This window comes from Actinotignum timonense, assembly GCF_030216305.1.
Classification (GTDB): domain Bacteria; phylum Actinomycetota; class Actinomycetes; order Actinomycetales; family Actinomycetaceae; genus Actinotignum; species Actinotignum timonense_A.
Map to the genome: position 1 here is coordinate 1 of NZ_JASOKT010000005.1, position 57,671 is coordinate 57,671.

Below are 57,671 nucleotides of genomic sequence, written 5' to 3' on the forward strand. Positions count from 1 at the left end.
CCGTTCGATTAACAGTCGAATGCTCTGCCATTGAGCTATGCGGGAATTTGCAACAGAAAAGATAATAGTCAATGGCGGGCCGTGAAGCAACTTGAGAGGTGTGCGCTCTACCACCCTCACCTCAAAGCGCTGCTATCGCCGGGCTTTAGCCATACCTGAGCCGTTGCTACACGTGCCTCAGACGTTGCTACACGTGCCAGGACTGCTCACTACCACCGCAGTTCGCCACCACCACCGCAGCTACCTGCTCCCCCGCGCCAAGATCAGGCGCGGCCAGGTGCTGGCGCAGGGCGCGCCCGGCGAAGAACATGACAATGAGCAGGATGACTCCCACAATCGCGGCGGCGATCATGCGCCGGCGCGCGATGCGTTGAATCTCCTCCGCCTGGGCCGCGTCCAGGGCGCGGGATTCTTGCGCCTCAGGCTCTTCAGGCAGCTCCGGTTTCTCGGGTTGTGACATGGGGCTACTCTAGCCCACGCTCTGCCCGGTGAGCATGAACAGCACCATCTTGGTGGGAGCCAGGGCGCGCACCGCGTGCGGGAGGCGGGTGGGCAGGTGCACGAGCCCGCCGGGGCGCAGCTGCACCGTGCGTCCCTCCGTACGCATCTCCACTTCCCCTTCCAGCACCTGGATGAGCACGGGCACGGCGGCAGTGTGCTCGGAGAGCTCCTCGCCGGTATCGAAGGAGAAGACCACCACATTCGCGCCTTCAACGCGCAGCGCGGTGGTGGAAACGGTCGAGGCGGCGGCGTAGTCCACCGTGGCGCCCAGATCCTCCAGGTAGGAAAGTTGCGGGGTGTTCTCACTCATCGGTTGTCCTTTCAGTTAGCGGTGGTAGCGGAAGTGCCGGCGTCGGTGGAGCCGGCAGTGCCAGTAGCGCCAGCAGCACCGGCAGATTCAGCGGGCTTGCGGGCCACCATGGCCACGCCGGCCAGGTGGTGGCGGTACTTGCGGAAGAGCGCACGCATGGCCAGCACCCGCGCCCGCAGCTCTTTATCGCGCAGCACGTTGCGGAGGATACGCGCCACCCCGCGCAGGCCTTCGTCGGCCAGGTTACGCCGCAGGGAAAGCAGGGCCATGGGGGCATCCCCCACCCATTCCACCTCGAAACCGGCATCGGTGAGCACCTGCCGCCATTCGGCCTGGGTGAGCGGGCGCGCGTTGACGCGAATCGTCTGCGCCAGGCCTTTGCGCAGGGTATCGGCAATGGCCGGGTCGATACTATCCGGGGTGAGGCTGAGTTCGTGGATGGCGTAGCGCCCGCCCGGGCGCAGCAGCCGGAAGGCCTCGCCCACAATCGCGGCCTTGGAGCTCGCTCCCTGCATGGTGAGCATCGCTTCGCCCACGACCACATCAGCACCGGCATCGGGTAGTCCAGATTTTTGCGCGGTGGAATTAACGACGACGCCGCCCACTTTCTCCACGATCCCCTTGACGCGGGTCACCGCATTCTTGTCTTGATCGACTCCGGTGTAGGAGTGGATGGGCTCGGAGATAATGAGTTCCGCGGTTCGGCCCAGGCCGGGGGCGAATTCCACGACGTCCGCGCTGGCCAGCTGGGCGTGCTCAAGCATGGCCTTCGTCAAATGCAGACCGCCGGGGCGCAATACCCGTTTGCCGGCGCGGGCGAGCACCCAGTGCCCGGCGGCGGTGGCGGTGGGACGATCAGATTGCGGAAGTGGAGCATTGTCATCGATCATGAATTCACCTTAATGCCGCGGCTCCACGAAGAAAAGAGGCGTCCACGATGATTGCTCAAGCTGCAGGTGTCGCGAAAGCGGGGCGGCCATAATGATGGCGCGCCCCGCTTCCTTATTCTGCTGAGAACCTAGCTGCGATACTAGCCGCGATAGGTGTACTTCTGGGCAGTTTCGAGCGTCATTTCGGTGCCGTTACCCGGCGCCATCTGCGGCATGTAATTGCCGTTCTTGATGACGGTCGGGTGAACGAAGTGCTCGTGCTGGTTATCCACGTATTCAATAACGCGGTTCTCAGTGGTACCCGAGACGGCCACGTAGTCGAACATCGCGAAGTGGGCCACGGCTTCGCACAGGCCCACCCCACCGGCGTGCGGGCACACCGGCTTGTTGAACTTCTTCGCCAGCAAGTATTCGAGAACGATTTCCTGCGGGCCAGCCACGCGCGTCGCGTCGATCTGCATAATACCGAAGGCGTTCATCTGCAAGTACTGCTTGTAGAGAATACGGCTCTGCATTTGTTCGCCGGTCGCCACCGGAATCGGGTTGATTGCCCGCGCGATGGTGGCATGCCCGAGGACATCGTCCGGCGAGGTCGGTTCTTCCACCCACGCCAAATCGAATTCGTGGAATTCGTTGATCCAGGAGATCGCCTGGGGTACATCCCAGACCTGGTTGGCGTCCACGGCAAGCTTGACATCCGGGCCGATAGCATCGCGAGCCAAACCGAGGCGGCGGATATCTTCGGCAACGTCGCGCCCCACCTTGAGCTTGATCTGCTTGAAGCCCTTGACCTCGGTTTCTTCCTTGGCCAGGGCCACCATCTTCTCATCGGAGTAGCCCAACCAGCCCGGCGCAGTGGAGTACCCGGGGTATCCATTAGCGATGAGGTTGGCGATGCGTTCTTCCTTGCCGCGCTGGCCGGCGCGCAGGATCTCGATAGCTTCTTCGGGGCGCAGCGCATCCGTCATGTAGCGGAAGTCGAGGGTAGAGACGAGTTCTTCGGGTTCCATCTCACCCAGGAGGCGCCATAGCGGCTTGCCCGCGCGCTTGGCCTTAATATCCCAGAGCGCGGAGAGCAGGGCACCGATGGCCATATGCTCCACGCCCTTTTCCGGGCCGAGCCAGCGCAGCTGGGAATCGTGGACGAACAGGTCCCAGGCCAGGCGCATATTATCGAGAAGTTCCTCAACATTGCGCCCGATGAGGGCCTGAGCCATGGAATCAATAGCCTTGCACACCACGTCATTGCCGCGGCCAATGGTGAAAACAAAGCCCACACCGATGATTCCGTCATCGGCATCGGTATTCACTTCCACATATGCCGAGGAGTAATCCGGATCCGGGTTCATGGCATCCGAACCGGAGAGAGTATTCGAGGTGGGGAAACGGAAATCATGCGTTGTTACGCCGGTAATTTTTGACATGAAAGCTCCTTGACGTGCCGGCCTGTGGGCCAAGCGCGGTGGATAAACCTATACGTTGAAACAGGGAGGTAGGAACGGCGGCGGCGCCGCAGACGAACGGTGCCCCCGGCAGGACTTGAACCCGCGACCGATGGATTATGAGTCCACTGCTCTAACCTGCTGAGCTACGGGGGCAACTGCTTTATCATAACAGCGCCGCGTGCCAGCTCCTACCCTTGAGAACAGCGGTTAACAGCAAATTGTTTATTTCGTTGTCACACCGTCCTTAAAGTCCGTAACAGCGTTGGGCGGTGCGGTGGAAGATGTCGGCGTCGTCGCCATAAAAACCACGCAGGAGCGCGAGGTTCTCCACAAAACTGGAGTACAGCGAAACTACCGGCCAATTCGAGGCGTACATGAGGCGCTGCGTTCCGAACAGCTCGGTGACGAAACTCAAAATGCCCTCGTTAGCCGTGTTATCAGTATTCGGCAGCCCGGAGACCTTGCAGAACACATTGGGCAGCGAAGCGAGTTGCGTCATCGCATCCCGGTAGGGGGTGTCGAGACTTTCGACATTCCCCAGGTGGTCGATGACGATACGGGCTTCGGGCACCTGCGCGGCTGCCCGGTACAGATCACCGAGCTCGCCTACGCGGATGCACGCATCGAAGGTGAGTCCGTGCTGGGCAAGCTGAGCGAGCCCGGCCAAGAAGCCCTCCTCCAGGCAACGCCCGCGGGGCTGCGAATCGATATGGAGAGGTTCGCGAATTCCCACAATCCCTTCGGGGATCTGGGTATTCTCCGTCAAATCGGTGCGCAGCACCGCCCCGAGAATCTCGGGATGGGCGGCCCGGCGCTCTTTGGTGAGCTCAACTTCTTGGGCGGCATCGGCCGTATCTGCTTCGACAACAACGGCACCCCGGAAGTTGATATCTTCCTGCTGCCGGTACGCCTCCAGGAGTTGATCGAATGTCCACGTGCGGGTGATGCTCCCATCCGTTGTGGCCAACCACGGCAGATCTTGGGTGTCCAGATCCCAAACGTGGAAATGGGTATCAATGAGTTCTAGCACGGTCCTGACCTTCCTCTCTTCCTGTCAGCGTTCCGTTGATGCGCGGCGAATTTAGCTCAGGGCCCGGTCGAGGTGGACGTAGCCGCCATCCGGGAAGAGCCACTGGCCGGTGGTGTGGCTGGAGCGATCCGAGAGCAGGAAGGCCGCGAGCGCACCGATTTCTTCCACGCGGGTCATGCGCTTGCCGAGCGGAATCTTGTCCTCGATGAGGGCCAAGCGGGCCTTCTGGGCTTCTTCGTCGCCGAAGGTCTTGATCCACTTGGCGTAGAGCGGGGTCCAGGCTTCGGCCACCACGATGGTATTGACGCGCACATTGTCCTTGGCGAGCGCGGCGGCCCATTCGCGGGTCAGGCCCAGGATTGCGCCCTTGGCCGCGGCGTAGGCGCTGGTCTTGCCCTGGCCGGTGATGGCCGTCTTGGAACCGATATTGACCACGGCGCCCTGGGATTCCTTGAGGTAGGGAACCGCCTGGTGGACGAGCTCGTAATAGTGGGTGAGATTGCCGTGCAGGGACTTCTCAAATTCACGCCAGCCGGTGGATTCCAGGTCGAGGTTGTCATTGGCGCCGGCGTTATTAACGATGCCGTCGATATGCCCGTACTTCTTGTAGGTTTCCTCCACGATGGGCGCGATGCCGTCGGTTTCGTTGAGGTCGAGGGAGTAGAAGTCCCAGGTATCGGTCAGCGAATTCATTTCATCGCGGTACTCGTCGAGAATCTGGGAACGGTTGATAACAACCGGGATGGCGCCTTCCTTGGCGAGTTCCACAACGATTCCCTTACCGATCCCGCGCATGCCACCGGTCACGATAATAACTTTGCCTTGCAGATGCAGATCCATTATTTTCTCACTTCCATTGTGTGGTGGGTAGCGCTGCTATGAGCCGTACTACCCGTACTACCCGCGGACGGCCCGTTCCGTCCGTTTTTCTGGACGCCCGTTTTACAGGACGCCCTTCTTGAGGATGATATTTCCGTAGGATGCGGTTTCACCGGTTGCGACGACGGCGAAAGTTGTGCGAGCGTGCTCGTAAAAATCAAAGCGCTCGAAGAGATGCTGCTGGTAATCCCCCTCATGAGCGGAGATAATCCGAGCGTATTCGTTCCAGACCTCGGGAGCTTCATCGCCGGGAACCGGTTCCATGAGGGCGATCTGCCACTCGTTGTAACGATCCAGAGGAATAAGGTTCAAAATTGCATCCAGCAGCACCGGGATGGTGATGCCATCGGCGCGAATCACGGTGTCATTGGTGGACTCAGAGGGGAAGTTTGCATCGGCGAGCACGATCTCATCGCCGTGTCCCATACTGGCCAGCGTGTAGAGGAGTTCCGGGCTGATAACCGGAGAAATATTCTTGAGCATGGTGTTCTCACTTCCGGGTGCCGGGCCGCGTCCATGCGACCCGGCACCCGTGCGTTAGAAAGGGAATAATTAGTCGGCGATGATTTGCGCGTTGGCATCATCGGCTTCAGCGAGCGCGTCCAGATCCTGCCGGCGAGCGTAGAGCGCGTAGCCGAGCATAACCGCGAAGCACACCAGAACCACGATGAAGGAGAACTGGGCGCTGGTGTGGTCGAGGATAAGACCCTGGAGCGGAGGCACAACCGCGCCACCGATAATAGCCATGACCAGGCCGGCCGAACCGAACTTGGTGTCATCACCCAGGCCGGTCAGTGCCAGGCCGTAGATGGTCGGGAACATGAGGGAAATGCAAGCGGAGAGGAAAGCAATACTCACGGCGCCCACGATATTTCCGGAAACAATTCCCAGCCCAGTGCAGATGATGCCGAGGGAGGCCATGACGGTCATGAGGACACGTGCATCAACACGACCCATGATCCACACCATGAGGAAGCGCATGATGAGGAAGCAAATAAGCGAGCCTTGCAGCCACCAGCCCGCGGTGGTGCGATCCACCCCGAGGGTTTCCATGACGTAGAAGATGATGTAGGTCCAGATGCAGGTCTGAGCGGCGATATTGCAGAACTGGGCAACCACACCGAAGCTGTAGAGCTTATTGCGCATGAGACGCATGAAGGTACCCTTGCGGCGCTTCACGCCGGCAGCCGAATCGGAGACCATCGTGCGGCGCTTCTGAATCTTCACGAAAGCGATGCTGATCGCCAGGAAAGCATAGAGGCAGCCGAGGGCGATGTAGGGAGCCATAACAGCCTGGAGCTCATCGGAACGGGTAGCCAGGAGCTCAGCTTCCGGCATGCTCGCACGTTCTTCAGCGGTTGCCACGTGGATATTTGGCAGGATGAAGAGGGTGGCAGCCAGCACACCAAGATTGGATCCGATCGGGTTGAACGCCTGGGCCAGGTTGAGACGGCGGGTAGCCGTCTTTTCCGGCCCCATCGCCATGACGAAGGGGTTCGCGGAGGTTTCCACGATGGACAGGCCGCCCGCCAGGATGAAGAGGGCAGCGATGAAGGCTCCGAAGGTCATGAGCTTAGAAGCCGGGAAGAAGAGGAGTGCACCGGCGGCCGCTAGGCTCAGGCCAATAACGACGCCGCCCTTGTATCCCAACTTCGAGTTAATGTACGCCGCGGGAATGGCGAGGAGGAAGTAGGCTCCGTAGTAGGCGAATTGCACCAGCGAGGACTGGAACGCCGACATGTGGAACACCGAGGAGAATACGTTGACCAGCGGTGCGGTCAAGTCCGTGGAAATACCCCAGGCCGCGAAGCACGAGACGAGGAGCACGAAGGGAACCAACATTCCCGGCCACACAAATGGCGCTTTCTTTTTCGTTCCGGCAGCCACTTCACCGTGAGCCGAAGGGACCGCAACCGAATCCTGATTAGACATAGATGTTACTTTCTTTACACGAACGACATTTTCATCATTGAAAGTCATGGGAAGTGGGGGTTCCTTTCTCCCCCGGCAAGGAACGCTAGCTCGGTAGCACTCCGGCCCTTCCGGGATTCGCCAGCTTCACCGCCGCCGTACCCTGCGTGAATGTGCCATCGTATTTCCGCGCTAGCGAGGGTAAATCAGCCTCCCATCGAGCCTCAGATCCATCGATACGCGCAAGCACCTGCCGCTTTCGCGTAGCTGCTCGGCAATGTCAAGATCGGCTCAGACCTTCACACCACCGTCGCTGTGACTTAGCATAACCCCATTTTTTCATTTGTTCCACCCTATGGACTTGAGTTCCATATTTGATTTTTCGTGTACGCACCGGCGCCCTACTCCTCTCTAGGCGAAAGATGCTAGGACCTAGCTGGATTTTCTTCGTGAGCTTCACTACGGACGATTATGGGTCGCGAGACGAAAGTTACCACCGCGGCGGTTATCGTTGAAGAACATCGAAATAATTCCACATACTGGAACACGGTTCCTTAAGATTCTTGAGATTGTTCCTTTCCCCAGGCCTGCGCGCTAAAATATGGCATCGTTACGACCGTGCGCGGCGTCGCGAACAGTCGATGAGAAAAGAGGTTCCCTGTGGCGCAGCCTTCCAAAAGTCCTAAGAATCCCGGAGCGGCGGATAAAACACTTATTGTTTTGCGGGCCACTCTGGAGCATTCGCGTTTTACCGATATCGTGGAGGCCTCCGGGCTGGCGAAATCCAGCGTGCATCGACTCTTGCAAAGCCTTGTTGACTACGAGTTTGTGACGGTCAATGAGGAGGGTAATTATTTAGCGGGACCGGCTGCGATGGCCCTGGCCAGCCACGCTTTTAAAAATATTGATATTTCCGAGCGTGCTCAGCCTTTTATGCGCGAATTGGCCCGCAAGGTGAAATGCCAGGTACACGTGGGGGCCCGTACTCGCAATGAAGCGGTATATGTGGCCATCGAAGAATCGGAGATGCCCTACCGTATTCCCTCTGATATCGGGGATAGACTTCCCCTACATTGCACCTCGATTGGGAAGTGCTTGCTCGCCGCGCAAAGTGATGACACCGTGCGGAAATATATTGCCGATGTGGGATTGCCCCGTAAAACTCCGCGCACGATCTCCACGGCCAATGCCCTTTTCGCAGAGCTCTACCAGGTGCGCGATTGCGGTTACGCGGTTGACGACGAAGAAAACGTGCCCGGTATCCGCTGCGTCGCGGTTCCCATCCGCAACCATATGGGCCGAGTGGATCACGCCATGTCGATTACTACGCTCGCCTTGGAAAAAACCATGGACGAAGTCATTGAGCTGGTTCCTTTCGTGGTGGAGACAGCCGGAAAGATTTCCCGCTCGCTGGGCTACTGGGATTAACTCCGCGACAGGAATTAACTGCGTGGCAGGGATTAACTGCGCGGCAAGGACTTACTTCGCAGCAGGAGCTTAGCTGCAAGCCTGCGGGAGTGAACTACCCCAACTCCATGCGCTCCTCACATGTGCGGCGCTGCGCCTCGAGTTCCATGAGGCGGGCGAAGTGCTGCTGGTAGGCGGCATCCTCCGGGTTGGTGCGCTGAAGCGCGGAGCGCACATCCTCGATTTGGCGCAGCACACCTAGCCGAATGAGCGCGAGGGCAATCCCCCACACATAATGCGGGAGGCGCTGCACATCGGTCTCGGGAAGCGGCTCGGCGGCGAGCTGGGAAATCACCCCGGATAGCTCCGGGCCCCCGGCCGCGATCACCGCCTCCACGTAAGCGGCGCTCGCTTGGGGTTCGGCGTGTTCCGCGTCCATACCCGCGCCGGTCAGCTGCGCGAAGCGCTCGGCGAAGACCCGGGTTCCCCCCGCCGCCCGAATCGCCGTATGAATGGCGTGGTGCACCGGATGAGTGAACGTATGCGGAGGTAGATTATCCATCTCCGCCCGCGCCGCAAAAGCCGGAAGCTGAAGATAAATCTCCAGCGCGGCCCGCTCCACTTTTTCGGTAGGGTCACGCAGCTGCGACACCGGCGGCAAGGTCGCCGCCCGGTGGGTACCGGCATCGGCGCCACTCCCCCACGCTGCTCCTCCCGGCTGCACCGTACCCGTCGTTTGCGCTGCCGCCTGGTACGACGGCGCATTCCCCGGCTGCACCGCGACTCCCACCTGCTGCGGTCCTCCGGCCGCTAGCGCTCCCGGGGCGTGCTCGCTGGCTGCCTCCAGCACGGCGCGTGCCTGGGCTCGCCCCTGGCGCCCGGCTTCTGCCACCGCCTGGCGCACCACATGCTCATCCATACCGAGCCAGCCGGCCAGATTCCGGGTGTATTCCCCGCGCAGTACCCGGTCCCTAATCCCCGCCACAATCGGCGCGCTCACCCGCAGTCCGGCACTGCGACCCTCCGCGGTGGTGAGCGGAAGATCCTCAATCAGGGAGCGAATAGCGAATTCGAAAAGGGGGCGCCGCCCGGCGATCACCTCGCGCAGCGCTTCATCCCCGCGCTGGAGCCGCACATCGCAGGGATCCAGGTTATCCGGCGCAATAGCCACATAGGTTTGGGTGGCGAAAGCCTGATCTTCCCCGAAAGCGCGCAAAGCTGCCTTCTGGCCGGCGCTATCGCCGTCGAACGTAAAAATAACCTCGCCGCCGTAAGCCTTCCCGGAGGAGAGCACCACCCCGGCGGCCGGATTGGCGCCGTCGCCCAAAAGCCGCCGCACAATTTTGACGTGCTCGGCGCCGAAAGCTGTACCACACGTTGCTACCGCCGTGGTGATTCCGGCCAGGTGCGCGGCCATGACGTCCGTATAGCCCTCCACGATCACCACAGAACGCGAGGTCGCGATCTCCTTCTTCGCGAGGTTGAGGCCGTACAGCACCTGCGATTTCTTGTAGATAGGTGTTTCGGGGGTATTGAGGTATTTCGGGCCGCGATCATCCTCGCCGAGGCGGCGCGCCCCGAAACCGATAGGTTCGCCGGTAATGGAGAAAATCGGCCACATGAGCCGCCCGCGGAAACGGTCGTAGAGCCCGCGGTTGCCCCGGGTGGCCAGGCCCGCCGTTTCGATTTCCCGGTCGGAAAAGCCGTGGCTGCGCAGGTGCGTATAGAGCGCGTCCCAGGAGTCCGGAGCGTAACCGCATTCAAAATGGTCAATGGCCGCCCGCTCAAAACCGCGTTCGGCCAGGAGCGTGCGGGCCGGGGCCGCCGCCGGGGTATCGAATTGGGCGCGATAGAACTGCACGGCAACACGGTGCGCATCGATGAGCCGCCGCTTGGAAGGCTCCCCCGGCCGCCGCTCGCGTGCACCTTCGTAATGCAGCTCGATTCCGGCGCGCCGCGCCAGCAGCTCGACCGCCTCCACAAAGTCAATACTTTCGGCCCGCTGCACGAAAGCGAAAACGTCGCCGCCTTCCCCGCAGCCGAAGCAATGCCAGCGCCCCAGGTTCGGGCGCACGTGAAACGACGGAGTTTTCTCATCATGGAAGGGGCACAGGCCTTTGAGGGAGTCCACCCCACCGGGGCGCAGGGCCACGTACTGGGAGGCGACGTCGTCGATCCGCACCGCGGCGCGCACCCGATCGATGTCTTCCCTTTTGATGAGCCCGGCCATGCCGCCTAGTCTAAGCGAGCCCGCCGCGCAGCGCACGCTCGAACCGTTTCACGCACTCAACATGTTCCGTACGCGCGAACCGCGGCGCGCGCAGCGTACGCCGAGGCCGCGGGCGCCGGAAGATCAGTGCCGCAGCATCCCGCACAGGTGCGCGTGCCACTGCCGCGCCGAAAGATCGGTGAGCGAAGCAACCTGGTCAATAACCAAACGCAGCCGCGCGTCCTTATCGCTACTCGCCCACAATTCCGCTAGGTGCGGCTCCAACTCATCCGGATGCTCCAAGAGCGCCTCGACGAGGTCGAAAATAATGGCGCGCTGCTCCACGTAATGCGGTTCGTGTTCGCGCGGAGCCATAACATAGGCCACCGCGATCCCTTTCAGGACCGTGATTTCGGCGAAAGTTTCTGGTGGTACGACGACGTTACCGTTGTAGCGCACCAATTTGCCATGCCCGGACTGCGCCCAGGTTGCCTGGCATACGGCGGAAACAAAACGGCCGATGAGGTCGGAGGTGAGGTCCTTCATGCGGGCAAAATCACGGTAGTTGCCACCGAAGTGCACCGGCCAGGCTTCTTCGCGCAGCAGGCGGTCAAGCGCATCGGACAGCTCCCCCGTGCTCGGTTCGCCATACCAGGCCAGGGTATCCTCCACGACTTTCTGGCGCTCCCCCGGGTCGGTCAGGCAGGACGGGTCGAAGAATCCGCGGGCGATCGCATCTTCAACATCGTGGACGCTATAGGCAATATCATCGGCCAGATCCATGATTTGGGCTTCGACGCAGCGGTTGTGCCCGTGTTCGCCGTGAATCCACTCGAAAATATCAGCATCATCGCGATAGTAATTGAATTTCGGGGTTCCGCCCGGGCCTTCGTTATTACCCCAGGGGTATTTGATGACCGCATCCAAGGTGGCGCGGGTGAGGTTGAGGCCGGCCGGGCGCCCGGTGCGAGTGGTGCGTTTCGGTTCCAGGCGGGTGAGGATGCGCAGGGTTTGGGCATTGCCTTCGAAGCCGCCGATTTCCTCCCCCACTTCCGCGAGGGCCCGCTCCCCGTTATGCCCGAAGGGCGGGTGCCCGAGATCATGGCACAAACACGCGGTTTCCACGATATCCGGGTCGCATCCGAAGTTTTTCGCCAGCGAGCGCCCGATTTGGGCCACTTCGAGGGAATGGGTGAGGCGGGTGCGCACAAAATCATCCGATTCGGGCCCAAGCACCTGGGTTTTCGCGCCCAGGCGGCGCAGCGCCGAGGAATGCAGCACCCGCGCGCGGTCGCGTTCAAAATCGGTACGCGAACGGGATTTGGGTGGTTCATGCACCCAGCGTTCGCGGTCATCCGGCCCGTAAACTTCGGCCGCCCCAAATAAATCCGTCACAGCTAGAGGGTACCAAGCCCGCGGGCGGTGCGGTGGCGGCGAGCGGTGCGGTCGTGACGGGCGGGGCACCGGGCCTGAGGCAAGCGCCGCGGCGTGGCTGGTTTAGCCGCCGGAAATATCGAGTTCGGCTTCGTGGATCCGGGCAGCTTGCTCCGGGGTAAGCTCGCGCGAATCGAGCCAGCCATCGGGCAGATGCGGGCGTTTTTCCCCGCCTGCGCGCCCGCGTTTACCTTCCGCGGCCGCCGGATAAGGCTGATCCAAGTCCAGGGCCTGGAGGCGTTCGTGGAGTTCCTCCAAGGTGGAGACCAGCCCCAGCGAGTGGCGGGTTTCCCCACCCACCGCGAAGCCTTTGAGATACCAGGTGATGTGCTTGCGCAGCTCCCGCATGGCTTTATTTTCACTTCCGAAATGCTCCACCGAGAGGCGGGCGTGGCGCTCGATTATCGCGGCAACTTCACGCAGCGTGGGGCGGCGCTGGGCACTGGCCCCGTGCATGAGAGCAGCCAGATCATAGAAAATCCAGGGCCGGCCCTGGCAGCCGCGCCCGACAGCCACCCCGGCGCAGCCGGTATGGGCGCGCAGCGCGGCGGCATCTGCGGCGTCGAAAACATCACCGTTACCAAAGACGGGCAGGTCCGTGGAGTCTACGAGCTCCGCAATAAAATCCCAGTTCGCGTGGCCGGCGTAATGCTGCGCGGTGGTGCGCGCGTGCAAGGTGAGCCCGGCCACTCCGTAATCTTCGGAGATGCGGGCCACGTCCCGGAAAGTTTCGTGGGCGGCGTCAATCCCGATCCGGAACTTCACGGTGATGGGCACGGCGTGATCGCGCCCGCGGTTCGCGGCGCTCGCTGCTGCGGTGGCCTGGCGCACCAGGTCCTCGTACAAATCCAGTTTCCACGGCAGGGCCGAACCGCCCCCTTTGCGGGTGACTTTGGGGGCCGGGCAGCCGAAGTTAATATCGATGTGGTCCGCACGGTTTTCCTCGATGAGGAGCCGCACCGCCGCGGCCACCACCTTGGGTTCCACCCCGTAGAGCTGGATGGACCGCACCGGATCGCTCGGATCGGGCTGGATCATAGTCATGGTTTCCGGGGTGCGTTCCAGCAGCGCCCGGGAGGTAATCATTTCGCACACCCACAGCCCGGCTGGGGTGTAGGAGCCGCGTGCGTGGGCTTCTGGGGAGGGCGTATCCGGTGCACTGCTGGCCATCGCGCGCTGAATTCCCGCTTCGGCTTCTTCACGGCAGAGCTGGCGGAAAGGCGGGTTGGTCACCCCGGCCATCGGCGCGAGCATGACCGGCGTGGCCAGAGTCAGATCGCCCAGCTGAATCGCCGGCCATGCGGCATTCTCCGCCATATGCTTCCCTTCTTCCCTTCCTGCGTCATGGATGAGGGTACCGCACGGCCAGCAGCGAGAGTTATTCCGTGAGCTAAACACCCAGCTATATGACCTGCATCACGGTAGGCTACAAGTGAACTCACCAGAGTTCCCAGGCAGATTGCGTTCTTCCCGCACCGCCCACGCCGCGTGGAGCCCAGGCTCTTCCGCCGTGGCTGGGAAGTAGGTGTCACCACCACACGTGAGCAGTTAGTTTCGGCTACCTGGCCTCGGTTCTACATTTTCTATCAGGAAGGCACACCACATATGGCCGAGAACAAGAATGTTCAGGATCTCCTGAACGCCACCGCATTTGATTCCCATAACGATAAGCTCGGCGGGGTTAAGGAGGTATTCCTTGACGCCGAGACGGGCCAGCCCTTCTTCGTGGAAGTGAGCCACGGGCTCTTCGGTATGTCCTCCAGCCTCGTTCCGCTGCGCGGTTCGCACCTCGAGGGTGAAGAACTCCACCTGGCTTTCGTCAAGGATGCAATTAAGGATGCCCCTGATTTCGATGTGGAACAGGGCATCACCCCCGAAGAGCAGGACCGCCTGCTCGCCCACTACCACCTCACGGATGCGCACGAAGGTGACCGCTACGCTACCGAGGTTCCGCCGGTAGGTGCCGGTGAGCCCCGCACTGCGGCCGAGCATCCCGCCCCGGTAACTGACGCGGATGATAATTCCGTGGTTCGTTCTGAGGAGCGCCTCAATGTTTCTAAGGACAATGTGGCGACCGGTACCGTGCGGCTGCACAAGTACGTTGTGCATGACACCGAAACGGTGGAGGTGCCCGTGACCCGCGAAGAAGTGCGGGTGGAACGCACCCCTATCAAGGAAGGTGAAGAGTACGTTGGTGAGATTTCTGAAGGGGGCGCCGCTGTCACCCTTCATGAAGAGCGGGTCAATGTAGAGAAGGAAACCGTACCCGTTGAGCGGGTATCTCTCCATAAGGATGTCGTGCAGGATACCGAAACGGTCTCCGAAGATGTAGCCAAGGAACAGATCGAAATCGAAGATGAAACGGGCCGCTCTACCAAGTAGTAGGCTCGTGAGAAACCTGGCCTGCTAGGCACAGCCAGGCAGGAACGTGAGCCACGCAGGCACGTCAGCCGCGCAGCGAAGCTAGGGAAAGAGGAAGAATGGCTGAGGTAACCGTCCGCGACATTATGGATGCCACCGCTTATGACCGCTCCGAGGCGGAGATTGGGCCGGTGCGCGAGGTTTTTCTCGATGATGCCAGCGGGCAACCCACCTTTGCCCTCGTCGGGCGGGGATTATTCAATCTTCGCTCCGCCCTGGTTCCGCTGCGCGGTTCGCGCCTGGTGGAAGGCAAACTCATCCTCTCGGTTTCCGCAGAAGCGGTGGCCAGCGCTCCGGCCTGGTCGGTGGAGGACGGCCTGACCGAGGACCAACAGCAGCGTATTTACGAACATTTCGCCCTCACCGATATTGCCGACGGCAAGGAGCACGCTACTAACGCTTAGGCACCAGATCTCCACGGGAACCCGGTCACTAACGTATCGCCTGCTGTTTAGCCGCCCCGGGGAATCACAAGCTAGGCGCTCACCCGATCCCGCCCCGGTGCCACGGGGGCGAGGAGCGCGGCTACCGCCGTCGTCAAAGGAATCGCCAAGACCAAACCAACAGAAGCGGCCAGGGTGCGGGTGATCTCCTCCGCGATCTGCTCCACCTGCATGAGGTCAAGGAACGACCGCTGGTAAATCGAGGCAAGAATAAGAAGGGGCAGCGAGGCCCCTACGTAGGCAAAAGCCAGCGTGTAAACGGTTGAGGCAATATGGTCGCGCCCGATGGCCATCCCGCGGCTGATGAGGCGGCGGCGCGGCGTGCTCGGCGATTCGGCATGCAACTCCCAAATGGTGGAAACCTGAGTAATAGTGACATCATTGAGGGCCCCCAGCCCGGCCAGAATAATCCCCGCCAGCAGCAGCGTGCGCATATTGATACCACCCAGACTCCAGGACAGCATCGCGGTTTGTTCCCCGCCCGTGCCGCTCAAGTTTTGGGCGCCCACCGCCCACACCGCCACCGCCGTGGTAATAAGAAGCCCGAGGAAAGTGCCGATAATCGCGGTGGTGGTGCGGATAGAAATACCGTGAGCCAGATAAATCGAGGCGAACATCATCGCCGAAGCCCCGGTGAGCACCACCGCGAAAGCATTCCCGCCGCCGGCCAGCGCCGGAATAATAAAGAAGCCAACCACCAGGAGGGACACCCCCAGGCCCGCGAGCGCCGCCAGCCCCTTCCAGCGTGCCACCGCCACAATGACCAGCACGTACAGCCCGGCGAGCAGCGCCAGGGGCATCCCACGTTCAAAATCAACAAAAATATGGGCGGTGCCCGAGGTGACCATAGCCGGGTTGAAACGGGCTTCGATTACGTCGCCCACTTCCAGCCCGGAGGCCACCACCTCGGCGGGGACATGCACAGGAACCGGCACGCCCTCAACCTCCATCTCCACCGGGGTCTGACCCTGGGCATCCGTCTGCCCGACCGAGGTAATCGGCCCGCTCACCATCTGCACGCCCGGGGAATTCAGCGGGATAGAGCCCACCGGGGACTCCCCGCGCGGCCACAGCACCACCAGCGCAATCGCGGTGAGAAGCGCGAGGGGAACAACAATAGCGGCAAGTAGGCGCCCGACCTTGCGGCGCACTCGCGCCGGGACCTCAATATCTGAATGATGATGCACGCCTTCAGGCTACCGGCCCGCCGCCGCCCGCGGGAGAAGCGCGCGCCCTGGTGCCACGAGGCGTGGCGGCGCGGGTACGGTGCGCACGGCGGTAGACAGCGCGGCGGGACGGGGCGCCCGCGCCGTACCACCACACCTGGGAACAGGTGTTTCCTCCCGCCGCCGCGATACGCACTCGCTAGACTGTATGCATGCATTTCACCACCTTGACCGCCGAGGAATACGTTTCCGCAACCCGCCACAGCCCGCGGCTTTTCCTCGCCCAGCTTCCCGAATACGGCCAGTGGCGCACCGAGCAGGGCGATGCCGTTGATTATGTGGGGGTGCGTGATGGCGCGCAGGTGCGCGGCGTCGCCCTTATTACCTACCAGCCGTGGAAAAAGCTTTTTACTCGTGCCATTATTACCAATGGCCCTACCCTGGATTGGGAGGACGGCGAGCTGGTGGAGTTCTTTTTCGCGCAGCTCGCCGCGTATCTTGCCACCAAGAAGCGGGTGATTGCGCTACGCATCACCCCTAATGTGCCCGCCGCTTTCTATGCGGACATCGAAAAAGTTGCGGATTCGCCCCTGGGGGCGCGGGTGACCGAGCAGCTGCGCGCGGCCGGGTTCCAGCATATTCCCGTGGACCCCAATGACCCGGCCGATATTCATTTTATTTATACGAAAGATATTGCCGGGAAGAGTTTCGAGGAGATCGCTGATTCCCTCACGAAAACAATGCGCCGCCAGGTCAAGCACGTGGGGCGCTACGGCGTGGAGGTACATACTGGCGGTGTTGAACTGTGGGATACCTTCCACCAGCTTTACGAATCCTCGCGCGAACGCACCGAGATGGCTGAAATCTCTGATTATTCCGCGCAGCTGTATACCGGGATGATGGAGAAGCTGGGCCCCGAGCGCGCTTTCCTCGCGATTGCCTACGCGCATCCGGCCACCTACCTGGAGGAGATCACCGTGAATATCGCCCGCCTCGATGAGCAGATCGCGCAGAATTCCACCGAGCCGCGCACCCGCAAAAAGGAGGGCGCCCTCAAAGAGCTCGGCAGCCAGCGTGCTTCCCTCCTCAAGCAGGAAACCGAGGCCCGCGATTTGGCGCAGCGTTACGGCAATAATGTGCCTTTTGCCGGGGTTCTGGCTCTCCGCTGGGGTGATGAGCTGGTGCAGCTGCTCCGCGGCTTCAACAAGGATTTCACCACCTATAACCGTGATTACCCGGTGGAATCGACCCTGCTGCGCTGGGCGGCCGCCCACGATATTTCCACCTACAACACCCTCGGGATTTCCGGTATTTTCGACGCCACCGGCCCCGATTACCCGGTCCTCGAGTACAAACGCAAGCTCAACGGGAACGTGGAGGAATTCATCGGCACTTTCGCGCTGGCCTTGCGCCTAGAAGCCAAGCTCACGGGAGCTTTGATCTAGCGGTTTCGGCACGCTACCGCGCCGCACCGGGTACGACGACGGGGCTGCGCCGCCGGCGCAGCCCGGCTAGCTGCCACCAAGCCGATTAGCGGCGGCGTAGGCGGGCCAGGATCCTACCCACGGGGCGGAAAAGCACGTCGATTTCTTCCATTTTTGCCAGCTTCATGCCACCCACGTACACCAGCACCATGACGCTTCCCCCCACGATGAGGGCCAGGAGTGCTTGCACGGGGCTCATGGGGCTAAAGACGGGGCCCACCAGGCGGGCCGCCCCGTAGCCGGCCGCGGCTGCCAAGCCGGAAATCCCCAAGAGTTTGATATGGAAGGAAGCCAGGACTGCGCCGTCGACCCCACCCATCCGCGGCGAGAGGTGCCACAGCATCACGATGACCGCAAAAATATTGGCGAGTGAGCCCACAATACCCACCGCCCACACCACGTGCTGGGGCGGGAGTAGCGCGCAGAAAACCGTGAGCACGCAGGAGGCTCCCTGGAACGGCAAACTGATGAGGAAGGCGCCGCGGGTGTCCTCGAAGGCGTAGTAGACGCGGTCGAGCACGCTCACCGCACCGATGCCGAAGAGCCCGAGGGCCATGGAGGCCACCACTTTCCCGAGGGTGACGGCCTGTTCCGCGCTCGACGTGATGGCGAAGAGGCGGGAAACGGGGACCGCGAAAACCATGAGGCCGATGGCGGCCAGGAACATGATGGTGGAGACGATGCGCAGGGTGCGGGACACGTCGCGGCGCATCCGGTCCCGGTCGCCGTCTGCCGCGGCCCGCGAGATGCGGGTGAAGACCGCGGTGGCAATGGAAACCACGAAGAGTGAGGTGGGTAGGGAGTAGATCGTGTAGGCGGTATCGTAGGCGAAATTGCCCGCCACGTACTCGGAGTTCATCCCCATGCGAATGGCCCGGTCAGAGGCCCCGGCGGCGGCATTGGAGATGAGCGCCGTCGGAATAATGGAGGTGATCATCATGAGGAGCATCCACCAGGAAGCCCGGCCGGCCGCCCCCAACCCGGAATTGCGCCACCGGAAATCGAAACGGAAATGAATGCCCAGGCGGCGCAGCGGCCAGATGAGGATGAGGGCTTGGGCGACGATCCCCAGGGTGGAAATACCGCCGAGCCAGCCCACCCGCGAGGCCGTCCAGCGCCCCGCTTCCAGGGCGTCTTCCGGGGTGGCCGAGCCGAAAAGAGCGAGGATGGCGAGCATCCCGAGCACCGCCACCACGTTATTGAGAGCCGGCGCCCACATATAGGGCCCGAAGTTTTCGCGGGCGTTGAGGATCTGCCCGATCACGGTGTACATGCCGTAGAAGAAAATTTGGGGCAGGCACCAGTAGGCCCAGGCCACCGTGAGGCGATACCAGTCCTCGGACATGGTGGCGGCCATGACCTTGACCACGGCGGGCGCGGCCAGGGTAATGAGCACGGTCACCGCGCCCAGGCCCACAATCGCCACGGTGAGGAGCTTGTTAATAAAGGCGGCGCCTTCTTTTTCCCCCCGTTTGGTGGCCCGCACAATGGCCGGCACCAGCACCGCATTGACCAGGCCTCCCACAATAATCATGTAAATAAGATTGGGGAGTTTATTGGCGATCCCGAAAGCGTTGCCGGCCGGCGAGGTCAGGCCCACCACCGCGCCGAGGAGAATCGGGGAGCGCACCAGGCCGAGGATACGCGAGACGAGCGTGCCGAAGAACATAATGATGGAGGCCCGCGCGGCGCTCGCGCTTTTTTCGCTCGCGGTATTCTCGCTCGCGCTTTTTTCACTCGAGCTGGCGAAGGTTTCGGGCTCGGGGCCTGCGCCGGCGGATTCCGCTAGATCCGGGAGGGCATCCGCACGGTCGTCGGCCACAAAATGCCGTCCGCTAGGGCGGCGCGGGGGGAAGAAACGCATGCTTCGAGCTTAGCCTTAGAATCCAGATTCGGTGGGATGCGGATAGAAGCGCCGCATTTTCTGCACCGCACGAATATCGGAGAGCATCCGGAACAGGGTGCGCTTGGGGTGGCGGTCCTTGCTATAGGCGATCGGGTTGACCACCGGGCCGCGCCTCCGCACCCGCCGCACCTGCTCGGCCAGCTGCGGATCGCGCAAGTAGCGGCGCCCCGCCAGCCAGGCGGGAATAATCGCGAAAATGCCGGCGCGATTGACCCGCTGAAGCGGTGCGGTTTCCCCGGCCATATCCGCAACCAGGGCGCGCGCCAGATTCACCCCGCCCACCTTGAGGTAGTAGTGCCCGCGCCCGGCCCGCGGATTGAGATCCAGCCAATAGGCCCGGCCGGTACGCGGATCAATTTTCACGTCCATGGAGAAGAAGCCCCGCAGGCCCACCTCGCGCACGATCCGCTCGGCGCGGTCGGTGAGGAACCCCTCCGGATCGGTGAGGATAATCCCGGCATTGCCGATGAGCGAAGGCTCATGCAGCCCGAGCAGCACCCTCCCCGAGCCAATAGCGCTCAGGTGCCCGCGCGAATCGATATACCCATTGACAACCCACTGGGTAGTATCATCCCCCGGAATGAGTTCCTGGGCGATAAGGTCAATATCGACCTGGCGGCCGGCAAGCGTGGCAAATTTCGCGCGGGCCGCTGCGGCGTCGTCGAATACCTCCACCTTTTTCAGGCCCGTCGCGTACAGCGAGGTGGGGTTATCCGCGCGCGCGGGTTTGACGACAATGGGGAAGGGCAGCGTGGCGAGCGCCGCGTCCCAGGTCTCGGGTTGGGAAAGATGTACGACGGCGCGCCGCGGGGCCGCCTCCCCCACCTTTTCGTACACCTGCGCCATCGCCTCTTTCGAATTCGCGAGGTCCACGACATCCGGCGCGGCGAAAGGGAAGAACCAGTTGGAGGCGAGGCGGTGCCGGTTGCGCACAATAACATCCACGCCCTCATCAACATTGACCAGGCAGATGAGGCGGCGATCCGCGAACTCCGCGGCCAGGGAATTGAGCAGCGCCACGAATTTTTCTTCGTCCTCCATAATATGGCGTTCGCAGTAGCGCACCGAGAGAATGGAGGAATTATTAATATGCCCCCGCGGGTATTCGGCGACGACGAGCGAGGTCACCCCGTAGGTCTCGTGGAACAGCCGCGCGAAACTATAGGCTTCCACCTCATTACCGAAGATCACCGGCAGTGCATCCATACGTGTTCTCCCTCCGCGCCCGGCCGCGGGCATGGTTATTATGCTAGCAGCGCCGCGCTAAAGTAGAAGGCAGCACTCCGCCCCCGTGAAAGGACCATCGTGACCGAAGCCGATATCCCCAGCATTGAGGTTCGTTTGCCGATTAAGCTCGGCCAGTTTGTGAAATTAGCATCGCTGGCCGCCTCCGGTGCCGAAGCCCGCGAGCTTATTGAAGCGGGCGATATTAGCGTGAACGGCCAGGTAGAAACCCGGCGCGGCAGCGCGCTGAGCGACGGCGATGTGGTTGCCCTCGCCCAGCCGCGCGGTGCCTTGCGCGTGCGGGTAGCGAGCCTCTAGCAACTCGGCAGCCGGCGGCCGCGCACAGCGAAACGCCAGCCGCGGGCCGCACTCACAGTCCTAGCAGCCCACCAGTTTCTGGGCCAGGAAGCCCTCCACTTTCTCCAGCGGGATCCGGACCTGCTCCATGGTGTCGCGGTCGCGGACCGTCACCGCCTGATCTTCGAGGGTGTCGAAGTCCACGGTCACGCAGTACGGGGTGCCAATTTCATCCTGGCGGCGGTAGCGGCGCCCGACCGCTCCTGCGTCGTCGAAATCAACATTCCACGAGGCCCGCAAGCGCGCGGCAAGATCCGCCGCCAGGGGCGTGAGCTTCTCGTTACGCGAGAGCGGGAGCACCGCGGCCTTGACGGGTGCCAGGCGCGGATCCAAGCGCAGCACGGTGCGCTTATCCACCCCGCCCTTGGTATTGGGGGCTTCATCCTCCACGTAAGCATCCACGAGGAATGCCATGAGCGAGCGGGTCAGCCCGGCCGAGGGCTCAATCACGTAGGGAACGTAGCGCTCCCCGCTGGCCTGGTCGAAGTAGGACAGGTCCTTGCCCGAATGCTTGATATGGGTGGTGAGGTCGAAATCGGTACGGTTGGCGATGCCTTCCAGTTCGCCCCAATCCGAACCCTGGAAACCGAATTTGTACTCGATATCCACGGTGCGCTTAGAGTAGTGGGACAGCTTTTCCTTGGGATGTTCGTACAGGCGCAGGTGCTCCGGGTTGATGCCCAGGTCCTTGTACCAGTCCAGGCGCTGGTCAATCCAGTACTGGTGCCATTCTTCATCCTCCCCCGGCTTGACGAAGAACTCCAGTTCCATCTGCTCGAATTCGCGGGTGCGGAAAATGAAGTTTCCGGGGGTGATTTCGTTGCGGAACGACTTGCCGATCTGGCCGATGCCGAAGGGCGGCTTCTTGCGCGAGGTGGTTTGCACATTCGCGAAATTCACGAAAATACCCTGGGCGGTTTCCGGGCGCAGGTAGTGCAGGCCGGATTCGTCTTCCACCGGGCCGAGGGTGGTTTTCAGCATCATATTAAAATCGCGCGGCTCGGTCCATTGGCCCTTCACGCCGCAATGCGGGCAACCCAGCTCCGCGGTGGGAATGGAATCCGGGTCGTCAATATGCTTCTTGGCGGCCAGCGCTTCCTGGAGCTGGTCCATGCGCAGGCGCTTGTGGCAGTTGAGGCATTCGATAAGCGGATCGTTGAACACGCCGACGTGCCCGGAAGCAACCCACACCTCCCGCGGCAAAATAATGGAGGAGTCGATACCCACAACGTTATCGCGACTTTGCACCATGTAACGCCACCACTGGCGCTTAATATTTTCTTTCAGCTCGGTTCCCAGCGGGCCGTAATCCCAGGCCGAACGGGTACCGCCGTATATTTCCCCGGCGGGGAAGACGAAACCGCGGCGCTTGGCCAAAGAAATAACGTTATCGAGACGGGAGGGAGCAGGCTTAGCCAACGTTGTTCCTTTCTATTGCGCGCATCCGGATGATGCGTGGCCCGTCTAGTCTACCGCCGCGCCCGTTTCCGCGCGGTCCCGGCCGGTGCGGAAAACGAAAAGGAAATATGCGACGACGACGCCCAGTACCACCACTGCGGCAATTCCCCACGGGTTACCGAAAATAGCGGCCCAGACCGCTCGCAGGGCGAGCATGCCAACCGTCGAGTAGATCGCCGCCCAGCCCAGCCAGCCGGGCAGCGCGGCCAGGGTGAAACGCCAGCCGCTCATGCGGGTGAGCCCAGCACCGATAAGGATGACGGTTTGCACCCCGATGGTGAAGAAGCAGAGAGTAACGAGGGGCCAGCCGCGCCGTGCCACCCGCTGCGAGGCCGCGATCACGCGCTCGTCATGCGCCCAGGCCCAGGCCCGGTGGGCGAGGCGATTGCGCGGTTCGCGCTGCCGGGCCACCAGGTAAGCGGCATAGCGCCCCAGCCAGAAAGTAGCGCTGGAACGCAAGGACACCACGAGGAAAAGGAAAAGGTAAACAAAGGCGAAGGAGCGCCCGGCCAGGAATGAGAAGGAATCCATGCTTAGCGGCCCATTCCTTCCCGGTTCCGGCCGTTATGCTGCCCGGCGCAATCGGCGCAGACCCCGATGAGTTCAAGGGTGTGATCCACATCCGAGAAGCCGTTCGCGGTGGCGATGGAACGCACCCAATCTTCGGCCCCTTCCAGGGCGATTTCCACGGTTTTCCCGCAGCGCCGGCACATGAGGTGATGGTGGTGTTCTTCGGTTTCGCAATAGCGGTAGAGGGTTTCGGTGCCCTCCTGCATGGTGTCGAGAATCCCTTCGTCCGCCATCGCCTGCAAGGTGCGGTACACGGTGGCCAGGCCGATGCGCCGGCCTTCCCGGGAAAGTTTTTCGTGGAGCTCCTGGGCGGAAACGAATTCCGGGATCGTCTCCACCATCTTCGAAATGGCGATCCGCTGGGCAGTTACTCGCGGTTTAGACGCGTTCATGAACCCTCCTGTGGTTGCGCCGTACCAGTGTGGACATGATTGCCACAACTGCGTACCCGGCAATGAGAATCACCGCGATCATAGCCCCGGGAGAGGCAGAAACATAGCGGGTAATGACCAATCCGACAAGTGCGGCCCCGCATCCGAGCCCCATGGCCAGGCGCTGGGTGTGCGCCAGGGAGGAGCACACCAGCTGGGCGGTGGCCACCGGCACGATCATCATGGCCGAGACCAGCAGAATGCCCACCACCCGCATGGAGACCGCCACCGTGAGGGCCGCCGTGACCGCGATGAGGATGTTAAAAGCCCGTACCGGCAGGCCCGAGGCCCGCGCGAAGTCTTCATCGTTCGTCACGGAGAAGAGCGGGCCGCGCAGCCCGATACCCACCGCGAGGATAACCACGGTGAGGGCCACGGTGTACCACACGTCCTGCCCCGTGACCGTGGTAACCGAGCCAAAGAGGTAGTAGTTGAGGTTCGCCGTCGTACCACCCGCGAGGGAAATAAGCAGTACCCCGCACGCAATGCCGCCGTAAAACAGAATCGCGAGCGCGGTATCTCCCGAGGTGATTCCCGAGGAACGCACCCATTCGATAATGAGCGCGCCGAGCACCGCAATAATAAGGGCGCCGGGTACCGCGAAACGTTCGGGTTGCCCGTGCAACCAGGTGCCCGTCAGCCAGCCGAGCGCCACCCCGGTGAGGGCCACGTGGCCGATGCCGTCGCCCATGAGGGCCATGCCGCGTTGGACGAGGTAGCTGCCCACGATCGGCGCGGCCAGCCCCACGAGCACCGCCACCAGCAGCGAGCGCATCATGAGGGGCGAGGAAAGAATATCTGCGATCATTGCGCCACTCCCCCGTGCACGTAGCCATCGGATACTTGAATATCGCGACCCACCAGGTGGGCGAGTTCCCCGCGTTCGTGGAGCACCATGACGAGGGTGAGGCCCGAGCCGTGCAGGCGGGTGAGGATTTCGGCCAGATCGGCACGGGCGCGGGCATCGATCCCGGCTAGCGGTTCGTCAAGAACCAGCAGATCGGGGCGGCGCACCAGCGCGCGGGCAATCATGACGCGGTGCTGCTGTCCACCGGAAAAGACCCGCACCGGGTCCTGGGCACGGCTTTCCAAACCCACCGCCGCGAGGGCCTCGTAGGCGGCGGCGCGGGCCGCTTTCCCTTTATCCGCGAAGAGGTGGCGCCCGGAAAGCAAACCGGAGCGCACCACTTCCAGGGCGGTGGCAGGCAGGTTGCCGGCATGCACCATCGACTGGGGCACGTAGCCCACTCGGTGCCAGGGCACCTGGCGGGGGCGCGCGGTATCCACCCCGAAAATCTGCGCGGTTCCGGTATGGGGTACGACGCCGAGAAGCCCTTTGACAAGGGTGGATTTGCCCGAGCCGTTGGGCCCGAAAATCCCCACCGACTCCCCGGCCGCGATCTCCAGGTGAGCCGAATGCACGATTTCGCGCCCGCCCAGGGTAATGCACAAATCGCGGGCGAGGAGGGCCGGGGAAACCGCGGGCTGCGCCGGTATCGCGCCCCTAGCCGGTGCCGGAGACGTTCCGGGTGCTGCGCCCGTACCCGGTGCCGGGGCCGGGCTTACTGGCACTGCAATCCCTCACGCAGGTGGGCGAGGTTGCTATCCATAATGGCCAGGTAGCCCGCGCCCTCCGGATCGGCTTCCGCGGTGCTCAGCGAGGAAAGCTGCGCACCGGTTTCCGCCGCGATAGCCTCCGCGGTTTTCGCCGGGCTATTGGCTTCCGCGAAGATGGTGCGGGTCCCGGTTTCTGCCATAATGCGTTTCACTTCGGAGATATCGAGCGGGGAGGGATCTTGATCGGGGTCAATCCCGGCGATCCCCACCTGGACCAGGTTGTAACGGTCGGTCAGGTAACCGAAAGCCGCGTGGGAGGACACCACCGTGGTGGTGGCGCACTGGGCCAGGCCGGTAGTGTAGCGCGAATTCAGATCGGTGAGCTCTTGCTTGAGGCGCGCGAAATTCGCCTCGAAATCACCGCGATGTTCCGGATCCATAGAGGAGAGCGAAGCGGTGATCGCTTCGGCTACATCTTGCATACGCACCGGATCAAGCCAGAAATGCGGGTCGAGGACGCGCCCGGCTTCGGTAGCTTCATCCCCGTGATTATCGGCCAGACCGCGGTGGTGGACCAGCTTCGCGGCATCGGCCAGGTTCACGGCGTTACCGGCCCCGATGGTGGAAATAGCCGCGTCGAGAGAGGGCTGGAATCCGGAGACGTAGAAGATAACATCCGTGCTTTCCAGCTCCGCGACCTGCTTGGGGGAAAACTCGTAATCATGGGGTTCCACATTGGTGGGGGTGGCGGAGGTGACCGTCACGTAGTCCCCGCCGATCTGTTCGGCAAGCCACCGGATCGGGGTGAAGGATGCCGTCACGCCAATGCGCGCGGTATCCGCGCTCGATGCGGCCCCGGAGCTTGAAGCACTATCCGCGGGCGAAGTAGAGGAGGACTGGCACCCGGCCAGCAGGGCGGTGGATCCCAGCAGCGCCGTGCAGCTAAGCAGCGCCGCCATACGAGTCAAAGTTTTCTTCACCCGCCCAGTCTACCCAACGCGCCCGGTGGCGCGTCGCGGCGGCCGGGCCCGCCGACCGCGCGTAGCCGCTGCACCCCGCCTCGCAACGCCGCCGCGACGCTACGACACCACGCAGTTGCGCCCAAGGAGCACCTTGAGATCAGAGAAGAAACGCGCTTCGGGTTTGACGTAAAATTCCTGGCCCACCTGCACCACCGAGGTACGCCCGGGGCGCTGGATATGGAGCCGCACCGGGGCGCTACCCGGGTAGGTGCGCAGCAAATCGCTCAGCTGCCCGAGCAGATCGCGAGTGCAGATACGTTCAGCAAGCTGCACATCCACGGGCGAATCCGGGAGCAGGTCACCGCTGGGGATTTTCATATCCTGGGCGGAGAGCTGAATATTGCCATCCCGATCCGAGACGCGCGCCGTAATAATCGCTACCTGGTCCGGGGCGAGCAGCCCAGCCACGGTCTGGTAGGTGGCCGGGAAGAAGTTAATTTCGGTACTGCCCGTCATATCTTCCAGGACGATCGTCGCCCACATCTTCCCGTTTTTCTTGGAGATGCGCGGCTGGACAGCTGTGACGAGTCCGGCTAATGTCACAGTCCGCCCGTCCGTTGCGGCGTCGTCGTCCAAAAGACGCACCACCGTGGTATCTGCCGCACGGTCCAGAATATGTTCCATGCCCGAAAGCGGGTGGTCGGATACATACAGGCCGAGCATATCGCGCTCGAGGTTGAGCTTTTCGCGTTTATCCCATTCGGGCAGCTCGGGGATATCGACCTCTACCCCGCCGGCGATTTCCGAACCGCCGAACAAATCGAATTGCCCCACCGCTTCATTTTTCTTTAGGGCGACGACGGCGTCTACCGCCTCGGCGACTTTGGAGAGCAAGGCGCGGCGGGTGTAGCCCATCGAGTCGAAAGCCCCGGCACGCACGAGGCATTCCACGCTGCGCTTATTGAGGACCTCGAGGGGGACCTTATCGAGGAAGTCCTGGAAGGAGGTGAAAGCGCCCTTCTCTTCACGGGCGCTAATAATGCCGTCCACGACTTTCGCGCCAACGTTACGCACCGCGGACAGGCCAAAGCGGATCTCCTCCCCCACTGCGGAGAAATTCGCCAGGGATTCGTTCACGTCGGGCACCAAAACCTTGATGCCCATGCGGCGGGCTTCCCCGAGGTAGACCGCCATTTTGTCTTTATTGTCTTTGCGGGAGGTGAGGAGGGCCGCCATGTATTCCACCGGGTAGTGGGCTTTCAGGTAGGCCGTCCAGTAGGAAATCACGCCGTAGCAGGCCGAATGGGACTTATTGAAGGCGTAGGACGCGAAGGGCTCCATGGTGCCCCACAGGGTTTTCACCGCGTCCTTGCTAAAGCCCTGGGCCACCATCCCGGATTCGAAATCGACGTACATCTTATCCATGACGTCTTTTTTCTTCTTGCCCATGGCTTTACGCAGCGAATCTGCCTGGCCCATGGTGAAGCCGGCCACCGTCCGGGCGATCTGCATGATCTGTTCCTGATAGACGATCAGGCCGTAGGTGGGGGCCAGAATCGGTTCGAGGATCTCCTCCAGCTCGGGGTGGATCGCCTCGATTTTCTGCAGCCCGTTCTTCCGCAGCGCGTAATTGGTGTGGGAATTCATCCCCATGGGGCCGGGGCGATAGAGCGCGGACACGGCGGAAATGTCCTCGAAGTTGGTGGGTTTCATCTGCTTGAGCAGGGTGCGCATGCCCGAACCATCCAGCTGGAAAATACCGAGGGTATCGGCATGCTGGAGCAACTCGAAGGTGCGCTCATCATCGAGGGGAACATTATCAATATCGAGGGGATCTTTATTATTCGCCACGATATTTTCCAGGGCGTCCTCAATGGTGGTGAGGTTGGAGAGCCCCAGGAAGTCCATTTTGAGGATGCCGAGGTCCTCGCATTCGGGGTATTCGAATTGGGTGATGACCGCGCCGTCGGCCGGGCGTTTCATCACCGGGATCACGTCCGTGAGGGGCACGGAGGACATGAGGATGGCGCAGGCATGCACGCCCCACTGGCGGGTGAGGCCTTCGATGCCCTGGGCCAGGTCGAAAACGCGTTTGGCATCCACGTCGGTGGAGACCATATCGCGGAATTCCCCGGCTTCCATATAGCGGGAATTCTTCTCATCGAACACGCCAGAAAGCGGGATGTCCTTGCCCATGACCGAGGGCGGGAGGGCCTTGGTGAGGCGTTCGCCCATTTCGAAGGGGTAGCCAAGCACCCGGGACGCATCCTTGAGGGCCTGCTTCGTTTTAATAGTGCCGAATGTGACCACCTGGGAGACTTTGTCATGCCCGTATTTATCTTCCACGTAGGCGATAACTTCCCCGCGGCGGCGTTCATCGAAGTCCACGTCAATATCGGGCATGGATACGCGTTCCGGGTTGAGGAAACGTTCAAAGAGGAGGCCGTGTTCGATGGGGTCAAGTTCGGTGATATGCAGCGCGTAGGCCACCATGGAGCCGGCCCCGGAGCCACGCCCCGGCCCCACCCGGATGCCATTGCGTTTGGCCCACAGAATGTAATCGGAAACCACCAGGAAGTAACCGGGGAAGCCCATCTGCACAATGACTTCCACTTCGTAATTGGCACGCTGGCGCACGTGATCGGGAATATATTCCCCGTAGCGCGAATGCAGGCCGCGTTCGACTTCCTTAATGAACCAGGAGGTGATGTCCTCCCCGTCGGGCACCGGGAAGACCGGCATGTAATTGGCGCCTTCAGCGGCGGTAGTGAAGGAAATATTGCAGCGTTCGGCCACCAGCAGGGTGTTTTCCATCGCCCCGGGCAGATCCCCGAAGAGCTTGTACATTTCCTCGGTGGAACGCAGGTGGTAGCCGTGCCCGTCGAATTTGAAACGGTTGGGATCCTGGAGGGTGGAACCGGAATTAATGCAGAGCATGGCGTCCTGGACGGAATGGTCCTCCGCGCGCACGTAATGCGAATCATTGGTGGCCAGCAGCGGCGCATTGATTTTCTTGGCGAGGTCAAGCAGGTCATTGCGGGTGCGCCGCTCGATCTCATTATCGTGGTCCATGATTTCCACGAAGTAGTTCTCTTTACCGAAGATCTCCTGCATGCGCCCGGCGGCCTCGAGGGCTTCGGCGTGCTGGCCCAGCCGCAACCGGGTTTGTACCTCCCCGGAGGGGCAGCCGGCGGTGCCGATAAGGCCTTCGTGCAGTTCCTCAAGGAGCTCGATATCCATGCGGGGCCATTTGCCCATCTGGCCTTCCAGCGAGGCGCGCGAATCGAGCCGGAAGAGGTTATGCATCCCGGTGTTATTGGTGGCGAGCAAAGTCATATGGGTATAGGCCCCGCGCGCCGAGACGTCATCGCTGCGCTGTGATTCATCCCCCCACAGCACCCGGTTGCTCGAGTATCGCGAGGTCCCCGGGGTCATATAGGCTTCCACCCCGATAATCGGTTTGATGCCGGCGTCCTTGCAGGCCCGGTAAAACTCGTAGGCGCCGAAGCAGTAGCCGTGGTCGGTGATGGCCAGGGCGCTTTGCTTTTGGGCGACGGCCTGCGCCACCAGCGGCTTAATTTTCGCCGCCCCGTCCAGCAGGGAGTATTCGGTATGGGTGTGGAGGTGAACGAAATCTGAGGGAGCGGCCATGGGGCCTAGTCTATCCAGCGCTCACTACCCGCGCCATTTCCCGGTGCCAGATGCGCGCGTCCAGGAAGGGTGCGCGAGCGGTGAGTTCGTAGCCGAGGGCCCGGTAGAAGCCGATTTTGTCCTCCTGGGCGTCGAGGATGATCCGCACCTGCCCGGCGTGTCCAAATTCGCGCAGCGCTACCTCGGCTGCGGCCTCGCACAGGAAGCGCCCCACGCCTAGCCCGCGGGCGGAACGGCGCACGCAGACGCGCCCCAGGTGTACGACACCTTCGGTGGTTGCGTAGACCCGCGCGGCACCTAATGCTTCACCAGCATTATTTTCGACGACGACGTGGTGGGCGCGTTCGTCGATATCGTCGAGTTCTTCTTCCAGCAGTACGCCTTGTTCCCCGCAGAAAACCTCAATACGGAGGGCGCGAGCCCGCTCCAGGTCTCCCTCGAGCCAACGCAGCTGGGTGGCGCCGCGGTGCGGCGCGGTGGTATCTGGCGCGGCAGGCGGCGGGGTGGTGGGGCGCGGCGCACCGTCCAGCGGTGCGCCGTCGTGCGCCGTCGTCATGAAAAAACTCCCGCGCGCATGCGCTCGAGAGCGGTGGCGAGGTCCTCCGGGTAGGGTGCCTCGAATTCGCGCCAGCTGCCATCGGGGTGCTCAAAGCCGAGGCGGGTGGCGTGCAGCCACTGGCGGGTGAGCCCCAGGGTTTCACTCAGGCCCGGGTCAGCCCCGTAGGTGGCGTCCCCCACGCAGGGGTGGCCGAGGGCGGACATGTGCACCCGGATCTGGTGGGTGCGTCCGGTTTCCAAGTGAACCTGGAGAAGACTGCCGCCGGCCATCGCTTCGAGGGTGTCATAGTGGGTGATGGAATGGCGCCCATCCGCCCGCACCCCCATTTTCCACTGGTGGCGCGGATCGCGCCCGATGGGGGCATCCACGGTGCCGGAGAGCGGGTCGGGATGCCCCTGCACGAGGGCGTGATAGATCTTTTCGGGAACGCGGTTGCGGAACTCATCCTTGAGCAGCACATAGGCGCGTTCTGATTTCGCCACCACCATGCACCCTGAGGTGCCCACATCTAGGCGATGCACAATACCCTTGCGTTCGGCCGGTCCGTAGGCGGAGAGCTGCACCCCGGCGTTCATGAGGGCGCCCAGCACATCCGGGCCGGTGAAATTGAGGGAGGGATGGGCCGCCAGGCCGGCCGGTTTATCCACCACCACCAGATCGGCATCTTCGTAGAGGATGGGGATGGTGACATCTCCCCCGCGCGGGGCAACGGTGCGCGGGGTAGGAATATTGATTTCCAGGATGCTCGGCGCGCGCAGCCGGACGGATTTCGCTACCGGGTTGCCGTCCAGAAGAACATCCCCGGCATCGATAAGGCGTTGCACTTCCGCGCGCGAGAGGCCGGTCAGGCGCGCGATCGCCGCGTCGATACGGGCCTCATTAAATTCTTCCGTGACCGGGTAGGTCCGCCACATGCTACTCGCCTCGCTCCGACTTGCCAGGTGCTGGCATGGAGGCTGATGCGGATACGGAGCCGGAGTCCGCGCTGGCCCGAGCTGCGCCGTCGTTCATAAAAAACGCGACAGCGATCATGATCACGGCCCCGGCCACCAGCGCAATATCGGCCACGTTTCCCACGAACCAGTCGAAGTAGGCGATGAAATCGACCACGTGCCCGGCGAAACCACCCGGCTCAAAGAAGATCCGGTCGATGAGGTTGCCGGCCGCGCCGCCCCACATGAGAGCCAGGCCCACGCCGATCCAGCGGTGGCGTACCCGTGCCGCGAGGACGGGGAAAACCGCGAGCACCACGACAAGCGCGATGGAGGTAATGGCGCGGGTGGAATTTGCCCCCAGTGAGAATGCTGCACCCGGGTTGAAGACCAGGTGCAGCCCGAGGGCATCCCCCACAATGGCGATGCGCTCCGTTTGGCTGAGGTTAGCGATGGCCCACTGCTTCGTGAGTTGGTCGATGGCCACCACGGCCAGCGCCCCCACGAGGATGAGGAACCACGAGGTGCTTCGCCTCACCATACGCACTAGTTACGAGCTTCGGGTTCCTGCGCGCCAGAATCGACGTTGGCGAGCAGCGTCTCCAGGTAGCTGTGCAGGCGCGTGCGGTAATCACGCTCGAAGTCACGCAGCTCGGAGATCTTGCGCTCCACCAGGCCGCGTTCCTGCTCCAGCTGGGCCAGGGTGCGGTTGGACTGAGCTTCGGCATCCTCGATGATCTTGGCACTGCGGGTTTCCGCATCCTGGATCTTCTGAGCCTTCTCGGTTTCACCGCGGGCCACGAGTTCTTCGTAGGTCTGCTGCGCCATCTGAAGCACGGCGGCGGCCTGTTCCCCAACGGTGCCGGTGGGTTGAGCGAAGGACGCGGTGGTTGTGGCCTGGTCCGGCGCTGCGGGTTCTTCACCCGAACCGTTCTGGAGTTCGGTCACGCGCGCTTCGGCGACGGTGGCGCGATTCTCCGCTTCCTGGAGCTGCTTCGACAAATCGACGATGGTTTCGTAGATCGCGTCAAGGAATTCGTCGACCTGTACCTCGTCGTAACCGGTCTCCGCGGTTTCCGGGCGCTTAAAGCGGACATCCATGACATCCTGTGCCGTGAGCATTGCCATTTCTCACCTCAAGTAGTGTAACGAAACTGTGTTAAGAGCACGTGGCTGTGTTATGAGCACACGGCTCTCGGATAAAGCCTACCTCATCTGGGCGAACTACGAGACAAAGATACGTAAAATTATCCCATTGAGGATTTGAAGCACGATAAAAACAACGATGAAACCGATGTCAATCGCGATGCCTCCCAGCCGCAGGGGCGGGATGATTTTGCGCACCATATTGAGAATCGGGTCCGTGAGTGCGTAGACGATATTAACGATAACGAGAAGGGCGCCACTGGGGCGCCAATCACGCGCCGCAATGGTCACCAGATCAATAATCACCCGCGCGAGCAGCACCAGAAGATAGATGCTGATGAGGGTGGAAAGAATGATTCCAAGTACTGCCATTAGAACGAATCACGCGACTCCGGGCGCTGGTTTTCCATGCGGACGGTGCGCGGGGTCATGAGCAGCACGTCCGCGGAAATCTTATTGAGATCCCCGTGTAGCCCGAAGCAGATCCCGGTGGCGAAATCGACAATGCGATTGCGTGCAACGTCGTCGGCTTCCGCCAGGTTGATAATGACGGGCAGGCCGTCGCGGAATTGTTCGGCGAAGCCCCGCACCTCGGTGAAGGAACGCGGCTTAGCGGTGATGATGCGGGCGATATCGACCGGCTGCTCCACAGCGTGAATTTCGCTGACGGGGCTTTCCGCTTCGGCCTCGTAATCATCTTCGTAGTAATCGGCATCGTCCTGGTAATCCAGGTACTCGTCGTCGTTAAGCGTTGCCTTGGAGACAAAACGCTGGAACATTCCCATAGCAGCCAACCCTTCTCGCTGTTCTCGTTTTACGTTAGGCGACGCGCCCGGCCTTGTCAGCACGGCGCGCCGCTGGGGCGTTGCAGTCCACCGCGAGCACGCCGGCGAAGCGGCCGGTGCGCGATGCACGTCGGTAAGAATAAAAATCTGGATCTTCGCGGGTGCACCGAGGACTGACGTGGATCTCAGACACACCGACGGCGCGCAGCTGAGCGGTGAGCCCGGCCGCAATATCGAGGGAGGGCGTGCCCCAGGCGGTGCGCCCGGCAGCCTCGGGGATGCGCGCCGCGACGCTAGCCCGGAGCTCCTCGGGCACTTCGTAGCAGCGCCCGCAGATGGACGGGCCAAGGTAGGCGATGAGGTGCTCCGGCCCCAGGGCACGTGCCGCAGCCGGCCCGATACCGGCCTCCAACCCGCGCCGGCCCACGTGAACGGCCGCCCCGGCCCGGCGATCCTGCGCCACTAGGAGCAGCGGGAGGCAATCGGCCACCATGACCACCGCGGCAGCACCCCTCGGTACCGGTGCGGCGCCCGAGCTAAGCGGGATGTCAATGAGGAGGCCGTCGGTGTCGGGGGCCACGAAGGTGCCGGCGGAAGTCAGAACGCCGGCATCTTCAAGGTGGTCCCCGTGCACCTGGTCCATATAGACGGGGCGCTGCCCGATCTGCGCTGCGAGCAGAGCTCGGTTACGCTCCACGGTGGCGGGGTCATCCCCGACGTGGTGGGCCACATTGAGGCCCGCAAAAGGAGCGCGGGATACCCCACCGGCGCGGGATGTGAATCCCGCCCGGATGCGGCCACCGGGCACGGAGATATCCGCTACCCACTCCACCAGCGCGCTACGAGTCATTGATGCCTGAGTTTCCTATGTCCTATGTTTCCCTGAGTTTTCGAGCTTTTCCGGGGTTTCCCTTGATTTTCCGCGGTTTTCCTAGTTTTCCTCGAAGAGGAAGGAGGGGATATCCAGATCGGAGCGCTGGGGTTCTTCCACCCGCGGCGGGATGGCGCGGTGAGTTCCCGGGCGCTGCGCAGCCGGCTGCGCTTCGGGCTGGGCCGGCGTATAGGTGGGGCTGGCCACCGGGTGGGCCGGGCTCGCCACGGCTTCGACTTCTGGTTCGGGTTCGACCGGGGCCAGATCTTCGATGGGTTCCACGGTATCGTGCCCGGCGGGCACGCCATCCATCTGCAAAAGGTGGTCACGTGCCTCGTCGAAGCCCGCGGCAATCACCGTCACGCGCACCTCGTCGCCAAGGGATTCATCGATAATCTGGCCAACGATAATATTCGCGTTCGGATCCACCGCTTCCTTGACCATCTTGGAAGCGGAGGCAAGCTCCTTCATACCGAAGTCCGCACCGGCCAGGAAGGAAATAAGTACGCCGTGTGCACCGTCGATGGAGGCTTCCAGCAACGGGGAGGAGATGGCGCTTTCGGTGGCGCGCACCGCCCGATCTTCCCCGGAGGCCGAGCCAATACCCATGAGGGCGGTGCCCGCGTCCTTCATAATGGCCTTGACGTCCGCGAAGTCGAGGTTAACCAGACCCGGAATGGTAATAAGATCCGAAATTCCCTTGACGCCCGAGCGCAGCACCTCATCGGCGAGGTGGTAGGCCTCAATAATGGTGAGGTCTTCTTCGGCGATCTCCAGGAGGCGATCATTGGGGATAACAATGAGGGTATCCACCGCTTGACGCAGTTCCGCAATACCCATGGAGGCGTTATTGGCACGCTGGGCACCTTCAAATTCAAAGGGACGGGTCACGACGCCGACAGTCAGCGCTCCCAAATCCCGAGCCACCTTGGCAACCACGGGGGCGGCACCGGTGCCGGTCCCTCCGCCTTCACCAGCAGTGACGAACACCATATCCGCGCCTTCGAGGGCGCTTTGGATAACTTCCACGTTTTCTTCCGCGGCGCGCTTACCCACCGAGGGATCCGCACCCGCTCCCAGGCCCTTAGAAACCTCGCGACCAATATCGAGTTTGGTTTCCGCTTCGGATTTCACCAGGGACTGCCCGTCGGTGTTAACGGCAATAAATTCCACACCGGCAAGTCCGTCTTGAATCATACGGTCAACAGCGTTGACACCGCCCCCGCCGACCCCGATGACTTTGATATTGGCGGCGTTATTGACTACGGCCATGAGTTTTCCTCCCGAACCTCAAGTAAAACTTGAGGTTTTTCGTTCCTGACTTCGCGGAAAAGATAGTAGGTGAATGACAACGGTGCAATTCCCCGCGCTGGTGTGTTGCGAAGTGGTTTGCTCTGCTGGGTCGAAATCGGGTGGAACGATACTGCAGTGGGGCACTACGGTGCGGGAATAGCCTGGAACGGTGCGCGATTCGTATGGAACGGTGCGATGGCGCCGTGGAACGGTGCGGTAGCCGAGTGGTTCAGGATTAATGAACGACGACGGCGGTGGGCTCTGACACGTCGTACACCTGGCCAGGAACGGTAATCACGGTGGCCAGTGCTGCCGCTTTCAGATCGAAGCGCTGAGCATCCCCCCAGATCACTTTCTGCCCGGAGTTGAGATCGAGTCCGACCCGCCCGCTATCGCTCACCGATACCCCGGCTACCTGAGCCCTCACATCGTCCTTGAGACTGGCCAGCACATCAAGGGCGATGCGGATACCAGGGCCGTCACTACCATCCTCGGAGCGAGTGGCCGGCCCGGGACTCAGGCTCACGCGCGGGAGACTGGCTTCCACCTCGGGGAGAACCGGGAAGCTCACGCCGTCCCGATCCATGGCGGAGCATCCTCCTTTGCCCACCAGGCAGGCCACCGGTTCACGCACGGTGAGGGTGACCTCGAGTCCGTGGAGGTAGCTGCGGCGCAGCTGCGCTTCTTTAATGGGTGGGAATTGGGTGCTCAGGTCAGTGGCGAGAGCTTCGGTATCCAGGCGTGGAAGCGGGATTCCCGAGCGTTCGGCGAGGGCGGCGGTGACGTCTTCCGCCGTCACCGCCGCGTTCGCGGGGATACCCGAAACGGTAATATCGCTGGCCCGCAAGGCCAGCAGCGGGCTAAAGAAAATCACCCAGGCCAGGGCGGCAAGCGCGGCGAGTACCGCACCAACCACCCCGAGGCGCCGCCAGCGTACCCGGCGTTTCTCTGAAGCTTTTTCTTCGAGGCGCTCGTCCAGGGATACCGTGGTGGTGCTCCCTAGGTCGGCTAGCGGGGCGTCGCCGTCGTCGTACACCACCGGGGCGGTGGCGGCGGTGGGAACGTAGGTGATCTCCGCGTGCGGATTGATATCGCGCGCGGAGCGGCGCCGGGATGGTTCTTTCACCGCGCCGTCCCCTCCTCCAGTGCCGCCAGGATCTCGGGCCCCAGTGCGGTGACATCGCCAGCACCCATGGTGAGGAGCAGATCCCCCGGCTTCGCGCTCGCTGCGAGCGCCCGCGCGGCCTCATGTTTATCGGCAATAAAATGCCCGGCGCCTCCCATGCGGGAAGTGATCATATCGCCCTCGATGCCGTCGAAAGGCGTTTCACGGGCCCCGTATACGGCGGTAACAATGGCGGTATCCGCCAGTTCGAGAGCGGTAGCGAAACGATCCGCGAAATTGCGGGTGCGTGAATACAGGTGCGGTTGGAAAAGAACTCGCACGCTGCCCTGCCCGGCCTCGGCGCGGGCGGCGCGTAAGGTGGCTTCCACTTCGGTGGGATGGTGGGCGTAGTCATCAAAGAGGCGCACTCCCCCAGCCTCGCCACGCAGCTCAAAACGCCGCCCCGTTCCGGTAAAAGCCGCCAGCCCGCGGGCCATATCCGCCAGGCTCACGCCCAGTTCTATACCGGCGGCGGCCGCTCCGGCCGCGTTGAGTTCGTTATGGGATCCGGGAACCTGGAGGGAGAGCGGCGCGCAGCTTTCCCCGCACCGTAACGCCCCGTCCTCGAGGGCCACGTGAGCTTCCACGCCAGGGAGCGCGGCGCCACGCCCGTAGCTGACCACCCGGATACCTTCGCTTACCGCTTGAGCGCCTAAGCGGTGCGCACCGGCGTCGTCGCCGCACACGATGAGGAGCCCGCCGGGGACGATGCAACGCGCGAATTCCGCGAAGGCTTCTTCGAAAGCTTCCCGGCTGCCGTAATGGTCGAGGTGATCGGGTTCGACGTTGGTGACCAGGGCGATACGGGGCTGGTAGTTGAGGAAGGAAGCATCGGATTCATCGGCTTCGGCAACGAGGACCTTCCCGGTGCCCAGGTGGCCTCCGGAGCCGTGCCCGCGCACGCTCCCGCCAATCGCCCAGGACGGCGCCTGGCCGGCCTCCTCCAGTGCCACCGCGAGCATCGCCGACGTGGTGGTTTTCCCGTGCGCACCGGCCACCGCCACAAAATCGCGATCCCCGCTCGCGAGGGCGAGAGCTTGGGAGCGGTGGATGACGCGGGCACCGAGCTGGCGGGCCCGGGCGAGCTCGGGGTTATCTTCCCGGATGGCGGAAGAGATCGCCACGAGGGTATCGGCGCTGAGGCGCTCCGGTTCCGTTCCGATCCACAGGGTGATGCCGGAATCCGCCAGGCGCTGCGTGGTGGCCGAGGCGCGGGCATCGGACCCGGTCACGGTCCAGCCTTCGGCGTGGAGCAGATCGGCGATCACGCTCATGCCTGCCCCGCCGATGCCGATGAGATGGATATGGGTCACCTGAGAACCTCCTCGATAAGATCGGCGAGCCGGGCTGCGCCGTCGGCCGGACAGATGGCGCGCGAGGCCTGGGCCATGCGGGTGCGGGTGGATGCATCGGTGACGATGTCCAGCACGGTGCTCACCGAATCGGCAGTGAACTGGGCATTCGGGATGAGCAGCGCCCCGCCGGCAGCTACGACATCCGCGGCGTTGCGCGCCTGTTCCCCGTTGCCGATGGGGAGCGGAACGAAGACGGCGGGGATACCCAAGGCGGAGACTTCCGCGACGGTGCCGGCCCCGGCGCGGCACACCACGGTATCGGCCACCGCGTAGGCGAGTTCCATTTCTTCCAGGTAGTCGAGCACGTGGTAGCTGGGGATGGTGGCTGCGGTGCGCTGGGCCGCTGCGGCTTTACCCCGCCCGGTGAGGTGGAGTACCTGCACGCCGGCGGCAGCAAAGCGGGGCGCGGCGGCGGTCATCACGTCATTGAGGTGCGCGGCGCCCAGGGAACCCCCGGTGACAACGAGGGTGGGTAGCCCCGGATCCAGGCCGAGGCGCGCCGCGGCGGCGGTGCGTGCTGCTGCCCTATCGGCACTGGCCAGGGCTGCGATGGCGGGGCGTAGCGGCAGCCCGACGGTGCGGGTGATGCCGCGCGCGGCGCGCAGCGGCGTGGAGGGGAAGGTGAGGGCGACAGCGGCCGCGCCCCGTGCCCCGAGTTTGTTGGCCAGGCCCGGTAGCGCATTTTGTTCGTGCACCACTACCGGGATGCCGGCCCGGCGGGCCGCGGCGTAGACGGGGGTGGAGGCGAAACCTCCGAAACCAACTGCCAGCTCGGCTCCGGCCGCGGTGAGGATACGGCGAGCTTGACGTATCGCCCGCGGGAAAGCCACGGGGAAACGTAGCGCGTCCTTATCGGGACGGCGCGGGAACGGTGCGCGTTCCACGGTGGCGAAATCGAAGCCGCTGGCGGGAACGAGGTCCTTTTCCATGCCGGTGGCGGTGCCGACCACGAGGATACGGTGCCCGCGCCCGGCGAGTTCGTGGGCGGTGGCCAGTAGCGGATTGACGTGCCCGGCGGTTCCTCCGCCGGCGAGCACTAGTGTCACGAAGTCCTCCTGATAACTGCGCGCACCCGGCCCGCGAGTGAGCTGGAGCGCCGGAATGATTCTTTCACGCCCGGGACCGCCAGAGCTGCCGCCACGCAAACTCCCACCGCCATGAGGCAGGAGATCACGGAGGAGCCGCCCTGGCTCATGAAGGGCAGCGGCACTCCGAAAACGGGCAGCAGGCCGGTAACGACGAACATATTTGCCACAGCCTGTCCGCATAGCCATAGGGTGGCTCCTCCGGCCACGAAACGGCCGAAACGGTGCGGGTGGTACATGCAGATGGTGAGAAGGGCGTAGCCGATGGTGCCGAGCAACACAATGACGACGGCGCATCCGAAGAAACCGAGTTCTTCTCCCACCACCGCGAAGATGAAGTCAGTATGTGCTTCGGCGAGGTTCCCAGGCCATTTTTCAATTCCGGTGCCCAGACCGGAGCCGCCCGGCCCCCCGGAGCCGAAAGCCCAGAGCGCGTAATCAGCCTGGGAGGGTGTTTGCCCGGTGGGAAGCGTGAAGAGATTTTGGAAGAAGTCTTGGATGCGGGTGATGCGCGACCGGCTAGAGAAAATAAGCACGACGACGAGGAAGAAGCCCAGCGCCCCGCTGATAAGGAAATAGCGCCCCGGGAAGCCGGCCATCCAGAACATTCCCACGCCGATGAGAAGGAAAATGAGGGCGGTTCCCATATCGCCACCCACGAGCACCGCACCGATAGACGCGCCGGTGATGCCAATGGGGCCACTCCAATCGGAGAGCTGGAAGTGGGCGCCTTGCACCATGCGCCCGAGCACCGCGGCCAGGGCCACCACCATGGCGAGTTTGAGGAATTCGGAGGGCTGGAGCCGGATGGGGCCGAAGGCAATCCAGTTGCGGTTACCGGCAACAGAGGCACCCAGCGGGCTGAGCACGAGGAGCTGCAAAAGGATCCCGAAGCCGAGGGCCAGGCCCCACAGGCGCTGGAAAACAGCGAGGGGAATACGCGCGCAGATCACCGCCAAAACGGTGCCGATGGCGGCGTAGGCCATCTGGAGGTAAGCGGAGCGGAACAGGTTGGGGCCGTCTTCGTATTCGGCGCGTACCGCCCCGGGGGTGATGGCGGAAAACACCATGAGGAGCCCGAGGAGAGTGAGAATCGCGGTGGCCACCACGAGGAGGAGGATGGAACGGTGCATGACGTTGCGCACGCGTTCCTCCGGGACGCTCGGTGCCTGCGGCTTCTCAGTTCGCTCACGCATGACGCGCCTCCGTGGCGCTATCCGCTGCACCGTTATCCTGCACCGTCTCCTCCGTCGGGGCACCGTCCCCCGCCGAAGTGCTGCCCGCTGCCGGGGCACCGTCCCCCGTTACAGCACTGCCTTCCGACGGTGCGGGCAGGGCGCGCACCGCGGCGGCGAAACGATCACCGCGATCCGCGTAGGAGGTGAATTGGTCCATGGAGGCACTGGCGGGAGCCAGCATGACGGTATCCCCCGTCTGTGCGTAGCGCGAGGCAGCCAGCACCGCGCGCGCCATAGGTTCGGAGGCCGCCGGATCGATATACGTGACGGGGAGGTTAGCGCCGTCCAGGGCCGCGTGCCAAGGTTCTTGATTCACGCCAATAACAACGACGGCGCGCAGCCTGTCCCGGACCTGTGCCACAAGGGATTCAAAGCGGGCACCCTTGGGTTGCCCACCCACAATCCACACGCAGGTACCCTCCGCCAGCGCGGAGACGGAGGCGAGGGCGGCGTGGGCATTGGTGGCTTTGGAATCGTCCACGTAGCGCACCCCGGCGCGTTCGCTCACCGTCTCAATGCGGTGGTGGCCCGGGCGCATATGCTGGAGGCCGGCGCGCACCACCTCCGCGGGAATATCAATGGCCCGGGTGAGGGCCACGGCGGCCAGGGCGTCCCAGATGAGGTGGCGCGGCAGCGCCGCGGTGGTGGGAGCCAGCTGGGCGACGTCGTTCAACGAAGCGATCTCCACGGCGCTAGTCCACCGTTGCTTTCCGTAGGCACGGTCCACGATGAGGCCGTCCACGATGCCGATCTGCCCGACGGCGGGAATGCCGGTGGTGATGCCAATGGCGCGCGCACCTTCGCGCACGTCCGCGCCATCGACCATGCTCTGGACGGTGCTATCGCCCACCGGGTAGACCGCGGCGGTGCGCACATGTTCGTAAATACGGGCTTTCGCGGCGGCGTAGGCGGCGCGGCTGCCGTGCCATTCGAGATGGTCGTCGGCGATATTGAGGCAGATGCTGGCGGCCGGCTCCATGGTGTGGGTGGTGCGCAGCTGGAAGGAAGAAAGCTCCAGCGCGAAGGCACGCGGAGTATCCGGGCCGGTGGCGCTCACGGCTGCGACAGCGGGATTGCCGACGTTCCCGATGGGTTCGGCCCCTAGGTGCGCGGCGCGCAAAATATGGGCCGCCATGGTTACCGTGGTGGTTTTGCCATTGGTACCGGTGACGGCGAGCCACGGGGCGGCGTGCCCCGCACCGTCATGGGTGCGCAGGCGCCAGGCTAGTTCAATTTCAGACCACAATTCGATGCCGTGGTCGGCGGACGTAGTAAAAAGCGGGCCGATTTCGGGTATGGCGGGGGCGGGGATAATGACGTCGGGCCGCCACGCCAGCACTTTGCGCGCCAGTTCGGCCGGGGTCGGGTCGCTCCCGCCGGTATCCACGGGGAGCGCGGTGACCGCCCCGAGCTTAGTAATATCGGCGTCCCATACGCTCACACGCGCCTCGGTGAGCTCGGTCAGTGCCCGCGCGCAGGCCCGCCCTGATTTCCCTAAACCGACGACGGCGATACGGCGCCCTGCCAGTTCCGCCGCGCCCGGATGTTGCCACTCACTCATCTTTGCATCAACCACTCAGCGTAAAAAATACCCAGGGCGATAAAGCCGCACAGGGCTTGGATCACCCAGAAGCGCACCACAACCGTGACTTCGTTCCACCCTTTGAGTTCGAAATGGTGGTGGATGGGTGCCATGCGGAATACCCGTTTTCGTGTCATTTTGAAGACGCCCACTTGGACTACGTCGGAGATGACTTCTAGCAGGTAGAGCCCACCAATGAGCACGGCGAGGAATTCGGTGTGGGTGTAGATGGACATTCCCGCGAAGACACCGCCCAGGGCGAGGGAACCGGTATCCCCCATGAAAATTTGGGCCGGTGAAGTGTTCCACCAGAGGAATCCGATAAGCGCTCCGACGAGGGCCACCGCGATGATATTGAGATCGCGCGGGTCGCGGATGGGGTAGCACCCGGGGGCGGCGTCCACGAGCCCGTAGCAGGGGTGGTTGCTTTGCCACATGGTGATGAGGGTGTAGACCCCGAAAGCGATGATGGAGGCACCGGTGGATAGGCCGTCCAGGCCATCGGTGAGATTGACGGCATTGGACCAGGCGGTGATAAGGAAATTCGCCCAGATAATGAAGAGGATAATGCCGACGGCGGTACCGGCGAAGGCGAGACTCAGGCCGGTATCGCGCACGTGGGAAATGCGCATCGATGCCGGGGTTCGGTTGTTTTCATCCGCGAACATGAGGGAAAGCACCGCGAAGGCCACGCCGACAATCCCCAGGCCCGCGATTTTCGCCCAGGGGGTGAGCCCCAGGCTTTGTTTGCGGGAAATCTTGGTGAAATCATCGGCGAAGCCTACGCCCGCCATGCCGATCATGAGGCCGAGGAGGAGGATTCCGGACATTCCCGGGCTGCGCCCCGCTCCGATATTGCCCACCAGGTAACCGATAACAACCGCCGCCACGATGGCCAGGCCTCCCATGGTGGGGGTGCCGCGCTTGACGAGGTGCGAGGTGGGGCCGTCCTGGCGGATGAATTGGCCGAATTGTTTGCGCACGAGGAAGCGGATGAGAAGAGGGGTCCCGAATAGCGTGACGAGAAGCGAGACCGCAAAAGCGATAATAAGCGCGAGCACTATTCCCCCTTGAGACGGGTGGCGATATGCCACACGCCCGAACCGTGCGAACCTTTGATGAGGAGTGCCCCATCCTCATTGAGCATATCGGAGAGCGCCGCCTCGGCTTCTTCCCACGCGCCGACCGCGCGGGCGGTGATACCGGCATCACGGGCTGCCTCCGCGAGTGCCGCCATCTGGGGGCCCACCGCGATGAGGAGGCTCACCCCGGCGGCTTCCAGGGCCGGGAGGAGGGCGAGGTGTTCTTCCCGTGAAGCATCGCCGAGTTCGAGCATATCGCCGAGAATTGCGGCTTTGCGCCCGCTTCCGAGTTGCCCGAGCGCGGTGATGCCGGCGCGCATAGAGTCCGGGTTGGCATTGTAGGAGTCGTCGATGATGAGGGTGGAGCCGCGGCGGAATACATCCATACGGTGGGCGCTGGCGGGCCCGCTGGATAGCCCCGCCACGATGGCGGGCAGGCTGACCCCGGCGGCGGCCGCGGCGGTGGCCGCCGCGAGCGCGTTCATGACCTGGTGTTCTCCCACGAGTCCGAGGTTGATAGTTGAGGTGCACGGTGCGGACGGCGCAGACAGTTCCGACGGTGCGGACGGCGCGGGCAACGTGTACGGGGCGGATGGCGCGGGGCTAGCTGCGCCGTCGTTCATATGGAGCGTGAAACTGGCCCGACCGTCGCTTCCGAGGGTGATGTCGCTTGCCGTCACGTCCGCCGGGTTCACGCGCCCGAAAGTGCGTACCCGGCCGCTGGCGACCTGCCCGGCCATGGCCGCCACTCGCGGATCATCGGCGTTGAGGATGGCGATGCCGTCCTCGCGCAGGCCTTCCACGAGTTCTGCCTTGGCGCGCGCCACGTTCTCGATGCCGCCAAATTCGCCCAGGTGCGCGCGGGCCACCACCAGCACCACGGCGATATCCGGGGGTGCGATAGAGGTGAGGTAGGCGAGGTTGCCGATATGGTCGGCGCCCATTTCCGCCACCAGGGTGGCGGTGTTCTCGCCCACACGGAGCACCGTGAGCGGTAAGCCGATTTCGTTATTGAGCGATCCGGGCGGAGCAACCACATCCCCCCGTTCCCGGCATATGGCGGCGAGAAGATCCTTGGTGGTGGTTTTCCCAACGCTCCCGGTCACCGCAATAACCCGCAAGTCGGGGTTGAGGTGGCGGGCCAGCTCAAGGTTGTGCCGGGCCAGGCGTCCGAGCGCAGCGGGAATATCATCGACCACGATAATGCGCTCAGCTTCGGCGCCGCCGGCGCGGGCGGCCTGGCCATCTTCGGTGAGAATGAGGCTGGCCCCTGCTGCGCGCGCCTGGCCGCTCAGGGTATTCGCGTCCACGCGCGCGCCTTTCACGGCGGCAAAAAGCGCGCCGGGCGTGATGGCGCGGGTATCGATAACCGCCGCGGTGACCTCGGTATCGCACAACGGTGCGAGCGCGGTCCCGCCGACGGCGGCGATAACCTCCGCGGAGGACATGGAAATCATTGCGTGTCTTTCTCTTCTTGCGTGTCTTTGTCGAGGGCAACCCGGTTAGTGCGGCCGGAACAATCGCCCTGGCCAACGGAGCTAGCGCGCTCAGCGAGCGCCGCCCGCGCTACCTCGCGGTCGTCCAGCGGAATGTTACGCCCCCCGGCCACCGGTTGATAAGTTTCGTGCCCACGCCCGGCCAGCAGCACGGTATCCTCCGGTGCCGCCTCCCGGATGGCGGTGCGCATAGCGGTGGCGCGATCAGCGATGTCCACGATGCGGGCGGGGCTGTGCGCGCTGCGGGCCCCGTCCAGGAGTGCGGCGCGAATCGGTGCGGGATCTTCTTCGTGCGGATCGTCGTCCGTGATGTAGACGACGTCGGCCAGTTCGGCGACCGCCCGCCCCATCTCGGGGCGCTTGTCCACATCGCGCTCCCCGGCGCTTCCGGTCACCACGATGAGCTGACCGCTGGTGGTGGGGCGCAGCGCATTGATCGCCAGGCGCAGTGCCGCGGTATTATGCGCAAAATCAACGACGACGCGCGGCGCGCTACCCACCACTTCCATACGACCGGGGACTTGCGGTGTGAGCCCGGCGCCTACTACGGCGCCAACCGCACCGCGGTCCGCCCCGCTTTCCAGCACCATGGCCACGGCGAGCGCCGTATTGGCAATATTGAAATCTCCGGGCAGGCCGGTGCGCACCGTCGTCTCCCAGCCGTCGCTATGAGCCAGGATGAAGGAGGTGACGGGGCCGTGCTCGATATTCCGCACCTGATACCCACTCCTCCCCCCAAGCTGAGAGAACACGGCGAGGGCTACGGTGGGCACCTCGGTTTCCCCAGCCAGGCGCCTGCCCCACTCATCATCAACGGTAATAACCGCCCGCCGTGAGCACTCCGGGGTGAAAAGGCTGCGCTTGGCCTGGTAGTAGTTCTCCATGGTGCGGTGGTAATCGAGGTGGTCCCGGGTGAGATTAGTAAATCCAGCCACGCTGAAGACCACGGGGCTGGTACGGTGCTGCGCCAGCGCGTGGGAGGATACTTCCATGGATACATCCGTCCCGCCCCGTTCCACCAGGAGGGCGAGCAGCGCTTGCAGATCCGCGGGCATGGGCGTGGTCAGATGCGCCGGGGCGCACAGGTCCGCAATTTTTGTTTCCACGGTTCCCACCAGCCCGGTGGTGCGATCCAGCGCGGTAAGCAGGCCGTCCAGGAGGTACGTCGTCGTCGTTTTTCCATTGGTGCCGGTCACCGCGAAACTGCGCAAGCATTCGGCGGGTTCCCCGTAGACGCGGGCCGCAATGGCACCCAGGTGCGCGGCCGGGTCCTCCACCACGAGGAGCGGAAGCTCCACCCCGGCCTGCGCGATAAGAGCAGCCCCGGCGGCGTCGGTGAGGATGGCGCGTGCGCCCCGTTGCGCCGCCTGGGGGGCAAAGCGCGCCCCGTGGGCGTGAGCGCCGGGCAGCGCCGCGAAAAGCGCCCCCTCATGCACCGCGCGCGAATCGGCGGTCACGGAAGTCACGGTGGTCTGCGAGGCCTCGCAACCGGCACCATCCACCTCGGGAAGTTCGGAAACCTCGCGCAGCGCCACCGGACGCACCTGCGGAAGAGGGAATTCGTCACTCACTAGTTGCCTACCTCCGATGAGAACCACGGATATTTGAAGAGGGGGACCGTGCTGGGCGGGACACCCAGGTGCCGCATCGCGAAGGGCGCGAAGTTCGCGAAAACGGGCACCGCCGTATCCCCACCGTACCCGGCCCCGGCCCCGCCGTAGACCGCTATCGCCACCGCGATCTGCGGGTCTTCGGCCGGGATGGCCGCAATAAAGGTACCCACGCGGCGGGTGAGGTTTCCGTTGGCGTCCGGAACCTGGGCGGTGCCAGTTTTTCCGGCCACGTTGTAGCCGGGGACTTTCCCGCGCCATCCGGTGGATTGGTTATTGGTGACCGCCTGCATCATATTCATCATGGTGCGTGAGGATTCCTCGCTCATGACGCGGTGGCTTTCCCCGGGAACGGTGGGAGTGGTGCGCCCGCTGGCATCGGTGGTGGAGTCCACCACATGGAGCGGGATATAGACTCCCCCGTTGGCGATGGTGGCCCCGATCTGCGCGAGTTGCACGGTAGTGGCCGCCCAGCCCTGCCCGAACATAGTGGTGTAGCGGTCGCGCTGGCCCCACTGCTCCGGCGGGCGCAGAATGCCGCTCGATTCGGCCGGTAATTCAATCCCCGTGGGGCTTCCCAGCCCGTAGCTGCGCATATAGTCATAGCGCACGTTATCGTCCACGGTGTCACCGATCTGGACGAGCCCGGTGTTATAGGACTGGGCCAGAATCCCCGCCACCGTCATCCCCTGGGTGGGATGCGGGTCGTTATCGGAAATGCTTTCGCCATTGGGCATGGTGATGGTGTCCGGCACCGTGAACTGAGTGAGCGGGGTGACGGTGCCGGTATCGATAGCCGCCGTGAAGGTGGGGAGCTTACCGGAGGAGCCCGGCTCGACCGGCGCCTGCACGGCGCGCGAACCCCAGGAATCCGGATTCGCTTCCTGGAGACGCGAAGGATCAGGTGCGTGGGAATCGGCCAGGGCTAGCACCCGCCCCGTCCCCACTTCGATAACAACGGCGGCACCCCAATCCGCGGCATTGGCATCCACTGAAGCATCGAGAGACTCCATGAGGGCGTTTTGCAGATCGCGGTCGATGGTGAGTTTCACACTCGCACCATTGACCGGATCCACGCGTTCGGTTTTCCCATTCGGTACGACGGCGCCGCCTCCGGCGGTTTGCACCGTCAGGCGCCCATCGGTGCCAGAAAGCGCGTCATTGAAGGTGCGCTCAATCCCCGCCTGGCCGGTGGGCACCGGATTATCCGCGGTCTCCCCCACGTAACCGAGCACATTTCCGGCCACCGAACCATTGGGGTACTCGCGTTTCATGAACTGCTCGGGTTCGATCCCCGGAATTCCCAACGCGTTGATTTCCCGCCATTTTTCGGGGGAAATATCCCGGGCAATATACACGAAGGTGGATTTTTTCTCACCGCCTAGGAGGGTGCCTCCCAGTTCCGCGCGATCTACGCCGAGCAGGGGGGCGAGCACTTTCGCTGCTTCTGCCGCCCCGGTGCCCTCCACGATGAGCTGGTCATTGGCATCCAGGACGTAGTCGCCGTTGTCATCGGTTTGGTAGTGCCGATAGGAGCCGATGAGATTCTGATTGACGCCCACGTTATAGCGCTCCACGGAGGTGGCGAGAACCGCCCCGTTGGCATCCACAATATCGCCCCGTTTGGCCTGCAGGGTGTAGGTACGGGTGCGGAAAGCATCCGCCGAGGCAGCCAGGGCATCGGCGCGAATAAATTGCAGGTCGATGAGCCGTACCCCAAGGATCCCCAGCGCGAAGAAGAAGATAATCGCCATGGTGCGCACGCGCCGTACGTGCGGCTGCGCGGCCTTCCAGCGGCGAGCTAGTTCCTTCATGCGCTTGTCCTTCGTGTCACTCCCCCGGAATCGGAGCAAGAATTGTAGCGGACCCCAGGTCCATATGCTGAACGTCCGTGGCGGGGACGAGGCCGAGGGCCTGCGCGCGTTCCTTAAGGCCTTGCGGAGTGGATGCCCCCACCACTTCATCCGTGAGGGTGGACTCCACCGATTGCGCGACCGCCAGCTCCTGCTTGACGGAGCGGATTTCGTACGCCGTGCCTACCATACGCGTATTAAGCGCGAAAACTGTGGCAAACGCGCCGAAGAAGAGCGCTAGGCAGATGATCACGGTGCCGAGGAAGCCACGGTGTGCCGCAGGAGTGGGGATGAGTGTCAGCTCGGGACGCCCCGAGATGACGGGACGGGTACGCGGCGCTGCAACAACGTGGGGCTGTGCGCTCATAGCTGACCTCCGGGGCGAATTTTCTCGGCCGCGCGTAAGCGAACGGAGGCGGAACGAGAATTGCGGGTGATTTCTTCTTCATCGGCTTGAATAGCTCCTCGGGTGAGGAGTTCCAGCCAGGGTTTATGTTCTTCAAGTTCAACGGGCAAGCCCCTGGGGGCTCGGGAGGTGGCGCCGGCGGCGAAGGCCCGTTTCACCAAGCGGTCCTCGAGGGACTGGTACGCTTCGACGACGATGCGCCCACCCACCCGCAACGTGGCGAGGGCTGCCGGCAGGGCCCGTTCGAGCGTTCCGAGTTCGTCATTCACCGCGATGCGTAGCGCTTGGAAGGTGCGCTTGGCGGGATTCCCACCGGTGCGCCGCGCCGGGGCGGGAATCGAGGAGCGCACGATCTCCACCAGTTCTCCGGTACGGGCGAGCGGGGCACTGGCGCGCCGTTCCACAATGGCGGTGGCGATACGGTGGGCGAATTTTTCCTCCCCGTACTCGCGCAGAATCCGAGTGAGCTCCCGCACCGATGCGCTCGCGAGGATATCCGCGGCGGTGCGCCCGACCTGGGCGTTCATACGCATATCGAGCGGGGCATCATGGGCGTAGGAGAACCCGCGCTCGGTTTCGTCCAATTGCAGGGAGGACACTCCCAAATCCATGAGGATTCCATCCACGGGGCGATTACCCGCTGCCGTGGCCACGTCGTCGTACGTGGTTTGGACGGGGCGGAACCGCTTACCGAAACGGGCCAGGCGCTCCCCCGCCAAGGCGATGGCCGCCGGGTCGCGGTCGATTCCGATGACGGTGAGGTTCTCGAAACGCTCGAGGAAAGCTTCGGTGTGCCCACCCATCCCGAGGGTGCAGTCAATGAGGACGGGAGCGGGAACCTGGAAGGCGGGTGCGAGGAGTTCGATGCAGGTGTCCACGAGCACCGGTGCATGCAGCGCGTTCCCAGCGGCGCGCGGCGCGCCCGGGGTGCGTGCTGTCTCCATCCTGTGCCCTTCTCATTGCGGCGCCCGCGATAGTGATCCCCCGCGAGCGATCTGAAGCTGGGGAAGTGCCTCAGAGCTCTCGCGAAAGACCGCCACCGCGATCACGCGATTCCTAGAAGAGGCCGGGAATGACCTCTTCCTCCCTATCGGCAAAAGCCGATTCTTGATCCTCCAGGTAGGCCGCCCACGCGGCGCTATCCCAGATTTCGACCCGGTTGCCCGTGCCGATAACCGCGAGGTTGCGATCCAGACTCGCGTAGCTGCGCAGCATTGCCGGGATGGTGATCCGCCCCTGCTTATCAGGGATGTCATCCACGGCGCCGGAGAGCAGCACGCGGGTGTACGACCGCGCCTCTTTGGACGTCAAGGGGGCTTTAGCCAGGGTTTGCTGCAATTCCACAAAATCCGCGAGCGGAAAAACGTAGATGCAGTGTTCCTGACCGCGCGTCATCACCAGCCCGCCCTGGAGCTGGTCACGAAATTTGGCGGGCAGGATGATTCGGCCTTTGTCGTCCAATTTGGGCTCATACGTGCCGAGGAACATCTACCGCACCCCCTCTCGTGGCGCTTGCCTCCACTTTACTCCACTTTCCTCCACCAGTTTGCCACGGCGGGGGTATGTCGCGCTAGTGATTCCTAGAAAAGCGCGCCAGAACACGGAAAAACGAGTGGAGCGCTGGTGGAGTGTGGTGGGGTGATCAGTGGTGAGTAATCCGTGGTGTAGGGCGCAGGAACGGTGGCGCCTGGAGTGCGTGGGGCGGTTGGCTCGCTTCGTGGAGCACCGTGGATGGCCCGGCGCGCCCCTGCCCGGCGGCGCCGTCGTACCTAAAAAGAAAAAGAAAAACGGTGAGAGGATCGCTATCCTCTCACCGTTATGGGTGCTGAGTTTGAGTTACCGGCCGGCTAGGCCGAAACCACAGAGATTCTAGTGCTCACCGCGGCGGCGCTTTTCCCAGATTTCTTGCTGGCGCCGCATAAAGGACGATACACCGCCCGGCCCGGACGACGTTGGCGCCCCGCCGCCTCCTGCGGGCACCGCCACTTTCTCTGTGTGCACGCCCGCGAGCGCGTACCACACCGAGGCGAACATAATAATGACGCCGAGCAAACCGAGCCACCACATCTTCGGTGCGGAAATTCCCCCGATAAGAATGGCGATGCCGGCGACCAGCCCGAGAATCCCCAGTACGAGATTGCGCACGGACAGTTGCCGACTGATGGCTTCCACTTCCGGCGCAGCGGGCTTCATATTACGTGCGAAGCTGGGATCCTCGTTGGTGAGCTGCGCTTCCAGCTCCGCGAGCATCTTCTTCTCGTAGTCCGATAGGGCCACTGTGCCTCCTTGTTAATGTACTGCTGCCAGTCTACCGTGCGCGGCGCGCCAGCGTCACGATATGTTGTGTCACGATACACCGTCCCGGTGCCCCGTGCGTCCGCCCGGAGCGGAGCTTCCCGGCGCCGCGCCGCCGCGCACCGTTCCGGCACGTTCAGCCCCGCCGTCGCGCACCGTCCCGGTGCCCCGTTCCCGGGGACTGCAAGAGACTTGCCGGGCCGAGCGCCCCGGCTCCGAATCGCGAGCGCACCGCATCCATGGCGCTCTCAGCTTCCCCGCGGCGTGGATCGTCATCGAAAGCGAGCTGCTGGTAGCCGCCTTGCTCGCTCAGGTTCTCCACGCGCAAGCCCAGGAGCCGCAAGCCGGCGGCGGTAATCTCCACCCCGTCCAGAAGCTCGCGAGCGCGTTCGTAGATCTCGGCGGCAACCTGGGTGGCTTGCGGCAGTGTTGCCGAGCGGGTGATGGTGGTGAAATCAGGGAAGCGCACCTTAAGGGCGACGGTGCGCCCCACCAGGCCTTTTGCACGCAGCCGGGCGGCGGTGTCATGCGCCTGGAAAAGCAGAATACGGTGCAATTCGTCCCGGTCAGCCAGAGGATCGAAAAAAGTTTCTTCGCGTCCGATGGATTTTTCCTCGCGGTTCGGGGTGACGGGGCGCGGGTCGACGCCGCTGGCCAGCTGGAAGAGGTGATCTCCCGCAGCGGTGCCAAGGAGGCGGCGGAGCTGGTCCGGGCCGGCAGCGGCGACGTCGCCCACCGTTTCGATCCCGTGCAAACGCAACCGTTCTTCGGTGCGCCCGCCCACGCCCCAAAGCGCTCCGGCGGGTAAGTCGTGCAAAAATTCGAGGGTGGCCGCGGCGGGAATGAGGAGAAGCCCATCCGGTTTGGCGTGCGCGGAGGCAATTTTGGCTACGTGTTTGGTCGCCGCGATCCCCACGGAGGCCGGCACGCCAACCTCGGCGCGGATGCGAGCGCGCAGCTGCTGGCCGATATGCACAGGTGAGCCAAAGAGCCGGCGCGCTCCCCCGACGTCCAGAAAAGCTTCGTCCACGGAAAGCTGCTCCACCAGCGGGGTGACCTCCCGCAAAATCGCCATGATTTTTTCTGAAACATCCCGGTAAAGCTCCAGGCGCGGGGTGAGCATAATGAGATTCGGGCAGCGCCGCCGCGCCTGCCCCACCGGCATCGCGGAATTCACCCCGAAGGCGCGCGCCTCGTAGGACGCCGCCGCCACGACGCCCCGTTCCTGACCACCCACCGCGACGGGGCGCCCGCGCAGCTCCGGGTGGTCGAGGAGCTCCACGGATACGAAAAAGGCATCCATATCAATATGGAGGATGGGTGTGCCCGAATCGTCATCGCCCCAGGAATGGCGGGCGGCGCGGGATCGCGGTGCGCGTGACATGAGCCCTCCGTTCCCTCTCGCTCCAATTTTGCGCGTGGTTTCGTTTTCTGAGTTCCCCTCGCGAAGGCGCGCTCTCCATTAGGCTGGAACTGTGAGTGTGCCTACAGAACCCGTGCGAACTGATTATGCCCTCGCCGAACTGGATCGGCGCTCGGATCGCCCCTCCCTCGTGACGCTCTACCTGGACGGGGTGGAATCTTCCGCCCTGGATCTTGACGATCCCACCTATCTGGAATTCGAGTATATGCAACAGTTTAGGTGCATTCTCGAGGCCATGTACCCCAAGCGCGAGCCGCTGCGCGTGCTCCACCTGGGTGCGGCCGGATGTGCTTTCCCGCGTGCCCTGGATGCTGCCCGCCCCGGTTCGCGCCAGCTCGCTGCGGAAATTGACGGCAAACTTGCCACCTACGTGCGTGAATGGTTCGATCTGCCCCCGTCTCCGCGTTTGCGTATCCGGGTGCAGGATGCGCGTGTCACCTTGGATACCACGGCGGCGCGGTGGGATGTGGTGGTGCGGGATGCTTTCGCTGACCGCGACGTCCCGTCCCATTTACGTACCGGCGACGCCGCTGCGCGGGTCGCCCAGGTTTTGCAACCGGAGGGCGTGTATCTCCTCAACTCGGTGGCCTCCACCGGCCTGACCCGCTTCGCGAATGAGTCACGGGCTCTCCTCGAGAATTTCGAGCACGTGCTGGCAATTATGGATCCGGCGGTGCTACGCGGGCGCCGTTTCGGCAATATTGTGCTGGCTGCCTCCCAGCGGGAATTTGCTTTCGCGCAGATCGAGAGACTGGTGCGTCGTCTCCCGCTCCCCGCGCGCATGGTGGGTCGGGCGGATTTACGGCGCCGGGCTCGCGGCGCCATCCTCGAGAGCGATGCCGATATTGGCTACGTGCCCGCGAATGCCTAATCCGCGGCGTGCCGGCCGCGCGGGCGCTGCGGCGCCTGCTCCCCGCCGTCCTCACCGTGGGCGTCCGGCTCGGCTCCGCTGCGCGTCTCACCCTCAGTCTGCGCCTCAGCTCCTGTTTGAGCCTCGCCTCCGGTATACGCCTCACTGCCGGGCTGGTGCCCACTGCTAGCGTGCTGCCAGGCGGCCCGCATATTTTCCAGGCGCTCCGTCAGCTGCGCCTGCTCGTTATCCGCGTGCTCCTTACGCTTGACCATCGAGGCATCCACTCGGGCGAGGAAACTTTCCGCGGCGCGCCCGATTTCATCAGCGCTAGGAACGGTAAGGGTATGCTGCGGAGCCTGGATAAGCCCGGGGTGCCCTTCCGCGCGATCATATTCGTGTTCCAAGGCCGCCACGATCTCCGCGAGCTGCTCATTATGCTCGGTGAGCTGGGCGAGCTGCTCCGATTCTTCGGCAGCACTGGCTTCCAGATCTCCCAGGGGCAAGCTCAGCCCGGCCGTTTTTGCGAGCATGGACAGCGCGCTGGCCGCCCCGGCCGCGTAATGGTGCCCGGCAATATACATGGGCACCCGCACCGTCACCGAGAAGGTCGCCACGCCCATTTGCCCGAGGCTGTATTCCAAAAAATCAGAGAAAGAAGCCGGGTACCACACATCGGCTTCCAGTGCGGGAGCCACCGGATCGGCATTGCGCGTACGGATGAGCATATCCGGCTGGCGGGTATGGGGCAGCGCACCGGCAACCGATCCGGCCCGGTAGAGCCGTTTCACCCCCAGTTGCGCGAATACCGCCATGAGCTCCGAATTGAGACCCTGCCAGCAAAAATCAGGTTCAGTACCGAGCAGCAGCAAAAAAGAGGTACCTTCAATATCCTTGGCGTGGAAGAGCCCGAGCGCGGGGATAGCAATATCTTCCAGCGCACCGTTGAGGTAGTGCACCCGCGGGCGCTGCGCCCGGTAATCGACCAGCCCGTCCACATTAATATCGGCCACCGGGCTGAGATCCAGGGTGTAGAGCTGGGAGGCAATAAGTTCAGAAACCGAACCGATGTCATTGATGGGATCGGTGAGATGAACGACGACGCTCTCGAAACGTTCCCCGTTTGCCCAGGAATCTTCATGTTTCCCCTCGCAGGGGTAAACGAAATAGTTCACCGTGATCCTCCTCCCTCTCCAGCTCGCTAGCTTCCCCTCCAGCCTAGACTACCGGCCTGGCCAAGTACGCTGGGCGCCGTCGTACCTCCATAACGGCAATCTCTACAACGAGACGCAAGCACACACGGTTCCGGTATTCGCCACCGGCTGATCACTGTCGTTCCCGTCACCGCACTATAGCGCGCCCCGGTGTTTTCCGTAATAATTGATTGTTACTTTTTTGCAGGACGCCACCCGATAATTTTCGGTCATCAGGAGGAGCCGCTCGTGGTTAACGATCCTCACAGTGCGCGCGAGGACGCGATACGGGAAGAACAGCTTTTCGTGGACACTGCGTACCGTGCCCTTGACCGCCAGCGCGAGGCTTACGCCCAGCGCCTGGCCGCGGTTCGCAGTCAGAGCGGTCAGGAAAGCGCCGGTGAAATGACCGAGCGCGATTCCTTCGCCACCCATTACGAAGATAATCTCACCCGATTGCGGCGGGTGGAAAACCGCTTGGTTCTTGGGCGGCTCGACACCCGCGAAGGCGAAACGGATCACATCGGGCGTATCGGCTTGAAGGACGAGGCCGGGGATATCCTGCTTCTGGATTGGCGCGCCCCGCAATCCGAACCGTTTTATCGGGCCACGGCGGCCCATCCGGGGAAGGTGCGGCGCCGGCGCCATATTCAGACGCGCCTGCGCACCGTGACCGGCGTGGAAGATGAACTTCTTGATTCTTCGCAGGCCTCCTCGGATCTCAATTTGACGGGTGAGGGCGCGCTCATGGCGGCGATGAATGCGGCGCGCGACGGGAAAATGAACGATATCGTCGCGACGATTCAGGCCGAACAGGACCGTATTATTCGCGCCGATTCCAATAATGTGCTCGTGGTTCAGGGCGGGCCGGGCACCGGGAAAACGGCGGTGGCCCTCCACCGCGCGGCCTATCTTCTCTACACCCACCGCGAGCGCCTGGCGCGTTCCGGCGTGCTCATTGTGGGCCCCTCGCCGGTCTTTTTGCGCTATATCGATCAGGTGTTGCCTTCGCTGGGCGAATCAGATGTGGTGTCGACGACGATTGCCGGGCTGGTGCCCGGCGTGACGGTCAGCGCCGTCGACACTGCCCCGGCCGCGGAGATCAAAGGGCGCCTGGTGTGGCGCACCATTGCCCCGCGGGCGGTGCGCACCCTCCTGGAGCGCCCGCTACGCCGCCCCGTGCGGATGCGCATCAGCGGGGTTGATGTGCGGTTGACCCCGCAGGATGTGGAGAATGCGCAGCGGCGGGCCCGCCGCACCGGTAAGCGCCATAATGAGGCCCGCGATACCTACGCGAAATACCTCGTGGATGTATTAGCCCGCCAGGTGGCCGAGGGCCAGGACGTTGATCTTTCGGAAAACCCGTGGATTATTGCGGACGTGGCGGAAAGTATTGACGCGCGCCGGGAGATTAATTTGCGTTGGATGCCGTCCTCCGCGGTGGCGCTGCTCGAGCGCCTGCTCACCAAGCCGCATCTACTTGCCGAGGTAGCCCCCGAGCTGAGCGCTGCCGAGCGAGCCGCGCTCGCTCGTCCGGCCGGGCACGGTATTACTATCGCGGATATTGCCCTCATTGATGAATTCGCTGAGGTCCTCGGGCCTTTTGCCACCGATGCGGAGCGCCATGCGCGGGCGGCTCGCGATGCGGCCGAGCGCAATCGGCTTAGCTACGCCGGGGAAACGATGGAGGCCCTGGGCGTGGGCGGCGGGATAGTGAGCGCGGAGCTGCTAGCCGAACGCATGGGCGGGCGCGGGGACGGAAGTTCGCTGGCCGAGCGGGCCGCCGCGGATCGTACCTGGACGTACGGGCACGTGGTGGTTGATGAGGCGCAGGAGCTCTCCCCCATGCAGTGGGAGATGCTCATTCGGCGCAATCCCTCGCGTTCCATGACGGTGGTCGGTGACCTGGACCAACGCCCCGACGGTTCCCCGCACGCCGGCTGGGAAGGGCTGCTGGGCCGCCTGGCTGATCGGGTACGGGTAGAAGAACTCACGGTTTCCTACCGAACACCGGCCGTTATTTTGGATACTGCCGGTGCGGTGCAGCGCGCCGCCGGGGTGGCGGTGCGCCCCGTGCGTGCGGCGCGCACCGAGGGCGGTGCCGTGGAGATTGCTGAACGTTGCGCGCCGGGAACCCTTGGGGCGGGCGCTATTGCGGCGACGGCGCAGGTGTGCCAGCGCTTGGATACCCGCTACGGGCAAGCCGGTACCCTCGGGGTTATTGTGCCGGAAGCTCGGGTCGCGCAGGTGGCGGCGGCTATCGGCGCGGCTCCGGAGCTGGGTGAATGGACTGTGGATGTAACGGGGCGCGATGTCACGGCGCGTATCCAGGTTCTCACGGCGGTCCAATCCAAGGGCTTGGAATTTGACGCTGTTGTTCTGCTGGAACCGGCTGAGATTTTAGCCGAAGGGCCGGGCAATATTTACGTGGCGATGACGCGCCCCACCCAGCTTCTTTCTGTGGTTTTCGAAGGGGAGCTCCCCGCCGGACTCACCGCGAGCGCGGCGGATACAGGTGTCTAGCTGCACCGTGGAGCGCTGGCGGGCTTAGGTTCGCCGGACGGGGTTCGCCGCGCGTGGGTTCGTAGGCTGCGGTTTGCCGGACGTGAACCGCAGCTCCCAATTGTTACCACTATGATTGATTAGTCAATGCTGTGAGGCTGCCGTTCGGGTGGGTGAAGGAGTAGGAATGACCGTGAAACCTTGGCTGGATATTTACCCGGAGTGGGTGCCTTCCGATATCACGGTGGATGAGGAGACTTTAGAAGAGTCGCTCCTGCGCGCTGCTGACCGGTACCCCCATCGGGTGGCCTTGGATTTCCTCGGTGCGACGACGAGTTATCGCGAACTCGTTGAGCGTGCCCGCAAGGTTGCTACGCTGCTGCGTAATTTAGGGGTGCAGCGCGGGGATACCGTAGCCCTGGCTTTGCCGAATTGCCCGCAACATATGTATGCCCTGTGGGGTGCGATCCTGACGGGGGCAACCGTGGCGGAGATGAATCCGCTGGCCCCGCAACCCGAATTGCACCGCCAGATCGCGATGGTTGATGCGCGGGTTGTTATCGCGTGGGAGAAGACCATTGCCACGATGGCACCGGCCGCCGATGACCCGCGCCATTATTTCGCGGTTGATCTTTCCCGTGATTTGCCACTGACATCGCGGATGCTTCTCAAGCTTCCGGTGGCCCAGGCCCGCACCCAGCGCGCTCGTTTGCGCGGGGAGGTTCCCCCTCATGTCGCTTCTTTTGATCGGGAGTGGCGGAAGGCGGCCCCGATGGATCTTGCAACGTTCCGTAAACCGCAAGCGGACGACGTCGCTGTCTATATGTTCACCGGGGGTACAACGGGAAAGCCGAAAGCGGTTATGCTCACCCACCGGAATTTGGTGTCTAATCGTAAGCAGATTATTGCTTGGGTGCCTTTTGAGGCTGATCATCACGAGGTGATTGCCGGGGTGCTTCCCCTCTTCCATGCCTTCGGTTTCACCCTCATGATGATGTGCGCCCTGGATCTGGCGGCTACCGCTATTTTCTTGCCGAATTTTGATATTCCGTCTCTCTTGGCTGCTCAGAAGCGCCGCCCCATAACGGTACTGCCCGGGGTGACTCCCATGTTTTCTCGTATCCTTGCCGAGGTGGAGAGGCGGGAAGCCGCCGGGGAAACTATTGACCTGTCCTCGATTCGTTTCGGGGTGTCCGGCGCAATGGCGCTGCCGGATGAGGTGGCGCGCCGCTGGGAGGAACGCACCGGAGGCTTCCTCATTGAGGGATACGGGATGACCGAATCTTCTCCGGTGGTTTCCGGGT

The 57,671-nt window shown here is 63.1% G+C and carries 52 protein-coding genes and 1 tRNA gene (1 of these 53 running past the window's edge); 8 read left to right on the plus strand and 45 right to left on the minus strand.

Features of this window, described 5'->3' with window-relative positions:
• Window positions 1-187: 187 nt before the first annotated feature.
• The 9 genes from QP305_RS04170 to fucP all read right to left on the minus strand — a co-directional run bounded on the left by QP305_RS04170 (window position 188) and on the right by fucP (window position 6,987).
• Window positions 188-460 (minus strand): hypothetical protein, encoded by a 273-nt coding sequence (locus tag QP305_RS04170; RefSeq protein WP_284904135.1) that lies wholly within the window; start codon window positions 458-460, stop codon window positions 188-190.
• Between the two features lie 9 nt (window positions 461-469).
• On the minus strand, window positions 470-811 hold the full coding sequence (locus QP305_RS04175) for a cupin domain-containing protein (protein ID WP_087070647.1): 342 nt from the start codon (window positions 809-811) through the stop codon (window positions 470-472).
• An 11-nt stretch (window positions 812-822) separates the two neighbouring features.
• Window positions 823-1,701: a methyltransferase domain-containing protein gene (locus QP305_RS04180; protein WP_434736386.1), complete on the minus strand. Its 879-nt coding sequence runs from the start codon at window positions 1,699-1,701 to the stop codon at window positions 823-825.
• Between the two features lie 140 nt (window positions 1,702-1,841).
• Window positions 1,842-3,125, minus strand: a complete 1,284-nt coding sequence (locus tag QP305_RS04185) for an enolase C-terminal domain-like protein (protein WP_284904137.1) — start codon at window positions 3,123-3,125, stop codon at window positions 1,842-1,844.
• A gap of 100 nt (window positions 3,126-3,225) precedes the next feature.
• Window positions 3,226-3,299 (minus strand) — tRNA-Ile (locus tag QP305_RS04190).
• A gap of 91 nt (window positions 3,300-3,390) precedes the next feature.
• A complete protein-coding gene (locus QP305_RS04195) occupies window positions 3,391-4,176 on the minus strand; it encodes an amidohydrolase family protein (protein WP_284904138.1) in 786 nt (261 codons plus the stop codon).
• Between the two features lie 51 nt (window positions 4,177-4,227).
• A complete protein-coding gene (locus QP305_RS04200; RefSeq protein ID WP_284889589.1) occupies window positions 4,228-5,016 on the minus strand; it encodes an SDR family oxidoreductase in 789 nt (262 codons plus the stop codon).
• A gap of 102 nt (window positions 5,017-5,118) precedes the next feature.
• Window positions 5,119-5,538, minus strand: a complete 420-nt coding sequence (gene fucU / locus QP305_RS04205; RefSeq protein ID WP_274734593.1) for an L-fucose mutarotase — start codon at window positions 5,536-5,538, stop codon at window positions 5,119-5,121.
• 69 nt (window positions 5,539-5,607) lie between these two features.
• Entirely contained in the window at window positions 5,608-6,987 is a 1,380-nt protein-coding gene (gene fucP / locus QP305_RS04210; RefSeq protein WP_284904139.1) for an L-fucose:H+ symporter permease, read from the minus strand.
• Window positions 6,988-7,626: 639 nt separating this feature from the next.
• Between fucP and QP305_RS04215 the strand changes: the two genes are divergently transcribed.
• The gene (locus QP305_RS04215) at window positions 7,627-8,394 is read left to right on the plus strand and encodes an IclR family transcriptional regulator (protein WP_284889592.1); all 768 of its coding nucleotides are present in this window, start codon (window positions 7,627-7,629) and stop codon (window positions 8,392-8,394) included.
• Window positions 8,395-8,488: 94 nt separating this feature from the next.
• On the opposite strand, the gene dnaG is transcribed toward QP305_RS04215, so the two are convergent.
• The 3 genes from dnaG to dusB all read right to left on the minus strand — a co-directional run bounded on the left by dnaG (window position 8,489) and on the right by dusB (window position 13,333).
• A complete protein-coding gene (dnaG, locus tag QP305_RS04220; protein ID WP_284904140.1) occupies window positions 8,489-10,603 on the minus strand; it encodes a DNA primase in 2,115 nt (704 codons plus the stop codon).
• Between the two features lie 123 nt (window positions 10,604-10,726).
• Window positions 10,727-11,977, minus strand: a complete 1,251-nt coding sequence (locus QP305_RS04225; protein WP_284904142.1) for a deoxyguanosinetriphosphate triphosphohydrolase — start codon at window positions 11,975-11,977, stop codon at window positions 10,727-10,729.
• A 102-nt stretch (window positions 11,978-12,079) separates the two neighbouring features.
• Window positions 12,080-13,333: a tRNA dihydrouridine synthase DusB gene (gene dusB / locus QP305_RS04230; RefSeq protein WP_284904144.1), complete on the minus strand. Its 1,254-nt coding sequence runs from the start codon at window positions 13,331-13,333 to the stop codon at window positions 12,080-12,082.
• A gap of 288 nt (window positions 13,334-13,621) precedes the next feature.
• On the opposite strand from dusB, the gene QP305_RS04235 reads away from it, so the two are divergent.
• Together QP305_RS04235 and QP305_RS04240 are read left to right on the plus strand one after the other, a co-directional pair.
• Entirely contained in the window at window positions 13,622-14,398 is a 777-nt protein-coding gene (locus tag QP305_RS04235) for a PRC and DUF2382 domain-containing protein (protein WP_284904145.1), read from the plus strand.
• 98 nt (window positions 14,399-14,496) lie between these two features.
• Entirely contained in the window at window positions 14,497-14,841 is a 345-nt protein-coding gene (locus QP305_RS04240) for a PRC-barrel domain-containing protein (protein ID WP_284904146.1), read from the plus strand.
• Window positions 14,842-14,912: 71 nt separating this feature from the next.
• Here QP305_RS04240 and QP305_RS04245 read toward each other — a convergent pair whose 3' ends face one another.
• Window positions 14,913-16,067 carry a YibE/F family protein gene (locus tag QP305_RS04245; RefSeq protein WP_284904147.1) on the minus strand — a complete coding sequence of 385 codons (1,155 nt, stop codon included), beginning with the start codon at window positions 16,065-16,067 and terminating at the stop codon, window positions 14,913-14,915.
• A gap of 191 nt (window positions 16,068-16,258) precedes the next feature.
• On the opposite strand from QP305_RS04245, the gene QP305_RS04250 reads away from it, so the two are divergent.
• A complete protein-coding gene (locus tag QP305_RS04250; protein WP_284904148.1) occupies window positions 16,259-17,491 on the plus strand; it encodes a lipid II:glycine glycyltransferase FemX in 1,233 nt (410 codons plus the stop codon).
• 85 nt (window positions 17,492-17,576) lie between these two features.
• On the opposite strand, the gene murJ is transcribed toward QP305_RS04250, so the two are convergent.
• The gene (murJ, locus tag QP305_RS04255; RefSeq protein ID WP_284904149.1) at window positions 17,577-19,394 is read right to left on the minus strand and encodes a murein biosynthesis integral membrane protein MurJ; all 1,818 of its coding nucleotides are present in this window, start codon (window positions 19,392-19,394) and stop codon (window positions 17,577-17,579) included.
• Window positions 19,395-19,409: 15 nt separating this feature from the next.
• Entirely contained in the window at window positions 19,410-20,642 is a 1,233-nt protein-coding gene (locus QP305_RS04260) for an ATP-grasp domain-containing protein (RefSeq protein ID WP_284904151.1), read from the minus strand.
• Between the two features lie 99 nt (window positions 20,643-20,741).
• Between QP305_RS04260 and QP305_RS04265 the strand changes: the two genes are divergently transcribed.
• Window positions 20,742-20,978: an RNA-binding S4 domain-containing protein gene (locus tag QP305_RS04265; protein WP_087070929.1), complete on the plus strand. Its 237-nt coding sequence runs from the start codon at window positions 20,742-20,744 to the stop codon at window positions 20,976-20,978.
• Window positions 20,979-21,038: 60 nt separating this feature from the next.
• On the opposite strand, the gene QP305_RS04270 is transcribed toward QP305_RS04265, so the two are convergent.
• The 29 genes from QP305_RS04270 to QP305_RS04410 all read right to left on the minus strand — a co-directional run bounded on the left by QP305_RS04270 (window position 21,039) and on the right by QP305_RS04410 (window position 51,783).
• Window positions 21,039-22,436 (minus strand): glycine--tRNA ligase, encoded by a 1,398-nt coding sequence (locus QP305_RS04270; RefSeq protein WP_087070930.1) that lies wholly within the window; start codon window positions 22,434-22,436, stop codon window positions 21,039-21,041.
• A 45-nt stretch (window positions 22,437-22,481) separates the two neighbouring features.
• On the minus strand, window positions 22,482-23,006 hold the full coding sequence (locus QP305_RS04275; protein WP_035276647.1) for a VTT domain-containing protein: 525 nt from the start codon (window positions 23,004-23,006) through the stop codon (window positions 22,482-22,484).
• A 2-nt stretch (window positions 23,007-23,008) separates the two neighbouring features.
• Window positions 23,009-23,437 carry a Fur family transcriptional regulator gene (locus tag QP305_RS04280; protein WP_087070931.1) on the minus strand — a complete coding sequence of 143 codons (429 nt, stop codon included), beginning with the start codon at window positions 23,435-23,437 and terminating at the stop codon, window positions 23,009-23,011.
• The gene (locus QP305_RS04285; RefSeq protein WP_087070932.1) at window positions 23,424-24,284 is read right to left on the minus strand and encodes a metal ABC transporter permease; all 861 of its coding nucleotides are present in this window, start codon (window positions 24,282-24,284) and stop codon (window positions 23,424-23,426) included. The genes QP305_RS04280 and QP305_RS04285 overlap by 14 nt, the downstream gene beginning before the upstream one ends.
• Entirely contained in the window at window positions 24,281-25,048 is a 768-nt protein-coding gene (locus QP305_RS04290) for a metal ABC transporter ATP-binding protein (protein ID WP_284904153.1), read from the minus strand. The genes QP305_RS04285 and QP305_RS04290 overlap by 4 nt, the downstream gene beginning before the upstream one ends.
• Window positions 25,039-26,013 (minus strand): metal ABC transporter substrate-binding protein, encoded by a 975-nt coding sequence (locus QP305_RS04295; protein WP_284904155.1) that lies wholly within the window; start codon window positions 26,011-26,013, stop codon window positions 25,039-25,041. Before QP305_RS04295 ends, QP305_RS04290 begins: the two co-directional genes overlap by 10 nt.
• Before the next feature lie 99 nt (window positions 26,014-26,112).
• Window positions 26,113-29,646 carry a DNA polymerase III subunit alpha gene (gene dnaE / locus QP305_RS04300; protein ID WP_284904157.1) on the minus strand — a complete coding sequence of 1,178 codons (3,534 nt, stop codon included), beginning with the start codon at window positions 29,644-29,646 and terminating at the stop codon, window positions 26,113-26,115.
• 10 nt (window positions 29,647-29,656) lie between these two features.
• Window positions 29,657-30,202: a GNAT family N-acetyltransferase gene (locus QP305_RS04305; RefSeq protein WP_284904158.1), complete on the minus strand. Its 546-nt coding sequence runs from the start codon at window positions 30,200-30,202 to the stop codon at window positions 29,657-29,659.
• Complete coding sequence (locus tag QP305_RS04310) at window positions 30,199-31,119, minus strand: RluA family pseudouridine synthase (protein WP_284904159.1); 921 nt, start codon at window positions 31,117-31,119, stop codon at window positions 30,199-30,201. Before QP305_RS04310 ends, QP305_RS04305 begins: the two co-directional genes overlap by 4 nt.
• A 1-nt stretch (window position 31,120) precedes the next feature.
• On the minus strand, window positions 31,121-31,678 hold the full coding sequence (lspA, locus tag QP305_RS04315) for a signal peptidase II (protein ID WP_284904161.1): 558 nt from the start codon (window positions 31,676-31,678) through the stop codon (window positions 31,121-31,123).
• Between the two features lie 5 nt (window positions 31,679-31,683).
• Entirely contained in the window at window positions 31,684-32,265 is a 582-nt protein-coding gene (locus tag QP305_RS04320; RefSeq protein WP_016442554.1) for a DivIVA domain-containing protein, read from the minus strand.
• A 96-nt stretch (window positions 32,266-32,361) separates the two neighbouring features.
• Entirely contained in the window at window positions 32,362-32,655 is a 294-nt protein-coding gene (locus tag QP305_RS04325; RefSeq protein WP_284904162.1) for a YggT family protein, read from the minus strand.
• Window positions 32,655-33,062 carry a cell division protein SepF gene (locus tag QP305_RS04330; protein WP_284889610.1) on the minus strand — a complete coding sequence of 136 codons (408 nt, stop codon included), beginning with the start codon at window positions 33,060-33,062 and terminating at the stop codon, window positions 32,655-32,657. The genes QP305_RS04325 and QP305_RS04330 overlap by 1 nt, the downstream gene beginning before the upstream one ends.
• A 40-nt stretch (window positions 33,063-33,102) precedes the next feature.
• The gene (locus tag QP305_RS04335) at window positions 33,103-33,918 is read right to left on the minus strand and encodes a polyphenol oxidase family protein (protein ID WP_284904163.1); all 816 of its coding nucleotides are present in this window, start codon (window positions 33,916-33,918) and stop codon (window positions 33,103-33,105) included.
• A gap of 81 nt (window positions 33,919-33,999) precedes the next feature.
• The gene (gene ftsZ, locus QP305_RS04340; RefSeq protein ID WP_284904164.1) at window positions 34,000-35,211 is read right to left on the minus strand and encodes a cell division protein FtsZ; all 1,212 of its coding nucleotides are present in this window, start codon (window positions 35,209-35,211) and stop codon (window positions 34,000-34,002) included.
• 256 nt (window positions 35,212-35,467) lie between these two features.
• The gene (locus tag QP305_RS04345) at window positions 35,468-36,358 is read right to left on the minus strand and encodes a cell division protein FtsQ/DivIB (RefSeq protein WP_284904165.1); all 891 of its coding nucleotides are present in this window, start codon (window positions 36,356-36,358) and stop codon (window positions 35,468-35,470) included.
• The gene (gene murC / locus QP305_RS04350) at window positions 36,355-37,710 is read right to left on the minus strand and encodes a UDP-N-acetylmuramate--L-alanine ligase (RefSeq protein WP_284904166.1); all 1,356 of its coding nucleotides are present in this window, start codon (window positions 37,708-37,710) and stop codon (window positions 36,355-36,357) included. The genes QP305_RS04345 and murC overlap by 4 nt, the downstream gene beginning before the upstream one ends.
• Window positions 37,707-38,798 (minus strand): undecaprenyldiphospho-muramoylpentapeptide beta-N-acetylglucosaminyltransferase, encoded by a 1,092-nt coding sequence (gene murG, locus QP305_RS04355; protein ID WP_284904167.1) that lies wholly within the window; start codon window positions 38,796-38,798, stop codon window positions 37,707-37,709. Before murG ends, murC begins: the two co-directional genes overlap by 4 nt.
• Window positions 38,795-40,033 (minus strand): FtsW/RodA/SpoVE family cell cycle protein, encoded by a 1,239-nt coding sequence (locus tag QP305_RS04360; protein WP_284904169.1) that lies wholly within the window; start codon window positions 40,031-40,033, stop codon window positions 38,795-38,797. Before QP305_RS04360 ends, murG begins: the two co-directional genes overlap by 4 nt.
• Window positions 40,026-41,636, minus strand: a complete 1,611-nt coding sequence (gene murD, locus QP305_RS04365; protein WP_284904170.1) for a UDP-N-acetylmuramoyl-L-alanine--D-glutamate ligase — start codon at window positions 41,634-41,636, stop codon at window positions 40,026-40,028. The genes QP305_RS04360 and murD overlap by 8 nt, the downstream gene beginning before the upstream one ends.
• The gene (gene mraY / locus QP305_RS04370; RefSeq protein WP_016442544.1) at window positions 41,633-42,718 is read right to left on the minus strand and encodes a phospho-N-acetylmuramoyl-pentapeptide-transferase; all 1,086 of its coding nucleotides are present in this window, start codon (window positions 42,716-42,718) and stop codon (window positions 41,633-41,635) included. Before mraY ends, murD begins: the two co-directional genes overlap by 4 nt.
• Window positions 42,718-44,196 carry a UDP-N-acetylmuramoyl-tripeptide--D-alanyl-D-alanine ligase gene (locus QP305_RS04375; protein ID WP_284904171.1) on the minus strand — a complete coding sequence of 493 codons (1,479 nt, stop codon included), beginning with the start codon at window positions 44,194-44,196 and terminating at the stop codon, window positions 42,718-42,720. The genes mraY and QP305_RS04375 overlap by 1 nt, the downstream gene beginning before the upstream one ends.
• On the minus strand, window positions 44,193-45,806 hold the full coding sequence (locus QP305_RS04380) for a UDP-N-acetylmuramoyl-L-alanyl-D-glutamate--2,6-diaminopimelate ligase (RefSeq protein ID WP_284904172.1): 1,614 nt from the start codon (window positions 45,804-45,806) through the stop codon (window positions 44,193-44,195). Before QP305_RS04380 ends, QP305_RS04375 begins: the two co-directional genes overlap by 4 nt.
• Entirely contained in the window at window positions 45,806-47,659 is a 1,854-nt protein-coding gene (locus QP305_RS04385) for a peptidoglycan D,D-transpeptidase FtsI family protein (RefSeq protein WP_284896760.1), read from the minus strand. Before QP305_RS04385 ends, QP305_RS04380 begins: the two co-directional genes overlap by 1 nt.
• A gap of 16 nt (window positions 47,660-47,675) precedes the next feature.
• Complete coding sequence (locus QP305_RS04390; protein ID WP_026428577.1) at window positions 47,676-48,065, minus strand: hypothetical protein; 390 nt, start codon at window positions 48,063-48,065, stop codon at window positions 47,676-47,678.
• Window positions 48,062-49,048 carry a 16S rRNA (cytosine(1402)-N(4))-methyltransferase RsmH gene (gene rsmH / locus QP305_RS04395; RefSeq protein WP_284904173.1) on the minus strand — a complete coding sequence of 329 codons (987 nt, stop codon included), beginning with the start codon at window positions 49,046-49,048 and terminating at the stop codon, window positions 48,062-48,064. Before rsmH ends, QP305_RS04390 begins: the two co-directional genes overlap by 4 nt.
• A 112-nt stretch (window positions 49,049-49,160) precedes the next feature.
• Window positions 49,161-49,592 (minus strand): division/cell wall cluster transcriptional repressor MraZ, encoded by a 432-nt coding sequence (gene mraZ / locus QP305_RS04400; RefSeq protein ID WP_087070949.1) that lies wholly within the window; start codon window positions 49,590-49,592, stop codon window positions 49,161-49,163.
• 381 nt (window positions 49,593-49,973) lie between these two features.
• The gene (locus tag QP305_RS04405; protein ID WP_087070950.1) at window positions 49,974-50,381 is read right to left on the minus strand and encodes a DUF3040 domain-containing protein; all 408 of its coding nucleotides are present in this window, start codon (window positions 50,379-50,381) and stop codon (window positions 49,974-49,976) included.
• A gap of 154 nt (window positions 50,382-50,535) precedes the next feature.
• Window positions 50,536-51,783: a DNA polymerase IV gene (locus tag QP305_RS04410; RefSeq protein ID WP_284904174.1), complete on the minus strand. Its 1,248-nt coding sequence runs from the start codon at window positions 51,781-51,783 to the stop codon at window positions 50,536-50,538.
• A 91-nt stretch (window positions 51,784-51,874) separates the two neighbouring features.
• Between QP305_RS04410 and QP305_RS04415 the strand changes: the two genes are divergently transcribed.
• Window positions 51,875-52,693 (plus strand): spermidine synthase, encoded by an 819-nt coding sequence (locus tag QP305_RS04415; protein WP_311370822.1) that lies wholly within the window; start codon window positions 51,875-51,877, stop codon window positions 52,691-52,693.
• On the opposite strand, the gene QP305_RS04420 is transcribed toward QP305_RS04415, so the two are convergent.
• On the minus strand, window positions 52,690-53,847 hold the full coding sequence (locus QP305_RS04420) for a PAC2 family protein (protein WP_284904175.1): 1,158 nt from the start codon (window positions 53,845-53,847) through the stop codon (window positions 52,690-52,692). The two genes, QP305_RS04415 and QP305_RS04420, sit on opposite strands and share 4 nt — an antisense overlap.
• 267 nt (window positions 53,848-54,114) lie before the next feature.
• On the opposite strand from QP305_RS04420, the gene QP305_RS04425 reads away from it, so the two are divergent.
• Together QP305_RS04425 and QP305_RS04430 are read left to right on the plus strand one after the other, a co-directional pair.
• Window positions 54,115-56,388: a HelD family protein gene (locus QP305_RS04425; protein WP_284904176.1), complete on the plus strand. Its 2,274-nt coding sequence runs from the start codon at window positions 54,115-54,117 to the stop codon at window positions 56,386-56,388.
• 166 nt (window positions 56,389-56,554) lie between these two features.
• Window positions 56,555-57,671, plus strand: the 5' portion of a protein-coding gene (locus tag QP305_RS04430) for an AMP-binding protein (RefSeq protein ID WP_284904177.1). The gene runs 986 nt beyond the window's last position; the window shows 1,117 of its 2,103 coding nt (coding positions 1-1,117); it begins with the start codon at window positions 56,555-56,557; its stop codon lies off the right edge, out of view.

Coding starts and splice junctions, on each gene's coding strand:
- QP305_RS04170 (WP_284904135.1), bottom strand. CDS start 460: ATGTCACAACCCGAGAAACCGGAGCTGCCTGAAGAGCCTGAGGCGCAA.
- QP305_RS04175 (WP_087070647.1), bottom strand. CDS start 811: ATGAGTGAGAACACCCCGCAACTTTCCTACCTGGAGGATCTGGGCGCC.
- QP305_RS04180 (WP_434736386.1), bottom strand. CDS start 1,701: ATGATCGATGACAATGCTCCACTTCCGCAATCTGATCGTCCCACCGCC.
- QP305_RS04185 (WP_284904137.1), bottom strand. CDS start 3,125: ATGTCAAAAATTACCGGCGTAACAACGCATGATTTCCGTTTCCCCACC.
- QP305_RS04200 (WP_284889589.1), bottom strand. CDS start 5,016: ATGGATCTGCATCTGCAAGGCAAAGTTATTATCGTGACCGGTGGCATG.
- fucU (WP_274734593.1), bottom strand. CDS start 5,538: ATGCTCAAGAATATTTCTCCGGTTATCAGCCCGGAACTCCTCTACACG.
- fucP (WP_284904139.1), bottom strand. CDS start 6,987: ATGTCTAATCAGGATTCGGTTGCGGTCCCTTCGGCTCACGGTGAAGTG.
- dnaG (WP_284904140.1), bottom strand. CDS start 10,603: ATGGCCGGGCTCATCAAAAGGGAAGACATCGATCGGGTGCGCGCCGCG.
- dusB (WP_284904144.1), bottom strand. CDS start 13,333: ATGGCGGAGAATGCCGCATGGCCGGCGATTCAGCTGGGCGATCTGACT.
- QP305_RS04235 (WP_284904145.1), top strand. CDS start 13,622: ATGGCCGAGAACAAGAATGTTCAGGATCTCCTGAACGCCACCGCATTT.
- QP305_RS04240 (WP_284904146.1), top strand. CDS start 14,497: ATGGCTGAGGTAACCGTCCGCGACATTATGGATGCCACCGCTTATGAC.
- QP305_RS04250 (WP_284904148.1), top strand. CDS start 16,259: ATGCATTTCACCACCTTGACCGCCGAGGAATACGTTTCCGCAACCCGC.
- murJ (WP_284904149.1), bottom strand. CDS start 19,394: ATGCGTTTCTTCCCCCCGCGCCGCCCTAGCGGACGGCATTTTGTGGCC.
- QP305_RS04260 (WP_284904151.1), bottom strand. CDS start 20,642: ATGGATGCACTGCCGGTGATCTTCGGTAATGAGGTGGAAGCCTATAGT.
- QP305_RS04275 (WP_035276647.1), bottom strand. CDS start 23,006: ATGGATTCCTTCTCATTCCTGGCCGGGCGCTCCTTCGCCTTTGTTTAC.
- QP305_RS04280 (WP_087070931.1), bottom strand. CDS start 23,437: ATGAACGCGTCTAAACCGCGAGTAACTGCCCAGCGGATCGCCATTTCG.
- QP305_RS04285 (WP_087070932.1), bottom strand. CDS start 24,284: ATGATCGCAGATATTCTTTCCTCGCCCCTCATGATGCGCTCGCTGCTG.
- dnaE (WP_284904157.1), bottom strand. CDS start 29,646: ATGGCCGCTCCCTCAGATTTCGTTCACCTCCACACCCATACCGAATAC.
- QP305_RS04305 (WP_284904158.1), bottom strand. CDS start 30,202: ATGACGACGGCGCACGACGGCGCACCGCTGGACGGTGCGCCGCGCCCC.
- QP305_RS04310 (WP_284904159.1), bottom strand. CDS start 31,119: ATGTGGCGGACCTACCCGGTCACGGAAGAATTTAATGAGGCCCGTATC.
- lspA (WP_284904161.1), bottom strand. CDS start 31,678: ATGGTGAGGCGAAGCACCTCGTGGTTCCTCATCCTCGTGGGGGCGCTG.
- QP305_RS04320 (WP_016442554.1), bottom strand. CDS start 32,265: ATGGCAATGCTCACGGCACAGGATGTCATGGATGTCCGCTTTAAGCGC.
- QP305_RS04325 (WP_284904162.1), bottom strand. CDS start 32,655: ATGGCAGTACTTGGAATCATTCTTTCCACCCTCATCAGCATCTATCTT.
- QP305_RS04330 (WP_284889610.1), bottom strand. CDS start 33,062: ATGTTCCAGCGTTTTGTCTCCAAGGCAACGCTTAACGACGACGAGTAC.
- QP305_RS04335 (WP_284904163.1), bottom strand. CDS start 33,918: ATGACTCGTAGCGCGCTGGTGGAGTGGGTAGCGGATATCTCCGTGCCC.
- ftsZ (WP_284904164.1), bottom strand. CDS start 35,211: ATGGCCGTAGTCAATAACGCCGCCAATATCAAAGTCATCGGGGTCGGC.
- QP305_RS04360 (WP_284904169.1), bottom strand. CDS start 40,033: ATGCGTGAGCGAACTGAGAAGCCGCAGGCACCGAGCGTCCCGGAGGAA.
- murD (WP_284904170.1), bottom strand. CDS start 41,636: ATGAGTGAGTGGCAACATCCGGGCGCGGCGGAACTGGCAGGGCGCCGT.
- QP305_RS04375 (WP_284904171.1), bottom strand. CDS start 44,196: ATGATTTCCATGTCCTCCGCGGAGGTTATCGCCGCCGTCGGCGGGACC.
- QP305_RS04385 (WP_284896760.1), bottom strand. CDS start 47,659: ATGAAGGAACTAGCTCGCCGCTGGAAGGCCGCGCAGCCGCACGTACGG.
- QP305_RS04390 (WP_026428577.1), bottom strand. CDS start 48,065: ATGAGCGCACAGCCCCACGTTGTTGCAGCGCCGCGTACCCGTCCCGTC.
- rsmH (WP_284904173.1), bottom strand. CDS start 49,048: ATGGAGACAGCACGCACCCCGGGCGCGCCGCGCGCCGCTGGGAACGCG.
- mraZ (WP_087070949.1), bottom strand. CDS start 49,592: ATGTTCCTCGGCACGTATGAGCCCAAATTGGACGACAAAGGCCGAATC.
- QP305_RS04410 (WP_284904174.1), bottom strand. CDS start 51,783: ATGTCACGCGCACCGCGATCCCGCGCCGCCCGCCATTCCTGGGGCGAT.